Origin of the sequence: Candidatus Planktophila vernalis, from assembly GCF_002288185.1 — a bacterium.
GTDB lineage: Bacteria > Actinomycetota > Actinomycetes > Nanopelagicales > Nanopelagicaceae > Planktophila > Planktophila vernalis.
The window spans coordinates 859,972-915,492 of the sequence record NZ_CP016776.1; the positions used below are offsets into that span (position 1 = coordinate 859,972).

Below are 55,521 nucleotides of genomic sequence, written 5' to 3' on the forward strand. Positions count from 1 at the left end.
ACAAGTGCTACTACAACAAGGATTGGGAGCTCCCGAAGGAGGGAACCCTTACGACGCATGGAGCTGATTATTCGGCTTTAGGAGTTTCTTCAACAACTTCTTCAGCAACTGGAGCTTCAACAACCGCTTCAACTACTGGAGCCTCTACAACTTCTTCAACAACAGGTGCCACTGCTACTTGCGCTTCAACAACTTCCTCAACAACAGCAGCTGCTGGAACTACCGCTGCGATTGGTTCTGGTGTTGAAAGAATTCCATCACCGTAACCTTCAACGCCATCGCGCTTTTCGCGAATCTTTGCAGCCTTACCGCGTAGATCGCGTAGGTAGTAAAGCTTGGCGCGACGTACTTCGCCCTTCTTTACTAATTCAATCTTTTCAATAACTGGAGTGTGAACTGGGAATGTGCGCTCTACGCCAACACCGTAAGAAACTTTACGGATTGTGAAAGTCTCGCGAACTCCATCACCTTGGCGACGGATAACGATTCCCTGGAAAACCTGAAGACGGCTCTTGCTACCTTCGATAACACGGACGTGAATCTTGAGCTCATCACCAGCACGAAACTGTGGGATGTCTTTGCGCAGCGATGCTGCATCTACGGCGTCAAGAATGTTCATGGAATTCGTCCTTTTTTATCTTCATCTCTTAAGCACCGGCTTTGGCAGGTGCAGACTGCGTATCTTGCCACAGAAGGGGCCTTGAGCCTAAATCGGGTACATCTAGGCGGGAATCTCCCGCATGAGCCCAGCATGCAGGTGGGCACCGCCAGCCACCGTTAACTCCATCCCCCGCCATGAATGCGTGGTGACAACTGCCCCAGCCTCAGTGGCAATCAGAGCTCCAGCCGCTAAATCCCACTCCTTTAATCCAGTTTCGATATAGCCATCCACCATTCCCGTTGCCACACAACACAGATCAGTTGCAGCAGCTCCCATTCGGCGAATATCTCTAATCTTTGGAACTAATTGATTGACTAAATCTAATTGGTTAATTCGATCTTTGAGTTCATATGCAAAACCAGTTGCAATTAAAGCTCGGTTTAATTCAATGGGTTCATTGCAGGAAATCGGTAGGTTATTGAGGAAAGCACCGCCACCACGGGTTGCATGCCATGTGGCATCAATCGTGGGTGCGTGCACCACACCTGCCACTGTTCCTTCAGAATCTTTAACGGCAATACTGATGTTCCAACCAGGTAGGCCATAGAAATAGTTAACAGTTCCATCTACTGGATCTATCACCCAGGTGTAACCGGATGTACTCACCCTATCTGCGCCTTCTTCACCAATGATCCCATCATCTGGGCGGGCGGCAAGAATGGCGTTAACAATGAGTTTTTCACTTGCAATATCCATCTGTGTTGCAATATCTATCGCAGTTGATTTAGAAGTTAACTCCCAAGAGGCTGGTCTATCAACAAGTAATCGGCCAGCTTGCTTGGCAATATCCAAAGCCAGCGCTAAGAGTTCATCATTAATACTCACGAGCACATCCTAACCCTGCAATAGGATGTCTCACATGTTCTCGGCATATACAACCCTGTTTCGCACTCCGGGAGCGATGAAGTTTTCTATTTCAGGCCTCATCGGCCGAATGCCGATTTCTATGGATTCATTAGCCCTAATTTTTATTGTTGTGGCAGTCAGTGATTCCTATGCATTAGCTGGGGCGCTAAGCGCAGTTGCCTCCATTGTTATCTCTATTGCAAACCCATTTTGGTCAAGGCTTGCAGATCGCATTGGGCAACGAAAGATGTTAATGAGAGTCGTGCCAATGAAAATCATTGGTCTTTCACTCTTTATCGCACTCGTGATGAATGGAGCACCGGTCTGGACTTGGTTTGTATCAATCATTTTGGCTGAGCTTGCTGCAATCAACACTGGCGGCTTAGTACGCCGCCGTTGGCTTCATGTCTTAAGTCCTGATAAATCAACAACGGCTGAAGATGAAACAGATAAGCATGTGGTGAATACCGCTTACTCCTATGAAGCTTTAATGGATGAAGTTGTATTTATCGTTGGTCCAATTACTGCCACCGCATGTGCAACATCGATTGCACCAGCTGCAGGTCTAATCGCTGGAATGATTTTGATGTCTATCGGTCTGCCACTCTTTGCAATGCAACGGGCAACTGAGCCGCCACCATCACCGGTGCGCGTTAAGGATCCTCATCCCCCAGTTATTGGAATACCAATCGTTCAGGCCATTGCACTTGCCACCACTTTCACTGGCGGCTTCTTTGGAGCTATCTCAATTACGGTTGTTGGATTTGCCGAAAGCCAAGGAGCCAAGTCTTATTCTGGTTTGCTCCTAGGCATTTGGGCATCTGGCAGCGCAGTCATGGCCATCATTAATGGACTGATTAAATGGAAAACTCCATACGTTGGCCGTTTTCTAATCTTCTTAACTGCGCTGACTACATTATCGATTCCATTTATATTTGTGGATTCAATATTCTGGCTAGCCATAGCCCTGTTCTTTAATGGCTTTGCTATCGCGCCATTGATTGTTAATGCCTATGGTGTTGTGCAAGAGGTAGTGCCCAGTGAACAGATCACTGAATCATTTACTTGGGTCGTTGCCGGTATGCCGTTAGGTGGTGCAATCTCTAGCGCACTCGGCGGATGGATCATCGATACCTACGGGGCGCAAACGGCTTTCTGGGTGCCCCTGGGATTTATGTGTGCAGCTTTATTAGCCACACTGCCCTACTTTCGCGTTTATAAGGGGCTCATCCATTACTCTCTGAACCGTGACTGAGCTTCGATTAAACGGCAAGAATGAGGACGGTACTCACTTGTCCCTGCACGACAATGATGGCAATGAGTTCACTGTTCGCATTAGCGACACATTGCGTGCCACAGTTAATCAACCTCGTCTTTCTGCAGTTCCAGAACAAGAAGCCGACACAATTTCTATCAAAGAGATTCAACGTCGCTTGCGTGCTGGTGAGTTAGCTGAAGAGTTAGCACGCGAAAATAATATTCCGATTGAAAAAATCGAACGCTTCTCCGGTCCAATCTTGCAAGAGCGCATCTACATCATTGATCAAGCCCAACAAGTCTCTGTTCGCAAAGAAGGAAGCCGCGATCCAGTTAACTTGTTGGGCGTAGTTGTTTCTCGTCTTGCCCCGCGCAATATCGATCTTTCAGATCTTTCCTGGAACACATGGCGCCATGAAGATTCAACTTGGACAGTTGAACTGCATTACCCAAACACCAGTGGTGTGGGAATTGCGCAATGGAACTTTGACACAACTCGTCGTGTGCTCACATCTATGGATGAGAATGCGCGTTGGATGATGGGCGATGAGCCACCAGCACGTCAGATGAGCGCACCGGGTCTTGTCTATTCAGATGCAAATCACCCTTCTTTGCGTGAAGACATCACCCCTATGCCAGAAGTTCCACGCTTGGCAGTTATTCGTGAACTCCCAGATGATGAGGCTGCGCGCGATGGTGTTGTTGCACGAGCAAAGGTTCCTAGCTGGGATGAAATTATGTTCGGCATCAAACCTACTGAAGATCAGTAATCAACTTAACGTTGTAGTTAATAACCCAACTTCAGACTCCATCTGACTATCTCCGCCGTGGTGTCCCACCATCGCACCTTCCTTATCAGCGCGCTCTGGATCAAGTAAAACAACTGCGCTTTGAGCAATAGCTATCACTTCACCCATGCGATCTAATGCATCAGCACTCACATCACTTCCAAATAGCTCTAAAGTGATTGCACTTTCGCGAGTAAGAACTGTTGCTCTTTCGCCCAAATACTCCTGCCACCTGCTGGCTAATTCACTTCGTGCACTCACGCTGTCGTTATCTGGTGAGAGATAGAGATGTCTTGCTCTTGGTTCTCCCCCAATGACTGCCACACCCTCTAACAATGGATTGTCTTGTCCAATAATTATCTTCTCACTTGCATTGACCATTCCATGATCTGAAGTGAGCCAAATGCGGGTGCCATGTGGCATCTCTTTCATGAGGTTTGAAAACATTTGATCAATCATTCCAAGTGCTGCTAACCACTTCTCACTTCCAACGCCATCACTATGTCCTGCTACATCTAAATCATTGACATAGAGATAGACAAAAGAAGGTGTCTTTTGTAGTGCTGCTTTAGTCTCTGCAATTAAATCTGTTGAAACATTTGCACCCTTGTAGTTGGCTCCGCGAAAGACTGCTCGTGTGAAGCCAGAGTTCTCATAGCGTTTGGCTGCAACATGTGTGACGTTGATGTTTTCGGCAACTGCGCGCTCAAACAAAGTGGGAACTGGCTGCCAGTTGATGGGATCAACGCGCTCATCCCATTTAAGAGCGTTAAGGATTCGACCGCCACTGCGTGGAACTTGCACGGTGTATCCGAGCATTCCGTGCACGCCAGGCAAAGTTCCAGTCATGAGCGTTGCTAATGAGGTGGCAGTAGTTGATGGAAAAGAAGTTTGAATAGTTGAAAACTTTGTGAGCCGGGCGATAGTTGGCATGACATCTGCGTATTTTTCAATAACATCTGCGCCAAAGCCATCGATAAGAAATAGAAGTTCACGCCCGCTGGGTGAAGGCCCAATCGCTAAAAGGTCTTCAGAAGTCGATAGCCCCAAGGATGTAAAGATCGATGGAGTTATCTGGGATAAATGCACGTTCATATCTTCTCATTACATCGGCTAAGGTTGTCCCATGAAGAGTGCAATTAAGTATTCAACGCAGGTTTCTGCTGCAATTGCAGCCGGAACACCCATCGTTGCACTCGAATCTACGATTATTAGCCATGGTTTGCCACGCCCATCCAATCTTTTAGTTGCCCAAGAGTGCGAAAGCATTATTCGAGCACGCGGAGCCGTCCCGGCCACAATCGCACTCCTTGATGGCGTTGTTCATATCGGTCTTGAAGCAAGTGAGCTTGATGCCATTGCTAATCGTGATGATATTTCTAAAGCTTCCAGTCGTGATTTAGCCATCATCATTGCTCAAGGCAAGAGCGCGGCAACAACAGTTGCTGCCACAGCTCACATTGCAGCAATTGCTGGAATCAAAGTATTTGCAACCGGTGGTCTTGGCGGTGTTCACAGAGGTGCCAATGAATCATTTGATGAATCTGCAGATTTAACTGCGCTCTCACAGTTAGATATGACCGTTGTCTGTGCCGGAGTGAAATCAATTCTTGATGTTCATGCCACGCTAGAGCGCCTTGAAACCTTAGCTATTGGCATCGTTGGTTATAAAACCAACCGCTTCCCTGGTTTCTACTTAACTGATTCAGGCTTTGAAATCGAACACCGCGTTGATTCAGCCGAAGAAATCGCCGCAATCGTTAATGCTAGAAGCCAAGTTGCAACTTCTAACCACGCATTGATTGTTACTAACCCAGTTGAGAAGCAGATGGATAAAGCGCGCCATGATGAAATCTTGGCAACTGGTATGGCAAATGCTGCCCGCGATGGAATTGATGGAAAGTATGTAACACCATACTTACTTGAGCATTTTCACACCGCGAGCAAAGGTGAATCACTTGCCATTAATACTGAAATCATTAAATCTAACTGCGCATTAGCTGCAGATATTGCGATGGCGCTTAAATGAAAAAGATTTTGTGTATTGGCGATCTAGCCCTAGATGTTATTTCCCAGCTCAAAGAGCCAATCAACTACGGCAATGACACTGCCAGCAGAATTTCTAGCCACCCAGGCGGACAAGCTGCAAATGTTTCAACGTGGATTACTCGCACACACTCCAAAGCTCAGTTAGTTGCCCGTGTTGGCAATGATCCTGTTGGTTTTGCCCTTATCTCTGATTTAGATAAATACGGCGTGGAGCACATGAATTTGATGCACTCAGGCCGCCCAACCGGTGTTGTAGTTATTTTGGTCGATGCCAATGGTGAGCGCACAATGTTTCCAGACAACGGTGCTAACGCCGACCTTGAAGTAAGTGACTTGCCTCCGCTAGATGATGTCGATGGCGTGTATTTGAGTGGTTATGCACTTCTAGATTTTCGCAGTCGTGACGCCGTTCTTTCTATGATTGCAAAGATCAAGGCAGCTGGAAAGCCAATTTATTTTGATCCAACTACAACTGGAGCGATGAAGATTGTTTCCCGTGATGAAGTTTTATCCTGGGTCAAACTCATGGATGGAATTCTTCTTAACTCTGAAGAAGCTCTCTATCTAGGTGATGCTAAAGATGTTGAAACGGCAGAAAAGAATCTAACTGCTTACACACCACTTGTTGTCATCAAATTAGGTTCTCGTGGCGCTATGGCTGTTCATGGCGACATCGTTGCAAAGGTGTCTGCCGTCACTACCAATGTGGTCGACACAACAGGTGCTGGAGATTCATTTGCTGCTGGATTTATTCCAAAGTGGCTAGAAACAAATGATTTACAGGCATCCCTTTCAGCCGGAACTGCATTGGCGGCAAAGTGTGTAGCAACTGTTGGGGCGCGCCCTCCCCTAGATTAAGCAACTCTCTTGGCACAATGCTCCAATGGCAACTGCGAAGACTCCCGCGAAAACTGCGGCAAAGGGGAAAAAACCCGTCGGTCCAAAACCTGGTGAATACCCAGGCAAGATCGTTGATATCGATGTTTCAAAGGAAGTTTCAGAATCTTTTCTTGAGTATGCATACTCAGTAATTTATTCACGCGCACTTCCTGATGCACGTGATGGTTTAAAGCCAGTTCACCGTCGCATCTTGCATCAGATGGCAGATATGGGACTTCGCCCAGAGCGCGGACATGTTAAGAGTGCACGTGTTGTTGGTGAAGTAATGGGTAAGTTGCACCCTCACGGAGATGGCGCAATTTATGACGCACTTGTTCGTATGGCGCAATCTTTCTCAATGCGCCTTCCACTCATTGATGGTCACGGAAACTTTGGATCACTTGATGCCGGTCCTGCAGCAATGCGCTATACCGAAGCCCGCCTTGCATCTGCTGCAATGGCAATGGTTGCAGAAGCTGATGAGAACACCGTTGACTTTGGTCCAAACTATGACGGTCAGTTAGCTGAACCTCTTGTTCTTCCTGCTGCTTATCCCAACCTGCTTGTTAACGGCGGTTCTGGAATTGCTGTGGGAATGGCAACCAACATGGCTCCACATAATCTGGGTGAAGTCATCGCTGCAACTAAGTTCTTAATTGAAAACCCATCTGCCACAGTCAAGCAGTTAATGAAATTCGTTCCTGGTCCAGATTTTCCAACGGGCGGAGAACTTGTTGGCCTTGATGGCGTGCGCGAAGCGTATGCAACAGGTAAGGGCTCCTTTAAAGTCCGTGCAAGTGTTGAGATCGAAAAGGTCTCCACACGCAAAATGGGAATTGTTATTAAAGAACTTCCCTTCACAATCGGACCTGAAAAAGTCGTTGAGCGCATTGCAGCCCTTGTTAAAGCTAAGAAGATCCAGGGAATTAGCGACATCATCGATCTAACTGATGGCCAGACTGGCACCAACGTAGTTATTGAGATTAAGAACGGCTTTGAGCCAGAAGCCGTCCTAGAACAGCTCTATGCCTTAACTCCAATGGAAGATGCCTTCTCCATCAATGCTGTGGCATTGGTGAAAGGAAAGCCTCAGACTCTTGGATTAAAAGAGCTGCTTAAAGTCTTCATTGAACACCGCATTGAAGTTGTGCGTCGTCGCTCTGAGTTCCGCAAAGCAAAGGCTGAAGGGCGCTTAACTCTTGTTGATGGACTCTTAAAGGCGATTATCGATATCGATAAGGTCATCAAGATTATCCGTGGCAGCGATGATGCAGCAGCTGCTAAAGAGAAGTTAATGAAGGACTTTAAGTTAAATGATGAACAAACTACCTATATCTTGGATATGCCACTTCGTCGTTTAACAAAGATGAGCAAGCTAGAACTTGAAACAGAGCAAAAAGAGTTAAAAGCAACGATTGCAGAACTGGCTAAACTGCTAAAAAGTGAAGATGCGATCAAAGCACAGGTTTCAGATGAATTAACCGCAGTTGGTAAGTCATTTGCGACCGCCAGAAAAACTCGAATTGGCGCTGCCTAAGCCCTAAGCGTTAAACTACGGCGTGATTTCAACCCAAGCGCTAGAACTTCGAGCAGGTGCTCGCCTGCTGGTTAAAGGCGTAACTGTGCGTATCAATAGCGGTGACCGCATTGGTTTTGTGGGTAGAAACGGTGCAGGTAAATCCACTCTTGCAAAAGTATTAGCAGGTGAAACTATGCCTGCAGGTGGTGCGGTAAATCGCACAGGAAAAATCGGTTACCTGCCACAAGATCCACGCACTGGCGATGAACCTGGCACAGTAATCGAGCGCATTCTCTCTGCCCGTGATTTAGATCAGATTTCACATCGCATGCGCGCTGTGGAAGAAGAGATGGCAACTGCCCAAGGTGAAGCCCTTGAAAAAGCAATGGATCGCTACACCCGCGTTGAACATGAGTTCAGCGCTGCCGGTGGTTATGCAGCAACTGCTGAAGCAGAAGCGATTGCAACATCTTTAGGTGTTACAGAGGCAGTCTTTGCGCACGAGCTCTCCACACTCTCAGGTGGTCAACGCCGCCGTATTGAATTAGCACGCATTCTCTTTAGTGGCGCTGAGACTTTGCTTCTTGATGAGCCAACTAACCACTTAGATGCTGACTCCATTATGTGGCTGCGCGAGTTTTTAGCTAAATACTCCGGCGGCCTTGTCATCATCTCCCACGATGTGAACTTGATTGAAACCGTTGTTAATAAAGTTTTCTATCTCGATGCCAACCGCAACGTGATCGATGTCTATAACTTGGGTTGGAAGGCATACCTTCTCCAGCGCGAGCAAGATGAGCACCGTCGTAAGAAGGAGCGCGCTAACGCTGAAAAGCGTGCAGAGATTTTGCAGAAGCAGGGCGAGAAGATGCGTGCAAAGGCATCGAAGGCAACTGCTGCCCAAGGCATGTTACGTAGAGCTGAAAAACTTCGCAGCGGTCTAGAAGATGTGCGCGTCAATGACAAAGTTGCACGTCTACGCTTCCCAACTCCTGCCCCATGTGGCAAGACTCCCCTTTCTGGTGAAGAGCTTTCAAAGTCTTATGGCTCACTTGAAATCTTTACCGATGTTTCCTGTGTGATTGATAAAGGCTCTCGTGTTGTAATCCTTGGACTTAACGGTGCTGGAAAGACAACACTTCTTAGAATTCTGGCCGGCGAACTTGAATCTGATACCGGAAAAGTTGAACAAGGCCACGGTCTAAAGATTGGTTACTACGCCCAGGAACATGAATCCCTGGACTTTGAGCGCACAGTTCTAGAAAACATGATGTCTGCAACGCCAGATCTGCGTGAACCAGAAGCCCGTAACACTTTAGGTTCATTCCTTTTCATCGGCGATGATGTTCACAAGCCCGTCAAGGTTCTCTCCGGTGGTGAGCGAACACGCCTTGCTCTAGCTGTTCTCGTTGTCTCTGCAGCAAATGTATTGCTCCTTGATGAGCCAACAAATAACTTAGATCCAGCATCTCGCGCTGAAATCCTTGGAGCACTTGCTGAGTATCAAGGCTCAGTCATCATGGTTTCTCACGATGAGGGCGCTGTGCAATCACTAAAGCCTGAGCGCGTTATCTTGTTGCCAGATGGCGATGAGGATCTATGGAAAGAAGAGTACTTCGACTTAGTTTCTATCGACTAAGCGTCGATATGTTCGCGATCAATCTCAGCATTGGCAATGAATTCCTTACGTGGGGCAACATCACTGCCCATCAATAGTTCAAACATCGCCTCGGCTGCTGTGGCATCTGAGACTGTGATGCGACGAAGTGTGCGGGCATCTGGATCCATGGTTGTTTCGCGCAGCTGATCTGCATCCATTTCGCCCAGACCTTTATAGCGCTGAATAGGCTCTTTCCAACGCTTTCCGCTCTTCTTTAAATCTGCAGTAATTTTCTTCATCTCATCATCGCTATAGGTGTAGATGTATTCACCCTTCTTTCCTCCCCCGCCCATTACTTCAATGCGGTGCAGAGGTGGAATAGCTGCAAATACACGGCCAGAATCAATCAGAGGTCGCATGTATCGATACATCAGCGTTAATAGCAAGCAACGAATGTGTGCACCATCAACGTCAGCATCTGACATCAAGATAACGCGGCCATAGCGGGCTTCATCTAGTTCAAATGACTTTCCAGAGCCTGCGCCAATTACCTGAATAATTGATCCGCACTCTTTATCTTCTAGCATCTGTGAAAGTGATGCTTTCTGAACGTTAAGAATCTTTCCACGAATTGGCAAAATCGCTTGGAACTCAGAGTTACGTGCTGCCTTGGTTGTGCCAAGGGCTGAGTCACCTTCCACAATAAATAGCTCTGTTCGTGTTACATCCTCAGAGCGACAATCTGAAAGCTTGGTTGGAAGAGATGATGATTCCAAAGCGTTCTTGCGGCGCTGCAAATCTTTATGAGCACGAGCACTAATACGTGTGCGAGAAGCTGCTGCAATCTTTTCAAGTACTAAGCGCCCATTAGCTTTATCAATGCGCTTTGACGTATTGAAATACTCTTTCATCTTATCTGCCACAACCGCTGAAACGATTCGTGTGGCAGCAGCCGTTCCTAGAACTTCCTTCGTCTGACCTTCAAACTGTGGCTCAGACATACGAACTGTGACAACAGCAGTCAAACCCTCAATGACGTCATCTTTAATAACATCAATTTCTTTGTTGGCAAGAGTTTTAGTCGAGCGAAGCGCCTCATTAACTACCTTGACCAGAGCGCGCTCAAAGCCCAGCACGTGAGTTCCACCCTTAGGCGTTGCAATGATGTTTACGAATGAGCGCTGTGTGGTCTCAAAACCATTACCCCACTTCATGGCGATATCAACTTCCATATCGCGCTCAACTTCAGTTGAAACCATGTGGCCTTTATCATCTAGAACAGGGACAGTCTCTTGGTAATGACCTGTGCCATAGATACGGATGACATCACCCACGGCTTCATCGGGTTGCAAGAAATTACAGTATTCAGTAATTCCACTCTTATGGAAGAAAACCTCTGTTGTCTTGGTCTTTGTGCGATTGTCATTAACAATCAGCGTTAATCCTGGGACCAAGTAAGAAGTCTGGCGAGCACGTGCATAGATATCTTCTAGATCAAGCTCTGCCTCTTTAAGGAAAATCTGGCGATCACTCCACCACTTAATACGTGTGCCAGTAACTTTGCTAGAGATTTTGCCAATAACGCGCAATCCTGATTTTGGTTCAAATGGTGCTTTTGGTCCATCGCCATCAAAAATTCCTGCAACACCGCGTTGGAATGACATCCAGTAAATCTTGCCATCACGATCAACTTCAGCATCAAGGCGAGATGCAAGTGCGTTCACAACGGATGCACCAACACCGTGCAGACCACCGGATGCAGCATATGAACCGCCACCGAACTTTCCGCCTGCGTGCAATTTAGTGAGAACAACTTCAACACCAGTTAAACCAGTCTTAGGTTCTTTATCAACTGGAATTCCGCGACCATCATCATGGACTTCAACAGAACCATCTGATTCAAGATTAATTTCAATTTTCTTACAATGTCCAGCCAGTGACTCATCTACTGAGTTATCAATGATTTCCCACAAACAGTGCATGAGTCCACGTGAGTCTGTGGAGCCGATATACATACCTGGGCGCTTGCGAACGGCATCGAGGCCCTCTAAAACCGCTAGATCTTTTGCGGTATAGCTATCCTGCACATTTGTCGCAATATCTTTTTCGGCCACGGGGCGAAAGGTTATCGTCCGTAGGCGCAAATGACTTGCAAGCGCGCCGAATACGTCTCAGATGCTGGAAATATCGATATTTCCACAGCAAATTAACAGTAATTTAACGAAAATAATTTAATTATAACGAGCGGGGAATATCCAGACATGGTTTGATGTTCCATAGGAAGTAAGACACAACGCACGAACGGAGAGAGATATGTCAGAACAATTGATGCTTCAATCAGTACCTCTTAACGCCCTTGACCGTTGCGACCGCTGCGGAGCCCAGGCCTATGTTCGCGCCGTGCTTCTCAACGGTGGAGAACTCATGTTCTGTGCCCACCATGGCAAGGAATATGCCGAAAAGCTAAAGACAGTTGCTGCAAAGATTGTCGATGAGAGTCAAAAGCTCGTCGAGACTCCAGCTAACTAGCTTTTATCTCCACGTTTCCTAATCCTTTAATCTCAACACGATAGCTGTTGCCTGCAAGCATAGGAACTCCTGTTGTTGCAGATCCACTAAAGATAATTGATCCAGCAGCCAACTTCACACCCGTTGCCGCTAATACTTTAGAAAGTTCAACTACTGCCATCCAGGGGTTGCCTTGAATTGCAGTTAACGGTGCTGATTGAGTCAACGCTCCATTAACAAATACTTCGGCCATTAACGCATCTAAATTCTCTTGATGCGCAGGCACCCACGCGCCATATGCAAAAGCTGCAGCACCAGCGTTATCTGCAATGCAATCCTCTGCATATGCCTCAACTTCACCAAAGCGATAATCAAGGATTTCCATGCCTGCGGCAATATGGCTCACGTAATCTAGAACTTCTGATGGATGAATCTCACCATTTATCTCTTTGCTTAGCTTAAAGACAACTTCAGCTTCTGCACGTGGATAAATCAAAGATGCAGTGTGTAAAGAATCAATGCACTGCATTGCATCGGTTAAATACCCAAATATGTTGATGTATGTCGGATCATCTTTCTTTGTTGAATCCAGCGCTCCCCCGAGCTTGACACCCACAAGTACTTCTTCATGCTCAAGTCGGTACTTAAGTTCATTCTCGCGAATCTCTCGTGCACGAACAGGTGTGGCACCAAAAAGATTAGAAGGCTTTACTAATTCGCGGGCATTTCGAAGTTGCTGGGCAACGATTTTCACATACTCCCCATGCGATGAATCACACCACGGCTTATCTTTAGAGAGCCCACAACCACAGAGCTTGGGATTAGTAAGGCTTTCGATGACCTTGCCATCGACATCAACTACATCAACTTCACCGCTGATCTTGATAGATCCGCTTTTGGGATTAACAAAAATCGATGGTTTGTCCATGATTTAGTCGAGGTAGTCCCGCAAAACCTGGCTGCGTGAAGGGTGACGAAGCTTGGACATTGTCTTGGATTCAATCTGGCGAATACGCTCACGTGTAACGCCATAGACCTTTCCAATTTCATCCAACGTCTTTGGTTGACCATCAGTTAAACCAAAGCGCATCGCAACCACACCAGCTTCACGCTCTGAGAGCGTATCTAGAACTGAGTGCAACTGCTCTTGCAGCAATGTGAATGACACCGCATCAGCTGGAACAACAGCTTCAGAGTCTTCAATCAAATCACCGAACTCGCTATCGCCTTCTTCACCTAGTGGTGTGTGAAGTGAAATTGGTTCACGGCCATACTTTTGAACTTCGACAACCTTTTCAGGTGTCATATCAAGCTCTTTAGCTAACTCTTCTGGGGTCGGTTCGCGACCAAGATCTTGAAGCATCTGGCGCTGAACACGTGCCAACTTGTTAATAACTTCAACCATGTGAACAGGAATACGGATTGTGCGGGCCTGATCAGCCATCGCACGTGTAATAGCCTGGCGAATCCACCATGTGGCATATGTTGAGAACTTATAACCCTTTGTGTAGTCGAACTTCTCAACGGCTCGAATCAAACCTAAGTTACCTTCTTGAATAAGGTCAAGGAAAAGCATTCCGCGGCCGGTGTAGCGCTTAGCAAGAGAGACAACGAGGCGAAGGTTTGCCTCTAATAAGTGATTCTTTGCGCGCTTTCCATCTTCAACAAGCCATTCAAGTTCGCGCTTTAGCTTCTTTTCAAGCTTCTTCTCATCTTTAAGCTTTGCCTCGGCAAAAAGCCCTGCTTCAACGCGTGTAGCTAGCTCTACTTCAAGCTCTGCGTTTAGCAGTGCAACGCGGCCAATCTGCTTCAGGTAATCCTTTACTGGATCTGCTGTAGCACCAGCGGTCATAACTGTCTGGGCAGGGGCGTCATCTTCTTCAGAGGCCTTTAATGTAAAGGCATTTTCTTCATTTCCAGAAGTATCTTCAGCTAAGTTAACAACGCGTGGTTGGTTGCTCTTATCTTCTTCTTCACCATCGATAATTTCGACAGCTTCCTTAATCAAAGTCTCAACATCTTCAAGCTCTACTTCTTCAAGCTCTACTTCTTCCCCATCGATTTTTACAACTGCAGCTTTGCCAGTCTTAGCATCAATCTTTGGCGCAGCAACTGGTGCCACCTTTGGCTCGATAAGTGCGTAGTCGCTCTTTTTCAAAATACGAGATGGTGAACCAAGGCCAGCCTTGCGTAGTTTTTCAACGATTACTGGAACATCAGTTGCAAGGGCGCGGGCTTCATCCACTAAATCTTTATCGGTCTTTTTAGGAATGCGGTTAATCGATGTAACACCACGCTTTTCTAGCTCTGCTAGAACTTCATGCTGGCGCAATACTGCATTTTTGGCATCAACAATTGCTTGAACATCTTTTGCCGTTAAATCTTTCTTTAATGCAATCTTTACAGGTGCAACCTTTTTTGCAGGGGCTGCCTTTTTAACTGGCGTCGCCTTTTTGGCCGCTACTTTCTTTGCAGGTGCACTCTTTTTTGCAGCAGCTTTCTTTACTGGCGCGCTCTTTTTGGCAGGTGCTCCCTTTTTAGCAGCGGTTTTCTTCACAGGTGCAGCTTTTTTCCTAACAGCTTTCTTTAACACCTTGTTTTTGAGCGCACTAAATACAGCCACAATTATCCTTTGGTTTTTATCAGCGAGCGCGCTGATGCGATGGCTATATTATAATTTGTCCACAGGGGTAAATGCACATCCAAAAGCGATAATTCGACCCTTATTTAGCTAAATCCAGGGCCTGCCTAATCACATTTCCCACAGATTCAACCTCCACCAGGAAGCCATCGTGACCAAATGGCGATGAAATCGTCACCAGAGGCGCTGCATGAGGTGCAAAGTCGGCGATCTCAGCCTGTAGCCGCATAGGAAAGAGGCGATCGGTATCAATAGAGACGGCCACGACTGGAATAGTGATCGATTCCAGGGCAGCAACTACTCCGCCCCTATCTCGTCCTATGTCATGGCTATTCATGGCCTCAGTCAGGCAGATGTAGGTATTGGCATCAAAGCGCTGGGCCAACTTATTGGCCTGATGATCTAAATATGACTCCACGGCATAGCGGCCAGTGTCATCTCCTTGGAGTTCTCGTCCAAAGCGCACATCCATCTCTGCCTCTGTGCGATAAGTCAGGTGAGCAATACGACGAGCAATACCCATTCCATCAATAGGACCACGCTCTTGCTCGTAGTAGTCACCGCTATTGAAATAAGGATCATTCTTTATAGCTCTTATTTGAATGGAGGCTGTGCCAATTTGATCTCCGGTAGCAACAGCAGATGAACCAATAGTGCAGATAGCACCAACTCGATCTGGATGTTGCACGGCCCATTCCAAAGAGCGCATTCCGCCAATGGATGGCCCCACAGCTAGTTGGTATTTCTTAATCCCTAGAAGATCTGTGAAAGCAATTTCTGCTGCAACCATGTCACGGATTGTCAGTGACGGAAAGCGCGACCCATATCTCTTGCCATCAGGTGCAATAGATGATGGTCCAGTTGATCCTTGGCAGCCACCAATAACATTAGGACAGACAACAAAATACTTATCTGTATCAAAAGGCAATCCCGGCCCCACCATAGAAGGCCACCAACCAGTCACATCTGACCAACCAGTGAGGGCATGGTTGACTAATATCGCATTATCTTTTTTCTCGTTTAACTCACCCCAGCTTTGAAAAGCAATAGTGACATCTTCCAAAGTTTCTCCGCTTTCAAGGCCAACGTCGCCAATTTTTAGAAAGCGCCGATCACCGGGTGCATGGTGTTCAAGCCACGCCCCGGTAACCGGTGCCTCTTTGTGTGACATTTACTTAGCGGCAGCAAAACCATCTGCAAGATCAGCCTTGATATCTTCAATATCTTCAAGACCAACAGATAAACGGATTAAGCCAGGATTTACTCCGGCGTTAATGAGTTCTTCTGGCGAAAGTTGTGAATGCGTAGTTGAAGCGGGGTGGATGACTAGAGATCTCACATCGCCGATATTTGCAACGTGTGAGTGCAAGCTGAGCCCTTCCACAAACTTCTTTCCAGCCTCTATCCCACCCTTGATTTCAAAGGAGAGCACTGAACCTGAGCCCTTGGGAGCATATTTCGTAGCTAATTTGTTGTATGAATTGCTCGGTAGGGATGAGTAGTTAACCTTCTCAACCTGCGGATGCTTCTCAAGCCAAGATGCAACAGCTTTAGCGTTTTCTAAATGTTGCTTCATGCGAAGTGTCAGAGTCTCAAGGCCCTGAGCCAACAACCATGCGTTAAATGGGCTTACCGCTGCCCCAATATCGCGCAGCAATGTCAAGCGAATCTTGAAGATATAGGAAAGGTTTGCACCAAATGCACTACCAACTCCTAAAGCTTGGGCATAGACCAGGCCGTGATAGGAAGGATCTGGAGTATTAAAGCTTTTAAACTTTTCAGGATAGCGCGCATAATCAAAGTTACCTGAATCAACAATTGCACCCACTACTGCATTTCCATGACCAGCAAGAAACTTTGTTGCTGAGTGAACAACTACATCTGCCCCAAAATCGATAGGTTTAATCACATATGGAGTTGCCACAGTGTTATCAACAATCAACGGCACATGATTTTCATGGGCAACCTTTGCAACAGCCTCAATATCCAAAATATCATTATTAGGATTTGAAATAGTCTCACCAAAGAAAGCTTTGGTATTTGGACGAACTGCTTTTTGCCATTCAGCAGGATCATTCGGATTATCAACAAAAGTTACTTCCACACCAAATGTTGGCAAGGTGTAGTGGAACAGGTTATATGTTCCTCCATAGAGATACTTTGATGAAACGATGTGATCTCCTGCAGTTGCAACAGCTAAGACTGCAAAAGTTGTAGCAGCAGAACCTGAAGCAAGAAGAAGAGCAGCAACGCCACCTTCTAATGAGGCGATCCGCTTTTCAACGACATCTTGAGTCGGGTTCATGATGCGGGTATAGATATTGCCTAACTCTGCCAAACCAAAAAGATCTGCTGCATGTTTTGTATCACGGAATTGATATGCAGTGGTTTGATACAGAGGAAGTGCACGTGCTCCTGTAGTTGGATCTGCAACTTGTCCGGCGTGAATTTGACGGGTTTCAAAAGCTGCTTCTTCAAGTGAAAAGGTTGACATGTATGTAATTCCTCCCAGTTATGGGAACACCTAAAAATAGATATGCCAACAAGGGCCATAACTAGTGGAATTAGGTGTTCCACGCTTATCGACTGCGTTGTGCTAGTCGATCTGGTCTTCACCCGGAGCACCCCACCGTGGTGGAGGGTTGCCGTCTAGTAAGCCGGGGCTATGCACTAGAACTCATGACCTGGGCGAAATATAGCAGAGCCCCCTGCTACTCGAAAATCCCCGCAGTGACCTTGGGATGGAGCTCAATGCGCATGGCAGCAAAAGCATTAGCGGGCCAGCCTGAGCCAAAGACTCTGCGCAGCAAAATCGTTAAGGAATAGCCAGGTGCATCAGCGCTAGCGCGATCAAGGGATCTATAAGCAAGTGGAGTATCAGAGCGCTCATAGGCAAGGGTTGCAAACAATGTAGCAACGGGTGCAACAAAGCCTTTGGGAGCAATCTGTAATAAGTAATGCCACATCAACCAATAGGTTTCAAAGCTCTCAGAGTTATGGGTGCCCAGCGCAAAATCTCGCACTTGAATATCACTTAAGCGCCCAATAACCCGTGCAATCAAATCAGGATTACTGGCCACGCCATATTTTTCAAACTCGGTTGCTAAATCAATAACTGCCGTTGCACCATCACGTTGCATGAAGGATAGATCTGGGCTATCTGGATCAACGCTAAAGCTTGTAACGAGTGCAACAAAGTCTTTATCACTTGCAAGTGGCAGGGATGCTATTTCTAGCTCTTCATAATCAGTTGTCATTAGCTGCTCATTTCGTAAAAGTTGAGTTAGCAGATACCACGGTGATAACTGCAAAAGATGGGATTTTGATAGTTCCTGTGATGACACGCGTAGCACCGTTGTGTTTGAAATTGCCATTCCATGTGGCAATCAAGCTCACGTAGTAAGTACCAGGGCGCTTATAGGTATGTGTAACTTTTTGATTGGGATAGGGAGCACCTGGTTCATTGGTTTGAAAGATTTCCCCATCGCCCCACTGCCAGGCAAAGCCCGGGCGCAGGGCAACATCAATTACTTCACCGATGATGTCGACTCGAGATTGAAAGAGAGTCGGCAGATCACACCAGAAAATAACTGGCACATGCACCAGCGGTTCAAACTCTGGTTGATAGGCAATCGTGGCCGTTGGAACCATTTTGATTAAGCGATCACTTAAATTCACGCTGGCAGTTACAACTTTCTTCACACGCACCCGTGGCTTATAGGTGCGCTTAATGGCAGGGACAGCTTTAGGTTTAGGCGGAAACCACAGCGTTGGCTTAGGAGTTGGCACAACCACTGTGCGCTTTTTAACTACTGCCCCGCCATCTCCCTTTTTAGCCGTAATGATGATCTGGTTATCTTGCGTGAAAACATCAACGCAGGCGTTGGTTGTGCAGTCAGCTACTGCGCTAGCGGGGGTGAATAAAGTGATGAAAAGGATGAGAATTAATAAGCGCTTCATGTGCAGGCACGATAAATGGGGCAAAGGACTAATCCCGATGCTCACTGCGCTAACTGTGGATAGTTGTGACACTCTTAGTTCATGAGCGCACGCGATGGTGATGGTTGGATCCAATGCGCCTGCGGCAATAAGCACTGGGGCCTCAATGGCGCTGCTGGAATCCTTTTAGTTCGTGGCACACAAATCCTGCTGCAACATCGCGCCCCGTGGGTTCACAACGGTGATACCTGGGGAATCCCAGGTGGTGCCCGCGATAGTCATGAATCTGTATTAGAAGCTGCAATTCGGGAGGCAAAAGAGGAAACAGGAATTGATCCTGTGCACCTGACTCCTATTCAAACTTTTAGCGATGATCACGGCAGCTGGTGCTATGACACTGTCATTGCGCATGCCAGCGATGATTTAGTAGCACACGAGCTCAATGATGAATCCCATGAAGTGCGCTGGGTGGAGATAGAAAAGGTAGAAGAGCTAACACTTCACCCTAGTTTTGAAAAGTCCTGGCCAACCCTAAAGGGACTCGTTCAGGCGCTTTAGGGAATCCTGCACCACGGCCTTATCTGATGTGCGCCAAAGCGGTGGCATTGAGTTAAGTAGGACACTTCCATATCGCTTAGTAACAATACGTGAATCTAAAATTGCAACTACTCCCCGATCATCAACAGATCGAATCAAACGCCCGGTGCCTTGAGCAAGTAGCAGCGCAGCACGTGGCAGTGAAACCTGCATAAAGCCACTTCCGCCAGCGGCATCTGCTTGGGATGCACGTGCTGACATCACCGGCTCATCTGGTCTAGGAAAAGGAATGCGATCGATGGCAACAAGGATGCAACTATTTCCTGGCACATCAACGCCTTGCCAGAGCGACATAGTGCCAAGTAATACTGAAGTTTCATCTTTAGCAAAGCGGGCAACAAGTGGACCAACTGCATCTCCGCGCTTTTGCGTGATGATCTTGATAGGAAGTTCAGCTAATACTTTGCGCAAATGCGCATCTGCTGCCTCCACACCGCGCCATGAAGAAAACAGGGCCAACGTGCGCCCACCGGCAGCATCAATGAGCTCACCTAACTCTGTGAGTACTTCAATGCTGGGGCCATCTCGCCCAGGTTCTGGCAAGTGCTTTGGCATATAGAGAACGCCTTGATTAGCAAAATCAAAAGGAGATCCCACATCTAGCATCTGCACATTGCCTGGATCTAATTCACCTTCAGAGAGTTCGGCATTTAAATCCTCTCCCACAATAAAACCAATGCTTTTAGCTAATGAGTTAAAAGAGTTGCCAACGGTTAATGTGGCAGAGGTGGCAATAACGGGAGTTTGTTTAAGCATGTTCTCGCGCAAAACATCTGAGACAGAAAGCGGTGCTAAGTGCAAGGTAGAAAAGGTTGGTTCATACCAAAGCACTAAACCATCACCAAGTTTTAATAGCGTGGCAGCAGTTGTTGACACTTCATTGACCGCACCTTTAACACGTGCCCGCTCAGCCATGGCATCAGTATCGATAATCTCATCATCGGCAGTAAGTGATTGCACGATTGCTTGCGCAGCCTCCCTCACCTTTCGAATAGGAGATTCCAAAGATTGCGGGATCTCCTCTAGGCGACCCTGTGAACCCAGTTCACTGCGCACAGATTCCCCGTAATCAACCATGGACTCATGAAAATCATTGGCAGCTTTATGAAAAGCATCTGCCAGCTTGCCCGGCATGAACTTGCGGGCCATTGCTGCAGCGCGAAGTACACGACCTGAAGTGAGTTCATCTGTAACAGCCTGTGTTGCTCTATCCATAAACTCATGGGCTTCATCCAAAATGATGCAATCTCGCTCAGGCAAAATAGGATGCAGATCCATAATCTCAATTGCAAGAAGGGTGTGGTTTGTAACAACTACATCTGCAGTTTGTGCTTTGCCTTTTGCATTTGCCGCAAAGCACTGTGAACCAAAAGCACAGACATCTGCTCCTACGCACTCTCGCCCTGAAACACTATTGGCTGCCCACACTCGCCTATCCACCTCAGGTGCATCATCTCTATCCCCTGATACCCCTGGCGTCTTGGCCCAAGCAATTAAACGCTTTGCATCCTTTTCAAGGGATGAAACATCCATGACCAATTCACCATCAGGATCAACATCCTCACTATTCATCTTTTGCAAACAGACATAGTTACCGACGCCCTTATAGATGGCATAGCTAACTTCACGTCCGAGCAGTTTTTCTAGAGCTGGAACAACTGCCGGTAGATCTCTATCTACTAACTGGCGCTGCAGCGCCAAGGTGGCAGTTGCTACTAATACTTTTCGCCCGTGCACAATTCCAGGAATCAAATAAGCAAGTGATTTTCCTGTGCCTGTTCCAGCTTGAACCATTAAGTGATGACGATCAGTTAAGGCGTTAGCAACAGCTTCAGCCATTTCAATCTGGCCTTCACGTGCTGATCCACCAATTGCATCAACGGCGACATCGAGTGCTTCACGCACTTTCTTGGACATATCGCTCATGTGCCAACCTTAGTGGCTCGGATATATAGCCTTTTTAATGAGGTGAACGAAACGCCTAACGCTTCTTTTGCAGATGCAAAAGCTCTAACGCAGCAACTGCGCTGTCATAGCCTTTATCTTCTTTACTTGTGGCACGACCACATCTATCAATAGCTTGATCCAGATCATTACACATCAAAACACCATAACCAATGGGCTTTGAGTGTTTGAGTGAAACATCGATAACACCTTGTGTGACACCTTGGCAGACGTACTCAAAATGCGGTGTTTCACCCTTTAAAACAAGGCCCAACGCCACAACAGCATCAAAGCCAGCTTCAAATGCATATTGGGCAGCAAGTGGAATCTCAAAAGAACCAGGAACGAACTGGACTTCCACAGTGCCAACCTGGGCCTGCGTTAATGCGCGCTTGGCACCTGCAATTAAGTCATTACAAATATCTAGATGCCATGAAGAAGAGATGATTGCGACCTTGGCCCCTGGAAGTGGCTTAATACCGATAGTTGGTGCATGTCCTGCCATTTATTTGCCTCCTCGAGTGTGGCCGAGCTTTTCTTGCTTTGTTGCTAAGTACTTCTCATTAAATTCATTGCTAGCAATCACTAAAGGATTTTGAATCACTGCAATCCCAGCCTCTTTTAGAGCATCAACCTTTTTAGGGTTGTTAGTGAGTAGTTGCAGATGTGAAAGTCCAAGGGATTCAATGATTGCAATTGCATCAGACCAATCACGGGCATCGATTTCATGTCCTAATTGCAGGTTGGCCTCAATGGTGTCCATGCCTTTATCTTGTAGTTGATAGGCCATGATCTTTTCAGTAAGTCCAATTCCACGGCCCTCATGATCTCGCAGATAAACAATGAAGCCATAGCCATGTTGTTGAATCAATGAGATTGATTGCTCTAGCTGTTCACCGCAATCACAGCGCTGGGAATGAACAACATCTCCGGTGAAGCACTCAGAGTGAATACGAACTAAAGGTGTGGTGGTGGCTGTGCCAAAGGAGAGCACAGCGTGTTCTCTTTGTCGCAAGCCCGGATAGGTTGCAATCTTCCACATTCCACCGCGCAGCGGCAGATCTGCCCATAAGAACTCAAACTCAGATTTCACTTCACTCACAACGGGTGCAATAGCAACCAGCTCTTCAATAGAGACCATCGGAATTGAATGCTTAGCTGCAAATTCCACTAAGGATTGCCCACGTGCCATGGAGCCATCTTCATTCACTATTTCAGAAAGAAGTGCCACCGGTTGTGCTCCAACTAATTGCGCAAGCGCCACTCCTGCCTCTGTGTGGCCACCGCGCGCAGCTAGGCCGCCCTTATCGGCAATGAGTGGGAAAACATGTCCTGGACGGATGAAATCTGAGTACTGGACGCTGTTATCAGCCAATGCACGGGCAGTGTTTGCTCGCTCTGTGGCACTGACGCCAGTAGTGAGTCCCACTTTGTAATCAACAGAAACAGTGAAGGCAGTCTTTTTTGAATCTTGGTTTTCTTCAACCATCAGTGGCAGACGCAGTTTGCGCGCACGCTCTTGTGTGAGTGCAACACATAAAATTCCAGTTGTGTGGCGCACCATAAAGGCCACCTTTTCAGCTGTTGCTTTCTCAGCCAATATCATCAAATCGCCTTCATTTTCACGATCTGCATGATCTGTGACAATAATCAGGTCGCCTCTTTTAAAAGCATCAAGAGCGCTTTGCAAATTACTCATCACTTATCCCCCTTAGCCAATAATCGCTCCACATATTTGGCAAGAACATCAACTTCCACATTCACTAAATCTCCAGCTTTTTTCCCTGAAAGATTGGTGGCAGCTAATGTCTCTGGAATTAACCACACTGTGACAACATTGTTTGAATCATCAATGCCACCCACGGTCAGTGAAACTCCATCTAGGCAGATAGAGCCCTGGTTAACAATGTATTTGGCAAGATGCGCCGGCACAGTAATATCAAACTGCGCCCATTTATCTCCAGGTGTTAACCCAACCACCTTTGCCACACCATCCACATGTCCCTGCACCATATGCCCACCCATGCGCGCGTTTAACAGCGCAGCTAATTCAAGGTTGACCGGGCTTGCAACGTTAAGTTGTGAGAGTGATGTGAGAGAAAGAGTTTGAATCATGACATCTGCGCTAAAAATGTTGCCAGAGATGGCTGTGGCCGTTAAGCACACGCCATTGACTGCAACAGAATCCCCCACCGAAATCTGACCAATTAACTTGGGTGCGCTAATGGTGAAAACAGCAGAGCTCTCGCTCTTTTCAATTGCAGTAATTGAACCTAGTTCGCCAATGAGTCCTGTAAACATCACTCACCATTCCTAATGCGATAGATGGATTTAACATCGCCATCTAGAACCTGAGTACTGATGTGGTCCATCCGCATTTGATCAGTAATCGTGGTTGGGTAATCAAAGGCAAAGTAGTGCTTGCCTGTGCCTAAAAACGTTGGGGCCTGATAGATCACAAGCTCATCCATCAAGCAGTGATCCACCATGGCAGATGCCAGGGTTGGCCCAGCTTCAACAAAGACGTGATTAACGCCTAATTCATTCAGTTTTTCCACCAAGACATCTAAATCCTTTGACTTCACAACAACGGTCTGGGCAGCAGAATCAAAAACAGCAGCGTCTTTTGGAAGCTCTTGCTCCCCGCAAACAACGCGAATGGGATTGCCTGCATATCCTGCAAACTCTCCCCGTGGGATTAAGTGTGGGTTATCGACAATAACAGTATTGGTGCCCACAAGGATTGCATCTGCTTGGCGACGCAGCACCTGCACATCAGCCCTAGAGACTTCATTAGTGATCCACTTGGACGTTCCATCGGCAGCTGCGACTTTGCCATCGAGAGTTGCGGCAACTTTCCATGTGAAAAACGGGCGGTTCTTCTTAATCTTCATCAGCCAAGCACGGTTAGAAAATGCAGCTTCGGCTTCAAGTACTCCACTAATAACATTTATTCCAGCAGCCTTTAACGCTCGTGCCCCACCTGCAGCAACTGGATTGGGGTCTGCAACTGCAAAGACAACAGTTGTAATACCTGCATCAATGATGGCCTGAACACAGGCTCCTGTGTTGCCCGTGTGATTACAAGGCTCTAGTGAAACAACAATCGTTGCACCTTTTGCTTTATCTCCTGCTGCTTGAATAGCAACAACTTCAGCATGATCTGGGGAGTTCACGCGATCATGAAAACCTTCGCCCACAACCTTTCCTGCAGCACCAATAATTACTGCGCCAACTATTGGATTCGGTGCGGTTTTACCCAAGCCCTTTTCGGCAAGGGCAATGGCACGTTGCATTGCAACTGTGTGCTCCATAAAAAAACCCCCGACTCAAGAAACGAGTAACCGGGGTGGGTGCAAAAAAGAAATGCACAAAGAAGGCAGGCACAAACCTACCCTTTGTTGGTTTCCTCTCATCCGGACTTTAACCGTCGGTCCCAGAATTTCACTGAGTCAACCGATACCTGGCTGGCATCGGGTCGCGGACTATAACCGCCGGTTCGAAATTACATCGACCCCGGAAACAACGTGCTTATTCTAGCCCTTAATCAGCTCCTGGCATACACGTAAAAAACCCCGCCAATCGCAGTGATTGACGGGGTTTTTAACGGGGTTGGTTAAAACTTATTAGCTACTGCTTATGAGCAACCAGATGTGTTTCCACAACCTTCGCATACAAAGCAAGCACCTGACATACGCATCTTCACGCCACATGTCATACATAGTGGTGCATCAGATTTGATTCCCATTGATTCAAGCAAATCAGATGAAGATCCGATTGTTGCTGCAAGGGGCGCAGCTTCAATCTTTACAACAACTGGCTTACTTGCAACCGCAGGAGCCGCCACAGCCGCAACTACTTTTGGGGTATCGGTTTCCTTTGCAATCTCTGCGTACTCGCCGCCGTTATCTAACGCTGCTGCACGCTCTGCTGCAGTGTAGAGACCCATGGATGAACGTTGTTCAAATGGTAGGTAGTCAAGTGCTAAGCGACGGAAGATGTAATCCATCATGGACTGTGCCATGCGAATATCAGCATCATCTGTCATACCTGCTGGCTCAAAGCGCAAGTTCGTAAACTTCTCTACGAAAGTCTCTAGAGGCACTCCGTATTGCAGACCAATTGATACTGCAATTGAGAACGCGTCCATCACACCAGCAAGTGTTGACCCCTGCTTACCTAGCTTTAAGAAGACCTCACCAAGTGCGCCATCGGCATATGCACCAGCGGTCATGTAACCCTCGGCGCCGCCAACAGCAAATGATGTTGTTGTTGCAGGACGTGCCTTTGGAAGACGCTTTCGAACTGGAGCGGCTGCTTCCTCAACAACTGCTTCCTTCTTCTTTGCCTTGCCATCAGAGAGAGGCTGGCCAACTTTGCAGTTATCGCGATAAACCGCGAGCGCCTTAATGCCCATTCTCCATGCTTCGATGTGAACTTCTTCAACCTCTTCAACAGTTGCATCTTCAGGCAGGTTCACTGTCTTTGAGATAGCACCTGAGAGGAATGGCTGGCATGCAGCCATCATGCGAACGTGGCCCATTGGAGCAATTGATCGCTGACCTAGTGCGCAATCAAATACTTCATAGTGCTCAAGCTTGAGTCCTGGAGCATCGATAACGTGACCGTTAGCTGCGATGAACTCAACGATTGCCTCTACTGTCTCTTGGGCATATCCCAGCTTTTCAAGTGCAAGTGGCACTGTCTGGTTAACGATCTGCATTGAACCGCCACCGACAAGCTTCTTGAACTTAACGAGTGAGAAGTCAGGCTCAATACCTGTTGTGTCGCAATCCATCATCAGACCGATTGTTCCTGTTGGAGCTAGAACTGAGATCTGCGCGTTGCGCCATCCATTCTTATCTCCAGTTGAAAGACATGCATCCCAGGCCTTATTAGCCTCAGTCCACACATCGCGATCAAGAGTTGTCTCTGACTTTGCAGCAGATGATGCTGATGCATGCTTGCGCATAACGCGAGCGTGTGGCTGAGCGTTTTGTGCAAAGCCTGCATAAGGTCCAACAATTCCAGCAAGTTCTGCTGAGCGCTTGTATGTAATACCTGACATCAATGATGTGATGGCACCAGCTAGTGCGCGACCACCCTCTGAGTCATAGGCAAGACCTGAAGCCATTAGAAGTGCGCCAAGGTTTGCATAACCAATACCTAGTTGGCGATATGCCTTCGTTGTGTCACCGATTGCCTCAGTTGGAAAATCTGCGAAACAGATTGAGATATCCATCGCTGTGATGATCAGCTCTGCAGCCTTACCAAATGACTTTGCATCAAATGATCCATCGGACTTGAGGAACTTCATCAAGTTAAGGGAAGCCAAGTTACAAGAAGAGTTATCGAGTGACATGTATTCAGAGCAAGGATTTGATGCGTTGATGCGACCTGTCTCAGGAGTGGTGTGCCAATCATTGATGGTGTCATCAAATTGAACACCAGGATCAGCACATGCCCATGCAGCTTGTGCAATCTTTGTGAAGAGCTCGCGTGCATCAACTGTGTCAATTACTTCACCAGTTGAACGAGCAGTCAAACCAAATGACTCTCCCTTTTCAACAGCTTGCATGAACTTGTCCGATAGACGAACAGAGTTATTTGCATTCTGGTACTGAACAGAGATGATGTCTTTTCCACCTAGGTCCATGTCAAAGCCAGCATCGCGTAGTGCGCGAATCTTGTCTTCTTCATTGACCTTAGTCTCAATAAACTCTTCGATATCTGGGTGATCCACATCTAAAACAACCATCTTTGCTGCACGGCGTGTAGCACCGCCAGATTTGATTGTTCCTGCTGAGGCATCTGCGCCGCGCATAAATGAGACTGGACCAGAGGCTGTTCCGCCGGACTTTAGAAGCTCCTTGGATGAGCGAATACGGGAGAGGTTAAGACCTGCTCCAGAGCCGCCCTTGAAAATCATTCCTTCTTCGCGATACCAGTTAAGGATGCTGTCCATAGTGTCATCAACAGAGAGGATGAAGCATGCACTTACCTGCTGTGGTTGGTTAGTTCCAACGTTGAACCACACTGGTGAGTTGAAAGAGAAGATCTGGTGCATCAGCATGTATGTAAGTTCGTGTTCAAAAACAAGTGCATCGTTATCAGTTGCAAAGTAACCGTGCTCTTTACCGGCCTTTGTGTATGTCAACACAACGCGGTCGATAACTTGCTTCAAAGACCATTCGCGATTTTCAGCACCAAGTGCGCCGCGGAAGTACTTTGTTGTAACGATCGTTGATGCATTTACTGACCAGGTGTCTGGATACTCAACACCGCGTTGTTCAAAAACAGTCTCACCGGTTTTCCAGTTCTGCTGTACTACATCACGACGTTCCCATTTAACTTCATCGTATGGGTGTACGCCTTCGTTGGTGTAGATACGTTCGATCGTCAGACCCTTACCTTTTACGGTGTTGTGGGCCTTGATTTTCGCTGGTCGGTTGATGACCGTCTCTGACATGTGTGGTTCCCCGTATTCTTTTAGTTGTTCTGATTCATTAATGTTTTATTACTTTGTGTCGCTGTTGTAGTGCTATTTTTCTCAGTAATTGGGGAATTACTTTTATTCGATTGCGCCGGAGAATGGCTTGAAGGTATAGCTCGCAGCAGTGCGATCTCGCCTTCGAAATCTTCAAGGGAGGCAAAGTTACGGTACACAGAGGCATAACGTAAGTAAGCGACCTCATCGAGTTCTCGGAGTGGCGCAAGGATGGCCATTCCAACTTCTTGAGCTTCAATCTCTGCTTGACCAGTAGAACGTAGTGTTTCCTCCACGCGCTGAGCAAGCAAAACTAGATCATCTTCATTTACTGGACGCCCCTGGCAGGCCTTGCGAACGCCCACAAGGACCTTCTCACGGCTAAATGGCTCAGTGGCACCGCTTCGCTTGATGATGTTGAGCAAAGCGACTTCTTGAGTGGAAAATCTCTGGCTGCACTGTGGGCACTCACGACGACGACGGATCTGTGTGCCATCTTCAATCGGACGAGAGTCAACAACACGAGAATCTTCGTATCGGCAGAACGGGCAAATCATCTCGGCGTGTCTCCTTTCGAAATCCTAGAAATTCCAACTTTTAGCTGTATTGGGCGGAGGAGGAAAACTACCCTAAAAACACTACTTATGGAAGTTTTACTGCCTTCGACCCCTACATATAGTGGGAACTATAAAGCATTTCTCGAGGGTTTGCCTGTTGAGTAGGCAAAAGGGATTGCTAGGGCGTGTCGGGGCTAGCCCTCAGATGGAATACGCAGCTTTTGCCCTGCTTGAACGTCATAGCCGCGCAAGTTATTAGCCTCACGGATCGCCTCAACCATCGCCTGCACATCCCCGCGCGAGTATGCAGAGGCGACAGACCAGAGGGTCTCTCCCCCTGGCACCACAACGGTGACATAGGAGGTTGGGGCTGCTACTTGATCACCGGCACCTGATTGGGCAGCAAAACCTGCCACCAGGACCACGGTCAAGGAAGCTACGAACAAAGTGCGAGCTAGTCGACCACGACGAGTGAGTGATGCGCCGGACGGATTGATCGATTGTGTGAAAGGGCTAGAAAAGCCTTGTAAAACACTGGTATTGCTAGCTAGTGACACTGTGCTCATAGTTTTCTCTCCTGCGAACTACCTTGGGGAAGGTATTCGAACAACTGTTCGAATAAGACAATTAAACACCCCACCACTGACAAATAGCAAGTTAAATTCGAACATATGTTTGAATTTTTCGTAAATCTATGTCACCCTGTATCCATGAGCACACAAACCCCCCAGGGCCTGACCACCCGCCAGGCTGAAATCCTCAATGTCATCGAAACGGCCATGGCCGAGCATGGCTATGCCCCCACCATGCGAGAAATCGGGGCGGCCGTTGGCCTGACCTCAACGGCATCAGTTAAGTATCAGCTGGAGATCTTGGAACAAAAGGGCTTTATCCGCCGCGATGAGAGCAAGGGCCGCGCATTAGAGCTAACCCCTGAGGTAAACGGGGCACCTGTCGATAAGACAAGGATGATTCCTTTGGTTGGTCGCATTGCAGCAGGTGGACCAATAACTGCTGAGCAAGAAGTAGAAGAAGTATTTCCTTTGCCTGAATCCTTTGTTGGAAAAGGTGAGTTATTTATGCTCAAAGTAGTGGGCGAATCAATGATTGATGCAGCCATCTGTGATGGTGACTATGTAGTAATCCGTTCACAAAAAGATTGCAACAAAGGTGAAATCGTTGCAGCGATGATTGATGGCGAAGCCACAGTAAAGACTTTTTCAAAAAAAGATGGTCACATCTGGTTACTGCCAGCAAATGATGCATTTGAGCCTATAAATGGCGATAACTGCGAAATCCTGGGAGTTGTAACCGCGGTCCTTCGCTCTATTGCCTAACTTATTGCGCGAGTAACAATGACTCTGGCTTGATCCCCGTAGTGCACACTGCCCGGCTCATACACATCAATTCGCAGTATCTCAGGCGCCTTTATTGCACCCAGTGCAACAAGTGCATCTAACTCACCAGCAAAACCTTTGCTCTCAAAGTGTTCATTATTTACTCCCACAACCAACCAGCCGTTATTTGCTAGCAACGGCAATAAGTTGCGCAAGCACTCTGGCCCTAAGTGACCATGGGTAAATGTTCCTGAACTAATGAGCGCCTCATAAGGTGCATTCTCATTTGGCACAGCCCGAGTTAAATCCCTCTCATACAATTTCCTATACACAGCACTGTTATCAGTGCGCGTCTTTAGCTTTGCCTGTCCCAACATCTCAGGTGAGATATCCATGCCATCTAAAACAACATCCGGGCGAAGCCGTGATAAATACATGCCGGTCAAGCCCGTGCCCGTGCCAATATCTAAAACCCGAGAAAGAGAATCTGTTACTACTTGATCAAATACTTCACTAATAGCTTTTGGGTAGCGATACTGCTTGGCATCTACAAAAGATGAGTCATAGGTAGCGGCCCACTTTGCATATAAGCGCTTGTTATCTTCAGGCGTCTTTACTGAATATGCCTCATCTAGGCCAAGGGCGTCATCGTTCATAGTGCAAGGCTATGCAGATTCTGCAGCCGCGACAATGCCCTAGCCCTTAACCAATCCTTTTAATCATCGCTGCCATCGCCTTATTTTGCGCACTCTGTGAGGCAACAATGCCTTCACCAAAGCTTTTGATTTCAGCGCTCTTGGCATTTTCAATCATGGCTGTCATATCAGTGGCGCCAGTGTGGTGGCCAGTCATGGCCTTTAACCACAAGACATCAAAGCTCTTTCCGCTTGCCTTATCTAGTGCTGCAAGTTCTGTATCGCTGAGCATTCCATCCATGGAGTGTGAGGCGCCGTGATCCATCTCTAGATCAGCCCCAGCTGCATCTAGCCAGGCTTTCATCTTTACAATCTCAGCGGCCTGCTCATCACGGATGTTTTTAGCAAGTGCTAGAAGTTCTGAATCAGCACTCTTTGTTAGTGCCAGATCTGAGATATCAATAGCTTGTTGGTGATGAGGAATCATCATCTGCAAAAACATAACGTCATCACTACTTAAATCACCTGAGGCCTGAGCTGTATGCCCCTCATGATCCATCCCCTTATTGCTGGCGCTAGCACAGCCAGAGAGAGACAAAGCCAAGATGGCTACAAATATGGTTGTAATTGCTCTATTGATTGGCATTACCAAGGCACCACTTTCATCTCTTCCCACAGCACGCCCGTCACCTTTTCTTCATCACTCACACCGTTAACATCAAAGGCTCTTGTTGCTAGCCAGATTGCAGTGAGAGCACCTTCTGCAGCAGAGAGCGGTGCATCTGGGCCACCCATATCTGTGCGGGAATGATTCGGACACACTGCATCTACTAAAAACCCACGTGCACCAAGACCAGTCTCATGTGCCAAGTTTCTAACCAAAGCATTCACTCCAGCTTTGCTCACACGATAGGGAGCTAATCCCCCAGCATTTCCAGGCCCTGACATACGACCTAAACATGCAGAGAAGATAACGACTCGACCTGCGCGTGCCTCTGCCATTGGCGCTGCCAAAATATTAAGTGCGCTAAAAACAGAGTCTAAATTAATCGCCATTACACGTCGCCACTCAGTGTTATCAGTCTTTAGCGTCTTAGACATCTTTGCACTCATCACACCATGGGCTAGAATCACAATCTCTGGTGTGCCAAAGGATTCTAGAATCTCTTCAAAAGCCGTCTTTGATGCATCTAGATCTTCTAAATCAACAGCACGATAGGCAGCACCTAAGTGTTTGGCTGATTCTTCTAAGCGCGCTTTATCTTTTGCAACTAAAACAATCTGATGTCCAATGGCTGCAAGCTCTTTTGCACATTCAAAGCCAAGGCCCCGTGATCCCCCAGTAACAATTACTAGGCCCATTTATTTGCGCTTTAACTCGCGAAGAGATGCTTTGAGCGCTTTGCGCTCAGCTTTTGCCACAGGATCTTTCTTAGTTGGAAAGACCCACTTTAAAATCAGAGCAAAGATGGCCATGACAAAAAAGCCACTTAAGGCCTGTATATAAAGGCCGTTGTTGATTCCACCGAGCATGGACAAAATCTAATCTAGGGGCGATGGTTTTTCTCGCTGAAATCAAGGTGCAGCTCTGGACGAGAATCGAACTCGCACCTAGCGGTTGGTAAAACCTCTTGCGCTGCCATTACGCCACCAGAGCTGCATTGGAATAATGCGTGTTTGCCCTGACGGAGTTTGAAATTAAAGAAAAGACTGTGGATAAGAAAGAAGACCCCGGTGAAGGGGTCTTCTTTGTCCAGAGCTCCAAGATTTTGCAATTTCAAATCAAGAGTTACCAACTCCATTACAAAATCTGATCAAATTAAAGCAGATAACTCGGTTACTCAGAGTGGTTCTGCCACACCCACAACTCTTCACCCAACTCTCACTTGCAATTAACCTGCATCATCCAACCCAGTCACCTTCATAGCCCACTATCCATCCATGGATCTGTCACATTCATTGTTTCTGCTCAACGCCAGCTTTGATCGCCATCTCAACAATGACCACTATGGTCAACTAGAGTTAGAGGAACGTGCGAACTTCTCTCGCTCTCGCCGCTCTATAGAGCGCTTTGATGAACAACTCCAACGCGAGAGCGTTAAAGAGCAAGAAGCCAAATCAGCTTAAGACCCCCTAATGCTCGTATAAGCCCTCTAGGTAACTAGGGGGCTTTTACGTGTTCTTACAGAGTTCACCTGGGGTTCAACTTCATAACCCTTTCCCATAACCAGAATCCTTGACGATATAGCTACTTCCCCACACCAATGCCTATCGATAGAAGGGAAGTTGCACATGTCTGAATTACTAGATTTTCCAACTTGTTACGTCTGTCGTTCCGTCGAGTTGGAAATTGTTATCAATGAAGATTTTGGTCCCATGACTACCTGCGGCGAGTGCGGCTATTCATGGATCTCTAAGTATGAAGAGCTAGAAACACCACTACTGATTAATAAAGCATCATGAGAGAAAAACTCAAATCTTCGGCAGTCTTTATCATCACCATCATTATCTTCTTAATCTTTGTGGCCTTAGCCCCACGCTAATTGAGGATGCGCTGTTGGAGCAATTAAATTGACTCCAACAACGCTTCATCCCTCGAATGAAACACCCATGAAGAAGATGCAAGAGAAAGATTTATCTATAAAGGTTACGGGCAGTAATTCTTAAGGCAAATAAGAGTAGAAATTGAGATGAACTCCTCTACCCAATGAAAAAAGCCCCGCTGACGAGGCGGGGATACCTGCGTGCTACTCTTTCATCACGTCGTATTGGCGCACCAAAGAGTTACAGTTGAGAAAGACCTGCAGGTAACTGCGGGTCTTTTTCTTTGCCTAGTTTTGACCCGGAAGTTTGTATCTGCCCATACGATTAATCCATGAAAAACCTGTTAGCCGTAATCGGTATCGCCATTGTCTTTACCTATGTCATTGGCTCTGGTCTCTGGGTAAACACAGGAGATAACTGGTATCGAACATTAAATGCACCATCCTGGCAACCACCACCTGCCATCTTTGGCATTATCTGGCCCTATAACTTCATAGTCCTTGGTGTTGCCGCCGTAACTATTGCCCAGCGCGCTGCAACTACAACAACGCTGATCTACTTAACTTTCTTCGCACTATCTGTTGCTTGTGCTCTCACATGGGCATTTCAGTTCTATCGCCCTCACAACTTAAGCTTTGCAGCCCTTGCACTTGTGGGAACAGTGTTATTGACGATTCCTATGACAGTGATTGCCTTTAGGACATCTATCGGTTTAGGAGTTGCACTGCTTCCCTACCAAATCTGGGTAGCGATAGCGGCAAATCTGAGTTACACCTACAGCCGTCTGAACTAACTCTTTAGGACTCGAAGTCCCCACCACGTCCGGTCATCTTCTTTTTTGCCTTGCTTGGCTTTTCATAGGCAACCAAGAAGATAGCCACTGCAACAGCAAATAAACCAACAATGACTATCTTCTCCATGGCTTTATCCTAGAACAGCCCACACAACAAGTGAGAACACTGCAATACCAAGACCAACGATTGCAATGGCAGATAGTGAGAGCAGACCACGTGATCCGCCAACCTTCTTAGCTAGCTCTGATGATTTTTCTAATCTATTAAGGTCGACCATCAAGGCTTCAGCTTCACGAATCGTTGCGTATTGGGTAATCATCGACAAGATTCCAGTTGTTGCTGCCACACCAATTGTTAAGTACTTAGCACCATCTGATGCTCCATCAAATTTGCCAAAGGCTGCCAAAACAAAGATGCCAATGAGCATCAAGTTAGGCGCCATTTGAGCTCTAATAATCTGTGAGCGCTTGGTATTCCATAAATCTAATAAGTTCTTCTCATCCATCTGGTTCTCTCCCTCACCTAGGCTGCTGCGCAGAGCAACGAGTAAAGCCTAAGGCCAGATTATGAACTTCGCATGGCCAATCAAAAAACACTCACCTACGATTAACCCCATGGGGCGCATAGCAAAGGTTAAAAATGGCTTTGAGCCAAAAACCTGCCTGCGCTGTCACCTACCCTTTGAATGGCGCAAGAAGTGGGCTAAGAACTGGGATGAGGTTAAGTACTGCAGTGATCGTTGCAGGAACAACAAATGAAGCGCATCCTCTATATCCCCTTTGATCACCTGCACCGCAATTACGGCGCACTCAAAGATGCCGACCCCAAAGAGGATGTCATCGCCTTAGTTGAAAGCGAACGCATGAGCACAGGGCGCTCTTGGCACAAGGAGCGCCTGTTCTTTCTTATCTCCTCCGCCCGCCACTTTGCCAAATCCCTTGAAGATGAAGGCTTCAGCGTTGAATACACCAAAGCCCCAACAACTATTGATGGGTTGGATGAGATAAATAAGAAGTATAAAAAGCTACCTATCACCTGCGCAGAACCTTCCTCTTTTAGAGCATTTAATGATCTAAAAACACACGGTGTCACATTTATTGATAATGACTTCTTTTTAACCCCACGTCCCCTGTTTAACCAATGGGCATCAGAACAAAAGAGCTATCTGATGGAGAACTTCTATAGAAAGCAGCGCACGCGCCTCAACATCTTGATGGAGGGCAAAGATCCTGTAGGTGGGGCGTGGAATTTTGATAAAGAAAATAGATTGCCACCACCTAAAAAATATGAAGGTCCCAAATACTTAGAACACAAGAGGGATGAGATAGATAAGCAAGTAGCCAAAGAGCTTGAGCACACCCCCACAACCGCCTGGGCCACCACCCGCAAAGGTGCATTGGCGCAGTTAAAAAACTTTATTGATAACCACTTTGCCGACTTTGGCCCGCTAGAAGATGCCATGACAGTTGATAACTGGGCACTCCACCACTCATTACTCTCTCCGTATTTAAACAATGGACTACTTCACCCAACAGAGGTCATCCACGCCGCCATGAAGGCCTTTAAAACAGGATCTGTTCCTATTGAATCTGCAGAAGGCTTTATCAGACAAGTTATTGGTTGGCGTGAATACGTCAACGGTATGTATTGGTTCCTAGGCCCTGACTATAGAAACAATAATCAACTAGCTGCCACAAGGCCCCTCTTGCCTCTCTTTAGTGATCCCAGCAAAACTCAAATGAACTGTATGAAACAAACTGTTACTGACATTAACGATCGCGCCTGGGTCCACCACATCCCGCGCCTCATGTTGCTCTCTAACTTAGCTCTCATTACTGGCACGAATCCGCAAGCCTTTCTTGATTGGATGCGCGAAGTATTTATAGATGCATCTGAATGGGTCATGGTTCCAAACGTTATCGGTATGGGTGTTCACGCAGATGGCGGTCAGATGATGACTAAGCCATATGCCGCAGGTGGTGCCTACATCTCACGCATGTCTAACTACTGCAAAGGATGTTCATACAACCCCAAGCTGCGCGTTGGTGATGATGCTTGCCCTTTTACAACCCTCTATTGGGATTTTCTTGATCGCCACAAAGAGGCCTTTGCTAAAAACCACCGCATGAGTCAACAAGTCTTTGGTTTAAATCGCCTGAGTGATCTTCCTGAGTTAAAGGAGAGAGCACAAGAAGTCTTAGAAGGTTTGCAAAAAGGAACGATCTAATTACTTCTTCAGAGGGCCTAGCTTATAAGAATCTAATCTCACTGCAGGCTTAGCTTGATTTTGATGCTGTGATTTAAAGGAAGCGGTTGCATCTGTGCCACACAAAGAAACAATGGCACCAGGTCCGCCAGGGTGAGAGTTAATCCACTTAGTTAAGTCATAGACATAATCATCAACAACAGCCCAGCAGCTCTTTGCGCTGTTGTTAGCTTTAACTTGAGCCATGGTGTAACCGGCAATTGTTGGTGTGGGGGTAGGAGTAGGAGTTGGTTTTGGTGTGGGCGTTGGCGTAGGAGTTGGCGTAGGTGTTGGAGTTTGGGTTTGAGTTTGAGTAGGAGTTGGTGCAGGACCGCGTAGTACTTCACCAGGAATCTCTTTATCTCCCACACCTAAAGTAATACTTGCTTTACCACGCGAAGTAAGAAGAAAACTATAAACACCACTCTTAGCAACTGAGCTATGGCGACCTAAATACAAATACATTGTTTGTGAGTACGTCTCTAAAAACTTTGTGCGCTCATTGAGCTTCATTGTTGTTTTAAAGCCACCAGGACCTGTAACAACAAGCGTAGGAAGCTGTGTCATCTTAAGAGCGCTCTCTGGCTTTTTATCCATGATCAAGTATTGAAAATTAAGTGCATCGCCCTCTTGTAGTTGGGCGCGAAATCCCTTTTTCTCTCCCGCTTTAGTAAAAGATGCTCTGATAGCAAAAGAGATGGTGCCATCAACTAGAAGAGGTCCCTTGGCAGCAGTTGTATCGCTCTTTAAAAGATCAACGGGTTGATGTGCTGGGGCAGAGCTTGTGCCAAGAAAGGTCAGCGCAATAACTAGGGCCAGCAGCTTCTTCATGGCAAAACCGTACAGGCGCACTTCCCACTTCGCACTTTTACTTTCGGTGAATTCTCTGTTAATTGCCAGAACTATCCGTAAATAGTGTCCTCTTCTAGATCTTCACCCTTAGCAACAACTCTGCTGGCCTTTCGCGCTCTCCACGCCCCCGTTGCCCATAACGCCCAGATAACAAGAAGTGGTTGAAAGAACAATCTAATGAAGCGTGCTCTATCGCTATCTAAACCAAAGGCATCAACCTGGTTAACATACTGCGAGATATTGCCGGGAAAGATTGCCACAAAGAAAGCTGCAACTACCCAACCCACAGCAACCCTGTATCGCCACAAAAAGATGAGAGAGAGCCCTAAAACAATCTCAACAACGCCTGAGGCAAGAACAACAAAGTCTGCCCATGATTTCAAGATCGTTGGCACCTGTGCCTGAAACTCTGTGCGATTTGTTGTTAAGTGCCCGATGCCTGCATAGGCAAGGGCAATGCCAAGAATGATTTGTGGGATGCGCTGTGCAATCTTCATGTGGCTAGTAAACACCACCATGAAGAAATACCTTAGTTTTTTAGTAGACGCGAGAGCAGCTTCACGGGCGCAGAGTTTCTATTACCCGCCACCCACCTATATCCACTGCGCCCAATAGGTCCTGAAAGAGTAATAAGAGTAGAGAGAACTCTGTTGCCTCTGAGCTTTAGCAAATATGCCACTGCCCCAGCACCACTTAACGTTTTATCACCTGATGCAACAAAAACCTCACGGGAGCACTGTTCTATGCTCAACCCAAACTGTGAAAGATCTGCGCTGTGAAAATCCAGCGCTGTGATTTCAATCTTCTTTTGTAGCCAGTTAATAGAGTTATTGCATAGTTCACATTTACCATCATAAATAACGCTTATCTCACTCATTGGCGGCCACCTTCACGGTTTAACTCTAACTCACCTAGACAGCCTGAAAGAGTGATAGTTAAACTCAAGGCATGAGACGGATAGTTGCAATCTGTGCGATGGTTTTATTACTGAGTAGCTGTTCACAAAAGCCAGCTTTTGAAGAGTTAGCCGATGGCGGGTGCAGCAGTGAGCAAGCTAAGTTAGTACAAGCTCATATCTCTTCTCAGATAGATGCACTTGCTAAGAAAGATTGGAAGTTGGCCTACTCCTATGCCTCACCTGGCTTTAGATCTGGTGTGGGAATTGATCAGTTTACTTTCATCATTGGCACGCAGTACGCAATGCTCGTTGAAAATGAAGGCTATGAGTTCGGTACCTGCACTATTGCTAGTGAGAAGTTGGTTCAAGAAATAGCAGTTACCAGCAACGCTGAGATAACTAACCTCACCTACATCCTCTCCGTTGAGAAGCAAGTTCTAGGCGCTGACTCTGCAACTGCCTCTCAGCCAAAGCTTGAGGCTTAAAAAGAACTAGTTAGTTGTTCTTCACATACTCAGCTGCATGAGGAAAACCATTTTCTTCAAGCTTTTTTGCTAGATCAGCCTTCACAGCTGCAACTACTTTATGTGTTCCATTGCAGTTCTTCTCAGGATCTGTTGTATATCCGCATGCACAAGCGCCCATGGCATAACTCTTTTCTTTAATAAGGAGAGCTAAATACTAGAGGGCCAAGGAGATTGTGGCGCTTTGAACCAAGTGCGGGGCCACAGGTGCACAAAAACCTTAAGCTTCTTGCGCAAGCATCTGGCGGTGTAGTGAGCCCACGGTCTACATTTGCACATGTGACTACCTATGCCAACCGTGCATTTGATACACCCCGTCCTGCGGAGTATCCAGGCATTCCAGCGCCTATCTTTCGTCGCAACTGGCGCACACAACCCGAACTACCAGGACCCAATCCACTCTTATCGGATTGGTTGACTCTTACCTTTATTAGAAACACCCCACAATTTCTCTCTAAAATGCAAAAGCGCTATGGAAACACCTGTGCCTTTTACTTATCTCGCAGATTATTCATAGGAGTCTTTTCAGCAGAAGCAGTCCATCAGGTAACCGTTGCCCAGCAGCACAACTTTGTTAAAGGCGTTGGCTTTGCGCGCATGCGCAAAGTATTAGGTGAAGGCTTACTCACTAATGAAGAGCCAATCCACTTAAATCACCGCCGCTTGATGCAGCCGCCCTTTCACCATGGAAACCTAGATTCCTACGTCGCCATCATGCACAAACTAGTCAATGAACACATCAACAAATGGGATGGCAAAAGCTCAGTCAACTTAGCTCCCGAGATGATGACAATCACTCTAGAGATAGTCAGCCAATGTTTATTTGGCCTTGAATCATCCAAATACACAGCACAGATCGCCCACTCCATGGAGATCGCAATCGATCGAATTGAGCGCACGATGCTGCCAGGCTTAGAGCGCTTTGATAAATCAGCTCTGTCCTACTTTGTTGCCTTTGAAGAAGCTGCCAATCAACTAGCAGATATTGCAGAAGAAATCATTCAAACCCGCATCGCTAGCAACACTACTCACAGTGATGATCTACTCGGCATTTTGCTACAAATGCGCGATCACATCTCTATGGAACACATCCGTGACGAAGTTCTAACGCTCATCCTGAGTGGACATGAAACCACTGCAAATGTTTTAACCTGGGCATTTTCCTATATGAGCAACAACCCACAGGCAGCTGCAGATCTTGCACAAGAAGCAGATCAAGCGCAGTGGATTAAAGAGAAGAGAGTTCCAACATTTGCAGAGCTTGAAGCATCATCGACCTTTGCTACGGCAGTTCTCAATGAAACTCTGCGACTTGCCCCCCCTGTTTGGGTCTCCCCTCGTATTGCATTAAAGGATTGTGTTATCGATGGAACACAGGTTCCAGCAGGTGCCCATGTGTTAATTAGTCAGTTTGTAACACAGCGCCTAGACACATACTTCACACAACCCAACACCTGGAACCCTTATCGCTGGATGGATCCACACTTTGAAAGCTCACTTCCCCGCGGTGCTTACTTCCCATTCCTAGCAGGCAGCCGCAAATGCCTAGGAGAATCCTTTGCACTTGCTGAATCACGTCTTATTTTGTTATTAGTTGCCCATAAGTTCCACACCTCAAACACAATGCCAAAAGCACAACCCCGCACCACCTATAGGGCAAAGGGTGTTGTTCCAACGGCGATAAAAGCTAGAAGCAAAGCGTATGAGTGAGCAGATAGATCAGTTCTTTGCCCCTGATGGCACGCTAATTAGCATTCCAGTAAAGCCTGCCAAGAAGATTGCAGTCCTTAAAGAGATTGCAAAGAAACTATCTCCTGATACTAAATACCCTGAAAAAGAGTTAAATGCACTAATAGCCACCTACCACCCAGATACCGCAGCCATTAGACGGTACATGATTGAGTACGGGATCTTGGAGAGGGATGGGGGAAGTGTTTATTGGGTAGCCAAGGGTCAGATTTCTTAGAAATCTACAAATCTCTCTGCCCTACCACCCAAAAATTAGTATTCCTTTGAAGGGCAGCTGTAGTCGGCCAGATGCAAAAATCGCATCCATCTGATCCAAAGCTTTTTGATAATCATTCTGATTCTTAACTGAAGCGTACGAATAAGACAAGCGAAGTCCAATAATCAAATACTCAGCATCTTGAACTAATGAAGTTCGCACCAAATCTCGGTAAAAAGCATTTCCTTGCCACCCGCGCCCAGATTCAATCTCTAAGACAGCCTTATGTGTCGGATGCCAGCCATCTATTTCATAATTCACTTTAGTTGCCCCACGGTCACCGTAAAGCACTGGCCTTGAAATTTTGTCTGCAGCTTTCTTTCCGGCTTCAATAAGCCATCCCTGATCAACTAGTGAATCCCTCAATACTTGCAGTACCTGGTCAGAATCAAAGCGCTCATGGAGACTTGACTCGATGAGCGACTGTGAACTCTTAACTGATTCATTGAATTGCGTAATCCAACGGGGAGGTGCCATATGCCTTGGAAAAAACGCCCAATCGGGATAAGCAGCCATTTCCACAGCTTAATTCACACGCTTCTGCATAGCTAGTGAAGTATTGGAATAAGGTCTAATAAAGCTTTTATGGGCTTAATTTGCGAGTCGATCCCACCTTTTGTCAGTGGGAGTTCCTATGCTTCTGGGCGGAGGTAACAAGTGGCTTATAAATCAGAAGGTTACAGAGAACCGGCTAAACCGGTTGGCAACGTTGCAGAATTGTTTGCAGGCGTTGGTGGCTTTCGGATTGGCCTAGCTCGTGCCGGATGGAAAACAGTTTTTTCAAATCAGTGGGAACCAGCCACAAAAGTTCAACATGCCTCTGATGTTTATGTAGCGCGCTTCGGTGAAGATGGACACAGCAACGAAGATATTGGAAGTGTAGATTCTCTCCCAAGAAATATTGACTTACTTGTTGGCGGATTTCCTTGCCAGGATTACTCAGTCGCAAAGACTCTCAATAGTTCTAAGGGACTCAAAGGTAAAAAGGGTGTCCTCTGGTGGGAAATTCTGCGCCTTGTTCAGGGACAAAAACCAAAATTCATTTTCTTAGAAAACGTAGATCGCCTGCTCAAATCACCTTCTAATCAACGTGGCCGTGATTTTGCAGTAATGCTTAAGACTCTTGGCGACGAGGGTTACACAATTGAATGGCGTGTTGTGAACGCCGCTGAGTATGGATTCCCTCAACGTCGTATCCGCGTATTCATTGTTGCAACCAAAAAGAAGCGAGGGGCTAAGAAGCAGACTCCCGAGAGCATCATCGGAAAGACAGGCATCCTGGCTCGTGCTCTTCCTATTGAAAAGTTAACTTCTGAACTTCAAGAGATTGACCTCGATGATGAGGCAGATCAGATTAGTACTCGCTTTAATAAGGGTGGTGGCAAGAGTTTGTTCATGAACTCTGGCTACTACGAAGATGGCGTTGCTTACACTGTGAAATCTGAAGCAAAGCTCTCAAAGACTGCAATGGTTTTGGGTGATGTTCTACAGCCAGATTCTCAAGTACCTGATGAGTATTGGGTGGAAGAAAAGCGCCTAAAGGAATGGAAATACCTAAAGGGCGCAAAAAGCATTGAACGAACCCATAAGGGTTCCGGTACTACTTATAACTACGCTGAAGGAAAGATGGCATTCCCAGACTTACTCACTAACCCAAGCCGCACCATTCTTACCGCAGAAGGCGGAAATACTCCTTCTCGCTTTAAGCACATTATTCAAACTAAGAATGGGTACCGTCGATTAACTCCTATTGAATTAGAGCGTTTAAATGGTTTTCCGGATAACTGGACGCAAAGAGATGATCAGGAAAAAGTCGTGGCTGACAGCAAGCGTGCCTTCTTTATGGGAAATGCCTTGGTAATTGGTTTAATTGAAAAAGTTGGTAGAGTCATTGCAGCCGAAATCGAAAAGCTAAATTAGATTTGAACTATTGATCCTTTATTTTTACCTGTAAGTGAATTCTTCTTCTTTTCCACACGAAATGTCTCAGGTGCTTCGAGTCCAACAATGACCATTGGGACAGTTAGCTTTCCGAAAAGTGGGCTTAAATATCTCAAAACTTTCTCATACTCACCAACAGCGCCATCAAATGCTCCAGCCTCTTTTAAGTTTTCAGTTGCGCAAATGTATACACCAACACCAACGCCGATATCTGTGGCAGTATCAATGTGATTTATCTCGGCAGCTAATACGGGCTTGAGTAAGTTCCACGCAATAGCTTCGCCATGATTAAAGGCCACTTCAATTGCGATTCCAGATTTGCCATCTTTTGATTTCTCTGCAGTTTTTGCGAAATCTAGTCGCCAAGATTTACCTTCATACTCACTGCCCTGAAAAATTGCACTTTGTGGAGTCCAGCCCAGTCTCTTTAAATCTGTGTCTATCAAGTTGTTTATTGCCGTACTGATGCTCATCGCATTCTCGGACAGCTTGTACTCTTCTATGATTCGTTCATCGGTCAATCCATTAAGTGTTGTTTCGATATCTTTCCAAAGCGTGGCAAGTCTTTCATCAGAGTGAATTATGTCGAGGCCAAATCGATGCTGATGAGTTATGAACTTCATTTGACCCTCAGATTCTTATCTAGATAAAACTAGAACTGTTTAAGCAAAGTGTATTGCGATTAACCCATTTTCCTGTATTTCTACTTAACAACCACCCTCACCACATCCCCCGCCGTTGCACTGGCCCCTAGCTCCACGTTCACATTCGTTGGTATGCCATTGATCTGGGCTGCGCAGAGAAGGGCTAGCTGTGCTGCGATATCACTCATCCAGTAGAAGGCAGCTGGGCCTGCTCTATCAATGATCTCTTGGGCTTTTGATAATTGAAGATCATTGAACTTTTCTTCATCATTGTTATTGCACTCAATGATCCATAGGAGATAGTTCTTTATATCAAGTGCTATGCCTTTGTTCTCTTGATCAGTTGCTATTAACTCTTTGAGTTCACTATCTAGCGAGCGCGGACGGCGCTTCTTCTTTGAGCGGTTAAGGAAGAGGAAGATCAGAGTGGCTATAAAGAGGGTCTCTAACATGGCTTCAAACTACTGTGGGTGACTGACAGATTAAAGGCTTCTCAACTTTGGGCAGCCCCCCATGGGCTTTAGCCGCCTATCCTCTTATTAATTAGCCCATCCAGTTTCCAAGAAATTGGCGGCAAGCCGACCTTAGTTCTAACCTGGTCAAACTTTTCATAGAAAACAGCCTTTGAAATCCCAGTCACAGATTCAAAGCTCTTCTCAAAGTTTTTGGTAGTTCCATAGTCGGTGAAGATATCCAGCAGTTTCTGGAAGCCGACAGAGGCAATGATGTATTCACTGGCCACTAGGCCAATGTTGTATGGGTATGTAGGGGTGTCATTTCCGCAACAGACACGGATTTCATAATCAGAAATTGAGTTCCTATTTGTTGAGGGACCAGGTGGTGAATAGGACAACATTGCAGCTCGTCCATTCCAATAACTGGCGTTCTGCGAGAGTACTCCAACTGAATAACCAACAAATTCAGCGGTGCCCTCAATAAACCAGACAGGAAATGCGCTTGTGCTACCTGCATCACCGCTTTTCATCTGCAAACGATTTGAGGATTTAGCTATATTTGTCTGTGCCAAGTGGAAATACTCGTGTGCTAGCAGTGCAGCGCCATCACTACCTGGTCTTGTTTCATCATATGAAGAGTCTCCAGTGATTACATACCCCTGCCGCATAACTCCATCTAGACATAGTGCAACACCTGGCATATACGGATTGTTACAATTTGGTGTATTCCATCCAGTCTTTGCGAGCTGCTCAACAGTCCAATTCTCTGTTGCACCAATGATTGTCTTAGAGCCCTGTGAGAAGTAGGAGCTAAAGAGCTGAGCACTTAAATCATCAGCTTTTTTTAGGATCGAGATCCGGCTTGAGTAGCGATTCTCTTGAATCAGCTGAGTGTGGTTTTTTGTTGCACCTGTCCTGGTTTGCACCCATGCTAAGAAGTTCTTTTGAGCTTCATCGCTGAGCATCTTGGAGTCAATGTTGGTGCTCCATGGTTCAAATCTTGTTGGGGTGGGTGTTGGTGAAGGGGTTGCTGATGCAGAAGGAGTTGGTGTGGGTGTTGCAGAAGGAGTTGGTGTCGCCACAGGCACAGGCTGTTTAACAGCAACGCCTTTGTTCCACACCAACTTCTTCCCAGATTTAATGCAGGTGTATTTGATTCCAGATGATGTACTTGTTTTGCCGAGTACTTTGCAAGCCGTACCGGGCTTAACAGCTGCGAGTGCTACCGGCTGAAGGAAGGCCAAGGTAAGAGCTGTAATCAATAAGGCAAGAAGCTTGTTGCGCACCTATCAATTATGAAGGGGAAGAGAGCAAAAAACTACCCTCTGATACTCAGTCAGTAGGTCACTTCTTAACCTTGAAGCCCGTAGGACACTTTGGCTTTACCGACGTCACCTTCTTGGTGAGTTTGCCTTTTACACAGGTGATGGTGGTTTTCTTTAAAGCAGCAGCTTTGGCATCTGCTTCTTGCTTAGCTTTGAGTTCCGCAGCAGCTTTTGCTTCGGCCTCTAATTTAGCCTTGAGCTCTGCCTCAACCCTTACTCTTTCATCAGCATCTTGCTTAGCCTTAAGCTCTGCAGCAACTCTCGCCGCCTCCTGTATTGCCTCTAACTTTTTCTCATTTGCAACAAAATCTTCAGCTTCTTTAATTAGAGCCAGGTGCTTATGAGCTGGATTAACTCCAGACATCCCACCATTTGGAGCGAAACTCCCTAACGGGGCGTTGCAATTTGTGATTCCCGCTTGTTGTCCGCCAACAGCTGCTAAGTAATATCGAACATTGCTTTTCTGAACAAAGAACCCGGCTCCAGAATCACCATCACAAACCGATCCATTCGTTGCATCATTCGGAATTCCGAAATCAAGCATTGTTTGATTTGGCTGGTGCCATAATGGGTAAGCAGCGTAGTACTTACGTAAGTCATCACCGCTAACGAGAACACTCGTCATCTTACGAGGGGCTCGGTCTCTCCACGCTTGTGTCTCGGATCGCTGAGCTACATTTTGAAAGCCATATCCCACCATTACAACAGGTGCTTTCTCTCGAATAAAAGATTCAATGTCAGCAGGTGAAGCTACTTCAACTTTATTTTGCATAGGGATACTCTCACGTAAAATTAAGATCCCAAAATCATCTATTCTTGTGTTATCTGAGCCTAAGCGAGCTCTATATGTTGGCGGTTTAAGAATTTTATAAATGCTGTATTTCTTCTGCTCTGATGTGCTGTTAACGCCAGGAGCATTTACAAATCCAAGGTTTGACCAGTTTTCAGATCCATCAAAGTTGTGAGCTGCGGTGAAGACAAGTCGATCTGAATAGAGGAAGCCAGAGGCACCTCCATTTATTCGTACCGTATTGGGATCACCCGTTGCATCCTGCCCGTATTCAACTCCCTCAGCGCTCACAGGGGTTAAAAGAGAGATTGCAAGGATAAGTACAAGAAGCTTCTTCACAGTTCAACTCTAAAACAATTAGTTGCTAAGGGCAATGGAAATAGTTTGATGAAGTTACTTCTGCTGGGCCACAATCGCATTCGCAATTATCTTCACACCATCTCGCCATGAGACGCCATAGATACTCTCAAAGGCTTGTGTGAAGCTCTTGCCACTACCTGTAACTTTGTAGAGATCCATGAATTTATCTGGTCCACCAATAGCAACCATGACCTCTGTAGCAAGAGAACCAACGTCATAGACAGCCCATCGGTCGTATTCATTACCGTTCCATTTATCCCAACCTGTGGTGTAGTCAGGGTCAAGGAATTTCTCAATCCAGGCAGCTGTAGGTTTACTTCTGGACAAAGTATCGCTGTTGTCTCTACTTCTCTCAATTACATACTTATCAAAATCAGTGTGATAAACCGTTGCACGTTGCACCCATGTGGCGCCACCTTCGATGAGCCATCTAGGCACCCGATCCCATCCGACGTTTGCTAATAAGACCGCTTGAACGGTGTGAAAGTACTCATGGGCCTCTAATGTGCCCGATGTATGTCCAGGGTCAGTTTTGCCCCACTCACTTGCAGTCATATAAATCATTGGAGTGTTTGTGGTTCGATTTCGCAAGGCTAAACCACCCCAGCATGGAGTAACTGGAATATTGCAAGCCTTTTTTGCTTCTCCAGCTACGTCATATCCACACACTCGTCCAGCACAGAACTCATCAATTTGTTTCTGACCCCACTCAATATCTTTCTCTCCTGCATAGATGATGACTACCTTTTTGGGCTCTTCATAATTTGCACTCAAACGTGAGACTAAATTAAGTGCCACAAGTGGATTCGGATTGTTAATAACCACATTGGGTCCATTTGTAATCTCCATTACGCCAAGCTTGGTCGAGGAAGATTCAACCTTCTGAGCAGCCTTTTTCCATGCCCAATAAGCAATTCCATCTGCTTGTGCAACTACATCACTAAAGCCTGTTGGCGCAGTTGGTGGTACCCATGGTTTAACAGTTGGCGTCGGAGTTGGGGTTGGAGTAGGAGTTGGCGTAGGTGTTGGTGTTGGAGAAGGAGTTGGCGTTCCACCAATCGCACCTTCAGGATCACCTATCGCCGTTGGAGTTGGTTGAGGAGTTGGTTTTTTTACGACCACGCCCTTGTCCCACACCAGCTTCTTTCCAGATTTAATGCAGGTGTAAGTTTTTTTCAGATACGTCGCTTTTTGGTTAACTGTCTTGCACGCACTACCCGGAGTAATCTTTTGGGCAGATACAGCTGTAACAGGAATCAGTGCAAGAGAAAGGGCAATGAGTAGCCCTTTAAAGAACGTGCCCTTAAATCCCACTATAAAAGAGTAACTGAGGCTGTCAACCTATCCGTTAATAGCCATCCACTGCGTGACAGCAGCAGCAATACAGATCACTAGGCAAAAGACTCTAAAGACTCCCCATGGAGTTTCTCTACCATTTTTAGCATAAGCAGAGTTCTCATCACCTGTGTCTTTGCTCAATGCTGCATAAATCTTAAGTTCTGCATCGAATGAGAGCACGCATGAGATATTCAGGATTACTACAGCAACTGATAGAGCCAGCTTTGATCCATCGCTTAAATCTGCCAATGCATCAATAGCAATTGCTCCAAGGTTTCCAAAGGTAAAGAGCATTCGAGTGGTGTTAAAGCCAAGTTCAACTACCTTCAGTCTTCCTATGCCTATGTTTTGATCCATTTTTCTAGCCTCTTTCGTTGAAGTAGTAAAGGATGTATTAGTTACATGGTCCTCCAAGGACACGGGCATATTTTGGTAACACGCCCAAAGGGCACTCCTACATTTCACTCAAGAAGTGTCTTGGACCCTGAAAGTAGAGAAAAATCAGGCGGGATGGAAACAGGCAAGGTGACCATTAATGCCGCCCATCGTGCACCGACTTCCATTGCATGTGTGCCATCAGTATGCCCGTGTGCATAAGCAGCTAGGTAACCCGCTAAAAATGAATCCCCTGCCCCAGTTGTGTCAATTGTTTCGGCGGGAAAAGCTGGTTGAAATTTAATCCCCTCTTGTGTTAATCGCCTAGCTCCGTTCTCACCATCAGTGACAATGATTGTTGGAAAACGATCAAGAAAAGGAACTAAGTCGTTATCGTTCTTAAATTCAGCACGTGAGCCAATCACAACATCTGCATGAGTAACCATAGGGTCATGTAAAGCTTCAACACCCAATATTGTTGTGCAACCTACTGCTTGAGCTTTCTTCAAACTTTCCAAGAAGTAGGGCCTCCACAGTACAAAGCAGACAATGTCTTCAGGCTGCAAAAGGACCTTATCTAGATTGACTTGGCTTAAATAACTCTCATTGAGTCCAAATATTGTCCGATCCCCGGATTGATCAATAGTTACCAATACATGCGATGAAGGTCCATCTACTCGCGTGATTTCTAGATTCTTGATTTTGCTGGAGTTCAGTAAATCTTCAAGTTTCTTACCAATTTCATCATTGCCGAGATAGCAGACAAATCCGGTTTCAACACCAGTAGTTGCTAGACCTAAAGCTACATTTCCAGCTGAACCACCAGGGCGTTCGATCTTCTTATATCCCTGGGCAAAACCTCCGGCGCTAGGGTATTCATGCAGATACAAAACGGTGTCCCATGCGATTGGTCCGATAATCCAAACCCTTTTACTCATGAATCTCCCGTGTTTTTATAATGAGTTCAATTGCTTGCTTTACATATGTGATTTCACTCCATGCAACTTGAGGTAGCCATTGGATAGAGAATAATCCATGATTTGTTGGGTTCCACGCGCAAAACAGCGAACCTGAAAGTGCAGCGACCGTATCGGTGTCTCCTCCTAAAGCACATGCCCTTGAAAAAGCATCTGCGCAATCTTTTGCTCCCAGCGTTGACCACAAAACGGCCAAAAGGGTTTCTAGAGGATCAAGTGATGTTCCTTCAGCAGGAGGCGTCCATTGATCACATCTCTTTATTGCTTGCACAATATTGAGTGGGATTGTGTTATTGGCACTTATCTCCTTATTCATGGCTTCAAGTATTCCTTCACTACTTAGCGAAGAAGACTCTGTTGCTTCACTAAAAGCTGCAGCCATTAAAACTGCACATGAAATGGCAGTGACATGGGAATGGGTAATGCGAGCTGATTCGGCAATCCATTGACGACGAAGCCTGGCCGATGATGGTGAAAATGCCAGTCCAGATAAAGCAGTGCGCATCATGGCTCCATTTGTATTGCCAATAGTTCCTCTCTCGTTTTCTTTCACAGCCATTCCCAAAGCTGTTCGCGTCGTGGGTCCTAACCCACGCAGTTTTGGAGCATCTCTGCGCAGACTTACAAGGAACCTCTCTGCAGCCTTGGTGGGATTTGTTTCATGTAAGGAATCAATTGTCAGAAGACTCAATAAGGTGTCATCACTCACCCCGCCTAGCGGCCAACCCTCTTTCTCTTCCAAAACATGAATGATCTGTTGACGACGAGGCGCAAACTCAAACTGGACTCCAAATGCATCCCCTGCTGCATATGCAAGCACCGCTGGAGTGATTATTTGTGAAAAGTGGGAAGTGTTATCTGTAAATGAGGGTGGCAGTAAGCCGGAGTGCCACTCACTTTGATATTTCATTGACACTCAATCAAAGAAGAAAACTGAGCTGGTGTCGAAATCGCCTCGTGCATGGGTTCAAACTAAGCGCTATCGCGAATGACTAATTTTGGTGTGACTTTCTTTGACTTAACCTTTTCGCCTTTCATCTTCGCAAGGAGCCCTGAAACGAGATACTCCCCAATTTTTTCATAATCTTGTCCGACTGTAGTTAAAAGTGGGTAGGTTTGAATTGCACGGTTTGTATTATCAAAACCGACAACCAGGACATCAGTTCCAACCCCAAAGTTTAACTCCTTCAGCGTTTGAACCACAGCAAATGCAATCTCATCATTAGCGGCAAATATTGCATCAACATCGTGGCGCTTGTGCATTAATCGTCGAGTCACATTTGTCGCACTCGAAAAAGTGTTGGAGGAATGCTCGACCAAACTCGGGTCATATTCAATCCCCGCCTTTGACAAACCCTTTTTGTATCCCTCAAAACGAGAAACGCTCCACGGTTCCTCTAATCCACCAGTGATAATGGCGATTTTCTTCTTTTTCTTACTTACCAAATAATCAACTGCCATGCGCCCGCCAATTAAGTTATTGGTATCCACCCAGCTCACTGCCTCGCTTGTGAATAAAGGTTCGCCAAAAGCAACCACTGGAGTCCTGATCTGATTAAATATCGATTCCAAATTCCGAGGAGTCTGACCCACAACGATGAAACCATCAACGTGATATTCAGATATTTTCTGACTAATACTGTTTGTGTAATCATCTGATTCAACGCTTGCATTCTCATCTAAATTAGAGTGCGCGATGATTTGCAGCTCATAGCCTTCGCTCATCAGCTTCTCATAAATTGGGTTGATAACGTGGCCCCAGAAAGAAGTGTAAAAAAGTGTTTTTATGTCATGGAAAAAGATCAACCCGATGGACTTTGAGCGCACTCCCGTAAGAGCTCTCGCATGGCGATTGGGGATGTAGCGCATTTCAGCGATGGCCTTATTGATTCGCTTAAGTGCATCCGGCGATACTGAATCTGGCTTATTCACAGCTCTGGAGACAGTTGCGCGTGAAACTTTAGCTCTTTTAGCTACATCCTCAAGAGTGACATTTTCGCGCATGGAGACAGAATAGCAAGCAAAAAGAGCAAAGAAGAGTCCGGGGGCTCTATTTCTTTGAAGCTCTGATCAGATCTCTATACGCCAAAGCGCTATTTTTAGGTGTTCTGCGCATGTTATTTTCATAATCCACATGGACAATGCCAAATCTCATTGCAAATCCCCATGCCCATTCAAAGTTGTCTAAGAGAGACCATAAGTAGTAACCATGCAAATTTGCGCCATCTTCATATGCTGAAATACAGGATTTAATATATTGCGTTAAATACTCTTCGCGTTTTGTGTCATGCACTTTGCCATCAGCACCTGGACCATCGCCGTAGCAGGTTCCATTTTCTGAAACAAAAATAGGAATATTTGGATACTGCTTGGTGACTCGTAGCAAGACTTCCTTGATGCCATCTGGCGTCCACGACCATCCCATGTCATTTCGCTCTGTACCAAAACCAGCACCAGATGTACTGGTTGTGCCAGGGAATAATCCAATTCCATTTCCACCGGCTTCAAAAATATCAGCGTTGTAGTAATTAACTCCGATCCAATCACGACCCTGAGAGACATCGCCAATCTCGCTTTGATCGCAGAAAACCCCAGTTTCTTTCTCGAAGAGTTCAACAAGATCTGCAGGGTATGTACCTTCATACATTCCCTGCATCCACCAGCGATTCTTATAGCCATCGACAATAACTAGGTCGGCTTGAGCTTCGGGTGTGGAAGGGCCAACTAACATAGGATTTGAAAGGTTATTAACTGCGCCCACTAAGACATGCGGTGAAATCGCTTTTATCGCCTGTGAACCGCGTGCATGTGCACGCACTAGTTGATGAGCAACTTTTACGGCCGTTGGAAAGTCACGAATTGCTGGTGCATGTTCGCCGGTCAGATTTCCCAGCCATGCAACGCACCATGCCTCATTAAAGGTGGCCCAATATTTGACTCTGTCACCGAATTGCCGAGACATTTCTCCTGCGTACTCAGCATAAAGATCAACAACTTGTGGGTTGGCCCATCCACCGATTTTTTGCAGTTCACTTGGAAGATCCCAGTGGTAGAGAGTTAAGTTAGGTTCAATATTTCTCTCTAGTAAGCCATCGATGAGTCGGTTATAGAAATCAATTCCTTTTTGGTTAAAAGCTCCAGATCCACCTGGTTGCACGCGCGGCCAGGCAATTGAGAATCGATAAGAATCTAGGCTCAAATCCTTCATAATATTTAAGTCTTCTTCAAGCATCTCAACGTGTTCAACTCCACGGTGATTTCGTCCAGTGCCATCTTTAATTGCGCCCGGGACATCACAGAGGTCATCCCAAATACATCGGCCTCTATTGCCAGATGCGTGACCTCCTTCAATCTGATGTGAGGAGGTGCCTGTTCCCCAAATAAATGATTGCGGAAGTGAGGATGTATCTACGTCTCTCAGGCTCATTCTTGTAATCCCTCTCCAGTTTTAAACGCTCTTATCCCCGCAACAGCTAATCTGTGATCGTCAGGTCCGGCTAATCCGCTCACGATTAAGGTTGCCGTCATACCTTGATTTTTTACATGCAGGGGCACTGCTCCGCCATTGGCGGCATAGGCATCTTCTGGGAGCTTGTTAGCTTCATACCAAGATAGTCCTAGCTCTTCGCACTTCACAAGTTCTAAGAGTGAAGAATTCTGTGAATGATTCACTACGGCCCACTTCCTGGAAATCCAGGAATCATGACCATCAGATGAGCCTTCCAAGCTGATGTGATAAACCGTCCACGAACCCAGCCGAACTTCGATTGATACAGGCAGCTTTTTATGGGCAGCTAAATCAGCTGTCGCCTCCCCGATGCGCACAGCATCGGTGAGGGAAAGGGAATCTAAAACCAGGCTCTGCGCCTCAGCAATGAGTTCGGCGCTGGAGTATCCGCCGGTTTCAACTAAATCCACCCTGAGAGGCTAGCATAGTATGAGAGCGCTCTCAATCATTTTAGGGATTACTCTTTTATTTGCCAAAGGGGGTACCGATGTCTCATAACACCAAGGTTGTCCTTAAATCTGGGTTAGAGATCCCACAACTAGCTATCGGGACCTCAGCATTTGGTGGCCTCTTCGCCGCAGTCAGTGATAGTGAAGTAGCGCAAGTTGTTGAGAGTTCTATTGAGCATGGAATTAATTTCTTCGACACCGCCCCGCATTATGGAAAAGGATCAGCTGAAAAGAGATTAGGAAAAGTAATTAAAGCTTATCCCCGAGAGAGCCTTGTGATTTCAAGCAAGGTGGGGCGCCTACTTGTTAAAAGCAACGGTGGCGATGATCCAGGGTGGGAAAACTCTGATCCACTAGTGGAGCGGACCTTTGATTACTCTGCCTATGGAATTGAGAAATCTTTAGAAGATAGCCTTAAGCGTTTAGAGCTTGAGCGCTTAGATATGGTCTTTATTCACGATCCAGATGATCATGCAGACCAGGCGATCACAGTTGCATATCCAGTTCTAGAAAAGATGCGCAATCAAGGATTAATCACTGCCATTGGTGTTGGTATTACTACAACAGCTATTCCAACACGTTTTGTGCATGAGACAGATATAGATGTGGTTTTAATGGCTCTTCGATACACCTTGCTCGATCAAAGCGCAGCTCTTGACCTACTTCCTGCAGCGCTAGAGAAAGGAGTTTCCGTAATAGCAGGTGGAGTCTTTAACTCAGGAATTCTTATAAACCCAGGCAAAGATTCAACTTTTAACTACATGCCAGCCTCACCTGAAATAGTTCATCGCGCTCAAGTAATTCAGAAATTTCTTTCTGAGCACAAAACCTCTCTTGCTCAAGTTGCCATGCAATTTCCACTGCGCCACCCAGCAATCTGCGCCGTTTTAGTCGGATGTCGAAGCAGGGATGAGGTATTACAGAACATCGCTGACTTCGACACAGTTATTGCCGAAGATATTTGGCTTGAGATTGAGGACTTCCTTTTTTCTTTGCCGAAAATTTAGAAATCTATCTCCTGGTTTCCATGCCAAAACTTTCCAGTCTCACTCCAGTCAAGTGAGCAGATTTCCCACATTCTTTCTCCGCCATCAGATGGCTCTCCTGGTGCACCAGGACCGCCCAAATCAGTCTTTAGCCAACCTGGGTCAAGTGCGTTCACAGCAACCTGTCCTTTGAGTAAGCCAGCCCACAGAATTGTCATGCCACCTAGTGCATATTTTGTAAGACGATAGGTGGGCATATCAGGTGACTCTTTGAGCGCTTGAAGACTTCCTGCACCTGAACTGACATTAACAATGCGTGGTTCACTGCCTGCTTTAAGAAGATCTTGGAGTCTAAAGATCAGCTCATGCTGTGCAAAGACATTGCAGCGCCACTGATCATTGAGTAGTTGCAATCCTTCTTCCATCCAATCTGACTTATATGTTTGAACGGCAGCGTTATTGAGCAACATATCAAGTGAATCCCACTGTGCTTTAACCGCTTGAGCAACTGCTGCCGGAGCTTGTGCATCATCAAAGTCAGCAAGCAATGGTGTGAAATCTCCTAGCTGCTGCAAAATTGTAGTCGTAGCCTTGAGCCGAGTTTCATCTCTGCCCGTACCAATCACATGAGCTCCAGCTTTCAAGAATAGCTTTGAGGCTTCAAAGCCAACGCCGCGGGATGCGCCTGTGATGAGAATTCGCTTGCCTTTAAAATTTGTCATTGGATTCTTTCATTTCTCGTTAGGCGCGTGGATTAGGACTTTGGTTTTTGCGTGGATCTGTTTCAGCATGCGGACTCAATATCTTATTAATCTGCTTGATAACTTCAGGAGTTAGCGAGATTCCTGAGCCCTTTGCATTCTCTTTTACTTGCGCAGGAGTTGTTGCACCCATAATTGCACTCGAGACATTTTCATTACTCAGAACCCATGCAAGGGCTAACTGAGCCATCGTGATATTGAGTTCTTTAGCAATGGGCTTAAGTTCATGGACTGCTGCGAGAACATCATCTCGAAGCCAACCCGAGATGAAGCCTGCTCCACCTACCAAGCTGTTCTTATCTGTAGCTCGCGAATTTGCTGGTGGCTTCTTGCCTGGCAGATACTTGCCTGTAAGCACTCCCTGACACAAAGGAGAGAAGACGATTTGCCCAATACCTTCCCGCATTGAAAGAGGTACTACTTCTTTTTCAATGACTCTATAAAGGGCTGAGTATTGCGCCTGATTTGTAATAAATCGGTTGTAGTTATTTTTATCCTGAATCGCAAGTCCTTTTCTGATCTCCTCTGCATTCCACTCAGAGACACCTACGTAATGAACTTTTCCTTGACGGACAAGATCATTAAGCGCACTGACAGTCTCTTCTAGGGGTGTCTCATGGTCATATCTGTGACAAATGAGAACATCAAGGTGATCAGTTTGAAGTCGCTTGAGTGAATCGTGGAAGGATTCAAAGATGTGTTTTCTTGAGAGCCCGCGGTCATTTTTGCCTTCACCGGTTGGCCAGTAGATCTTGGTAATAAGCTCATAGGATTCACGCTTTACTCCTTTGAGGGATTTACCCAAGACGGTTTCTGCACGGCCAAAGGCATAGCTATCTGCCGTATCAAAGGTTGTGATGCCTGAGTCAAGAGCAGCTTTCACGCACTTCTTTGCCGCATCAGAATCAACCTGTGAGCCATGGGTGATCCAGTTTCCGTAGGTAATTTCAGAGACATACATGCCCGTGCTGCCAAGTCTGCGGTATTGCATTCCTACTCCTTTATCGCGATATTTGAGAGCGCTCTCAGATTCGGGTGAGTCTATAGCCCATCGACCCCAGATTCAAGAATTTTCAAGTTAATCTATGACCATTGAATTTCGTAGTTAAGAAACTAGGTATCGCTCAGTGAAAAGAACCTTAATCGTTCGTGGGGGCCGACCCGCTCACCAGCCTGTCGAGACGACTGAGTATTTCCGCGATTTTCTTGAGTCTGCTGGATTCTCCATACAGGTTTCAGACTCCCCCACCATTTATTCAGATAAATCCGTCATGTCGAAAATTGATCTCATCATTCAATGTATTGAAAGTGATATCGATGAGCAATCAACCCAAGGCTTACTAAATGCCGTGGCTGATGGAACTGGGTTCGTAGGCTGGCATGGCGGAGTGCTTGTCGGCTTCCCTCGATCTGAGGCGTACTACCAAATGATTGGTGGCAAGTTTGTTGCCCATCCTGCTAAAGCGCCGGCCGAGCGCAGTGGAAATGAAGATGACTTTTTTATCC

63 protein-coding genes, 1 pseudogene and 2 riboswitches (2 of these 66 cut by a window edge) are annotated in these 55,521 nt (G+C 46.4%); of the genes and pseudogenes, 20 read left to right on the plus strand and 44 right to left on the minus strand.

Going from position 1 to position 55,521, the window contains the following annotated elements:
* The 3 genes from lepB to A7sIIA15_RS04510 all read right to left on the minus strand — a co-directional run.
* Window positions 1-59, minus strand: the 5' end (the start) of a protein-coding gene (gene lepB, locus A7sIIA15_RS04500) for a signal peptidase I (RefSeq protein WP_095685981.1). It extends 595 nt beyond the left edge of the window; only the first 59 of its 654 coding nucleotides appear in the window; it begins with the start codon at window positions 57-59; its stop codon lies beyond the left edge, outside the window.
* 8 nt (window positions 60-67) lie between these two features.
* Complete coding sequence (rplS, locus tag A7sIIA15_RS07200; RefSeq protein WP_095685982.1) at window positions 68-619, minus strand: 50S ribosomal protein L19; 552 nt, start codon at window positions 617-619, stop codon at window positions 68-70.
* Between the two features lie 102 nt (window positions 620-721).
* Entirely contained in the window at window positions 722-1,486 is a 765-nt protein-coding gene (locus tag A7sIIA15_RS04510) for an inositol monophosphatase family protein (RefSeq protein ID WP_095686451.1), read from the minus strand.
* Window positions 1,487-1,520: 34 nt separating this feature from the next.
* Between A7sIIA15_RS04510 and A7sIIA15_RS04515 the strand changes: the two genes are divergently transcribed.
* Complete coding sequence (locus A7sIIA15_RS04515) at window positions 1,521-2,762, plus strand: MFS transporter (RefSeq protein WP_190279111.1); 1,242 nt, start codon at window positions 1,521-1,523, stop codon at window positions 2,760-2,762.
* A complete protein-coding gene (sepH, locus tag A7sIIA15_RS04520) occupies window positions 2,755-3,534 on the plus strand; it encodes a septation protein SepH (RefSeq protein WP_095685984.1) in 780 nt (259 codons plus the stop codon). Before A7sIIA15_RS04515 ends, sepH begins: the two co-directional genes overlap by 8 nt.
* Here the strand turns inward: sepH and A7sIIA15_RS04525 are convergent, their stop codons facing one another.
* Window positions 3,535-4,647 (minus strand): alkaline phosphatase family protein, encoded by a 1,113-nt coding sequence (locus A7sIIA15_RS04525; protein WP_095685985.1) that lies wholly within the window; start codon window positions 4,645-4,647, stop codon window positions 3,535-3,537. It lies immediately after the preceding gene.
* 31 nt (window positions 4,648-4,678) lie between these two features.
* On the opposite strand from A7sIIA15_RS04525, the gene A7sIIA15_RS04530 reads away from it, so the two are divergent.
* The 4 genes and pseudogenes from A7sIIA15_RS04530 to abc-f all read left to right on the plus strand — a co-directional run bounded on the left by A7sIIA15_RS04530 (window position 4,679) and on the right by abc-f (window position 9,638).
* Window positions 4,679-5,581, plus strand: coding sequence for a pseudouridine-5'-phosphate glycosidase (locus A7sIIA15_RS04530; protein ID WP_095685986.1), 903 nt, complete (start codon window positions 4,679-4,681; stop codon window positions 5,579-5,581).
* Window positions 5,578-6,459, plus strand: coding sequence for a carbohydrate kinase family protein (locus tag A7sIIA15_RS04535; protein WP_018226046.1), 882 nt, complete (start codon window positions 5,578-5,580; stop codon window positions 6,457-6,459). Before A7sIIA15_RS04530 ends, A7sIIA15_RS04535 begins: the two co-directional genes overlap by 4 nt.
* 25 nt (window positions 6,460-6,484) lie before the next feature.
* Window positions 6,485-7,999 (plus strand): annotated as a pseudogene (locus tag A7sIIA15_RS04540) (DNA gyrase/topoisomerase IV subunit A); the annotation flags it as partial.
* A 40-nt stretch (window positions 8,000-8,039) separates the two neighbouring features.
* Window positions 8,040-9,638: a ribosomal protection-like ABC-F family protein gene (gene abc-f, locus A7sIIA15_RS04545; protein ID WP_095685988.1), complete on the plus strand. Its 1,599-nt coding sequence runs from the start codon at window positions 8,040-8,042 to the stop codon at window positions 9,636-9,638.
* On the opposite strand, the gene A7sIIA15_RS04550 is transcribed toward abc-f, so the two are convergent.
* A complete protein-coding gene (locus A7sIIA15_RS04550) occupies window positions 9,635-11,713 on the minus strand; it encodes a DNA gyrase/topoisomerase IV subunit B (protein ID WP_095685989.1) in 2,079 nt (692 codons plus the stop codon). The two genes, abc-f and A7sIIA15_RS04550, sit on opposite strands and share 4 nt — an antisense overlap.
* Window positions 11,714-11,912: 199 nt before the next feature.
* On the opposite strand from A7sIIA15_RS04550, the gene A7sIIA15_RS04555 reads away from it, so the two are divergent.
* Complete coding sequence (locus A7sIIA15_RS04555; protein WP_095685990.1) at window positions 11,913-12,128, plus strand: DUF7455 domain-containing protein; 216 nt, start codon at window positions 11,913-11,915, stop codon at window positions 12,126-12,128.
* Here the strand turns inward: A7sIIA15_RS04555 and A7sIIA15_RS04560 are convergent.
* The 6 genes from A7sIIA15_RS04560 to A7sIIA15_RS04585 form a co-directional block, all read right to left on the minus strand.
* The gene (locus A7sIIA15_RS04560) at window positions 12,121-13,035 is read right to left on the minus strand and encodes a fumarylacetoacetate hydrolase family protein (RefSeq protein ID WP_095685991.1); all 915 of its coding nucleotides are present in this window, start codon (window positions 13,033-13,035) and stop codon (window positions 12,121-12,123) included. The two genes, A7sIIA15_RS04555 and A7sIIA15_RS04560, sit on opposite strands and share 8 nt — an antisense overlap.
* A 3-nt stretch (window positions 13,036-13,038) precedes the next feature.
* On the minus strand, window positions 13,039-14,730 hold the full coding sequence (locus tag A7sIIA15_RS04565) for an RNA polymerase sigma factor (RefSeq protein WP_095685992.1): 1,692 nt from the start codon (window positions 14,728-14,730) through the stop codon (window positions 13,039-13,041).
* Window positions 14,731-14,830: 100 nt separating this feature from the next.
* Complete coding sequence (gene metX, locus A7sIIA15_RS04570) at window positions 14,831-15,919, minus strand: homoserine O-acetyltransferase MetX (protein WP_095685993.1); 1,089 nt, start codon at window positions 15,917-15,919, stop codon at window positions 14,831-14,833.
* Window positions 15,920-17,242: a bifunctional o-acetylhomoserine/o-acetylserine sulfhydrylase gene (locus tag A7sIIA15_RS04575; protein ID WP_095685994.1), complete on the minus strand. Its 1,323-nt coding sequence runs from the start codon at window positions 17,240-17,242 to the stop codon at window positions 15,920-15,922. It abuts the gene before it with no gap.
* Between the two features lie 76 nt (window positions 17,243-17,318).
* A riboswitch (SAM riboswitch) is annotated at window positions 17,319-17,433 on the minus strand.
* Between the two features lie 26 nt (window positions 17,434-17,459).
* Entirely contained in the window at window positions 17,460-18,005 is a 546-nt protein-coding gene (locus A7sIIA15_RS04580; protein WP_190279112.1) for a DUF4192 family protein, read from the minus strand.
* A gap of 7 nt (window positions 18,006-18,012) precedes the next feature.
* Window positions 18,013-18,708 (minus strand): PKD domain-containing protein, encoded by a 696-nt coding sequence (locus A7sIIA15_RS04585; protein ID WP_095685996.1) that lies wholly within the window; start codon window positions 18,706-18,708, stop codon window positions 18,013-18,015.
* An 81-nt stretch (window positions 18,709-18,789) separates the two neighbouring features.
* On the opposite strand from A7sIIA15_RS04585, the gene A7sIIA15_RS04590 reads away from it, so the two are divergent.
* Window positions 18,790-19,245 carry an NUDIX hydrolase gene (locus tag A7sIIA15_RS04590; protein ID WP_095685997.1) on the plus strand — a complete coding sequence of 152 codons (456 nt, stop codon included), beginning with the start codon at window positions 18,790-18,792 and terminating at the stop codon, window positions 19,243-19,245.
* On the opposite strand, the gene A7sIIA15_RS04595 is transcribed toward A7sIIA15_RS04590, so the two are convergent.
* The 8 genes from A7sIIA15_RS04595 to A7sIIA15_RS04630 all read right to left on the minus strand — a co-directional run bounded on the left by A7sIIA15_RS04595 (window position 19,219) and on the right by A7sIIA15_RS04630 (window position 28,838).
* Window positions 19,219-21,210 carry an ATP-dependent DNA helicase gene (locus tag A7sIIA15_RS04595; RefSeq protein WP_095685998.1) on the minus strand — a complete coding sequence of 664 codons (1,992 nt, stop codon included), beginning with the start codon at window positions 21,208-21,210 and terminating at the stop codon, window positions 19,219-19,221. The two genes, A7sIIA15_RS04590 and A7sIIA15_RS04595, sit on opposite strands and share 27 nt — an antisense overlap.
* A gap of 55 nt (window positions 21,211-21,265) precedes the next feature.
* Entirely contained in the window at window positions 21,266-21,733 is a 468-nt protein-coding gene (ribH, locus tag A7sIIA15_RS04600; RefSeq protein ID WP_095685999.1) for a 6,7-dimethyl-8-ribityllumazine synthase, read from the minus strand.
* Window positions 21,734-22,927: a 3,4-dihydroxy-2-butanone-4-phosphate synthase gene (gene ribB / locus A7sIIA15_RS04605; protein ID WP_095686000.1), complete on the minus strand. Its 1,194-nt coding sequence runs from the start codon at window positions 22,925-22,927 to the stop codon at window positions 21,734-21,736.
* On the minus strand, window positions 22,927-23,529 hold the full coding sequence (locus A7sIIA15_RS04610; RefSeq protein WP_095686001.1) for a riboflavin synthase: 603 nt from the start codon (window positions 23,527-23,529) through the stop codon (window positions 22,927-22,929). The genes ribB and A7sIIA15_RS04610 overlap by 1 nt, the downstream gene beginning before the upstream one ends.
* Complete coding sequence (ribD, locus tag A7sIIA15_RS04615; RefSeq protein WP_095686002.1) at window positions 23,529-24,542, minus strand: bifunctional diaminohydroxyphosphoribosylaminopyrimidine deaminase/5-amino-6-(5-phosphoribosylamino)uracil reductase RibD; 1,014 nt, start codon at window positions 24,540-24,542, stop codon at window positions 23,529-23,531. Before ribD ends, A7sIIA15_RS04610 begins: the two co-directional genes overlap by 1 nt.
* Before the next feature lie 86 nt (window positions 24,543-24,628).
* A riboswitch (FMN riboswitch) is annotated at window positions 24,629-24,756 on the minus strand.
* A gap of 109 nt (window positions 24,757-24,865) precedes the next feature.
* Window positions 24,866-27,697, minus strand: coding sequence for a vitamin B12-dependent ribonucleotide reductase (locus A7sIIA15_RS04620; protein ID WP_095686003.1), 2,832 nt, complete (start codon window positions 27,695-27,697; stop codon window positions 24,866-24,868).
* A gap of 20 nt (window positions 27,698-27,717) precedes the next feature.
* Window positions 27,718-28,272: a transcriptional regulator NrdR gene (nrdR, locus tag A7sIIA15_RS04625; RefSeq protein ID WP_095686004.1), complete on the minus strand. Its 555-nt coding sequence runs from the start codon at window positions 28,270-28,272 to the stop codon at window positions 27,718-27,720.
* A gap of 194 nt (window positions 28,273-28,466) precedes the next feature.
* Window positions 28,467-28,838: a LysM peptidoglycan-binding domain-containing protein gene (locus A7sIIA15_RS04630; RefSeq protein ID WP_095686005.1), complete on the minus strand. Its 372-nt coding sequence runs from the start codon at window positions 28,836-28,838 to the stop codon at window positions 28,467-28,469.
* 144 nt (window positions 28,839-28,982) lie between these two features.
* Between A7sIIA15_RS04630 and lexA the strand changes: the two genes are divergently transcribed.
* Window positions 28,983-29,609, plus strand: a complete 627-nt coding sequence (gene lexA / locus A7sIIA15_RS04635; protein ID WP_095686006.1) for a transcriptional repressor LexA — start codon at window positions 28,983-28,985, stop codon at window positions 29,607-29,609.
* Here lexA and A7sIIA15_RS04640 read toward each other — a convergent pair.
* From A7sIIA15_RS04640 to A7sIIA15_RS07040, 5 genes are read right to left on the minus strand one after another with little or no spacing between them, the layout of a single operon-like run.
* Entirely contained in the window at window positions 29,606-30,265 is a 660-nt protein-coding gene (locus A7sIIA15_RS04640; RefSeq protein WP_095686007.1) for a class I SAM-dependent DNA methyltransferase, read from the minus strand. The two genes, lexA and A7sIIA15_RS04640, sit on opposite strands and share 4 nt — an antisense overlap.
* Before the next feature lie 46 nt (window positions 30,266-30,311).
* Complete coding sequence (locus tag A7sIIA15_RS04645; RefSeq protein WP_095686008.1) at window positions 30,312-30,890, minus strand: DUF305 domain-containing protein; 579 nt, start codon at window positions 30,888-30,890, stop codon at window positions 30,312-30,314.
* A complete protein-coding gene (locus A7sIIA15_RS04650) occupies window positions 30,890-31,606 on the minus strand; it encodes an SDR family NAD(P)-dependent oxidoreductase (protein WP_095686009.1) in 717 nt (238 codons plus the stop codon). The genes A7sIIA15_RS04645 and A7sIIA15_RS04650 overlap by 1 nt, the downstream gene beginning before the upstream one ends.
* Window positions 31,607-31,777, minus strand: a complete 171-nt coding sequence (locus A7sIIA15_RS07085; protein ID WP_190279113.1) for a hypothetical protein — start codon at window positions 31,775-31,777, stop codon at window positions 31,607-31,609.
* 14 nt (window positions 31,778-31,791) lie between these two features.
* A complete protein-coding gene (locus A7sIIA15_RS07040) occupies window positions 31,792-32,046 on the minus strand; it encodes a hypothetical protein (protein WP_150123721.1) in 255 nt (84 codons plus the stop codon).
* 139 nt (window positions 32,047-32,185) lie between these two features.
* Here A7sIIA15_RS07040 and A7sIIA15_RS04660 point away from each other — a divergent pair, with 139 nt between their 5' ends.
* From A7sIIA15_RS04660 to A7sIIA15_RS04665, 3 genes are all read left to right on the plus strand, one after another.
* Entirely contained in the window at window positions 32,186-32,371 is a 186-nt protein-coding gene (locus tag A7sIIA15_RS04660; RefSeq protein ID WP_095686010.1) for a hypothetical protein, read from the plus strand.
* Between the two features lie 165 nt (window positions 32,372-32,536).
* Complete coding sequence (locus A7sIIA15_RS07090; protein WP_158520896.1) at window positions 32,537-32,707, plus strand: hypothetical protein; 171 nt, start codon at window positions 32,537-32,539, stop codon at window positions 32,705-32,707.
* Window positions 32,708-33,119: 412 nt separating this feature from the next.
* Window positions 33,120-33,581 carry a TspO/MBR family protein gene (locus A7sIIA15_RS04665; RefSeq protein WP_095686011.1) on the plus strand — a complete coding sequence of 154 codons (462 nt, stop codon included), beginning with the start codon at window positions 33,120-33,122 and terminating at the stop codon, window positions 33,579-33,581.
* 4 nt (window positions 33,582-33,585) lie between these two features.
* On the opposite strand, the gene A7sIIA15_RS07165 is transcribed toward A7sIIA15_RS04665, so the two are convergent.
* A complete protein-coding gene (locus A7sIIA15_RS07165) occupies window positions 33,586-33,708 on the minus strand; it encodes a hypothetical protein (protein WP_257789703.1) in 123 nt (40 codons plus the stop codon).
* A 4-nt stretch (window positions 33,709-33,712) separates the two neighbouring features.
* Window positions 33,713-34,087: a hypothetical protein gene (locus A7sIIA15_RS04670; RefSeq protein ID WP_095686012.1), complete on the minus strand. Its 375-nt coding sequence runs from the start codon at window positions 34,085-34,087 to the stop codon at window positions 33,713-33,715.
* A gap of 109 nt (window positions 34,088-34,196) precedes the next feature.
* On the opposite strand from A7sIIA15_RS04670, the gene A7sIIA15_RS07205 reads away from it, so the two are divergent.
* On the plus strand, window positions 34,197-34,340 hold the full coding sequence (locus tag A7sIIA15_RS07205) for a DUF2256 domain-containing protein (protein WP_095686452.1): 144 nt from the start codon (window positions 34,197-34,199) through the stop codon (window positions 34,338-34,340).
* Complete coding sequence (locus A7sIIA15_RS04680) at window positions 34,337-35,809, plus strand: cryptochrome/photolyase family protein (RefSeq protein ID WP_095686013.1); 1,473 nt, start codon at window positions 34,337-34,339, stop codon at window positions 35,807-35,809. Before A7sIIA15_RS07205 ends, A7sIIA15_RS04680 begins: the two co-directional genes overlap by 4 nt.
* Here A7sIIA15_RS04680 and A7sIIA15_RS07095 read toward each other — a convergent pair whose 3' ends face one another.
* The 3 genes from A7sIIA15_RS07095 to A7sIIA15_RS04695 form a co-directional block, all read right to left on the minus strand.
* Window positions 35,810-36,658: a cytochrome b5 domain-containing protein gene (locus A7sIIA15_RS07095; protein WP_095686014.1), complete on the minus strand. Its 849-nt coding sequence runs from the start codon at window positions 36,656-36,658 to the stop codon at window positions 35,810-35,812.
* Between the two features lie 71 nt (window positions 36,659-36,729).
* Window positions 36,730-37,197, minus strand: a complete 468-nt coding sequence (locus A7sIIA15_RS04690; RefSeq protein ID WP_223298233.1) for a DoxX family protein — start codon at window positions 37,195-37,197, stop codon at window positions 36,730-36,732.
* 11 nt (window positions 37,198-37,208) lie between these two features.
* Window positions 37,209-37,556, minus strand: a complete 348-nt coding sequence (locus tag A7sIIA15_RS04695; protein ID WP_095686016.1) for a thiol-disulfide oxidoreductase DCC family protein — start codon at window positions 37,554-37,556, stop codon at window positions 37,209-37,211.
* Between the two features lie 71 nt (window positions 37,557-37,627).
* On the opposite strand from A7sIIA15_RS04695, the gene A7sIIA15_RS04700 reads away from it, so the two are divergent.
* Entirely contained in the window at window positions 37,628-38,062 is a 435-nt protein-coding gene (locus A7sIIA15_RS04700; protein WP_095686017.1) for a DUF4864 domain-containing protein, read from the plus strand.
* A gap of 10 nt (window positions 38,063-38,072) precedes the next feature.
* Here A7sIIA15_RS04700 and A7sIIA15_RS07100 read toward each other — a convergent pair whose 3' ends face one another.
* Window positions 38,073-38,222, minus strand: a complete 150-nt coding sequence (locus A7sIIA15_RS07100; protein WP_190279114.1) for a hypothetical protein — start codon at window positions 38,220-38,222, stop codon at window positions 38,073-38,075.
* A gap of 131 nt (window positions 38,223-38,353) precedes the next feature.
* Between A7sIIA15_RS07100 and A7sIIA15_RS04705 the strand changes: the two genes are divergently transcribed.
* Both A7sIIA15_RS04705 and A7sIIA15_RS04710 read left to right on the plus strand, forming a co-directional pair.
* Window positions 38,354-39,811: a cytochrome P450 gene (locus A7sIIA15_RS04705; protein WP_223298234.1), complete on the plus strand. Its 1,458-nt coding sequence runs from the start codon at window positions 38,354-38,356 to the stop codon at window positions 39,809-39,811.
* Window positions 39,804-40,067, plus strand: a complete 264-nt coding sequence (locus A7sIIA15_RS04710; RefSeq protein ID WP_095686018.1) for a DUF2087 domain-containing protein — start codon at window positions 39,804-39,806, stop codon at window positions 40,065-40,067. The genes A7sIIA15_RS04705 and A7sIIA15_RS04710 overlap by 8 nt, the downstream gene beginning before the upstream one ends.
* Before the next feature lie 21 nt (window positions 40,068-40,088).
* On the opposite strand, the gene A7sIIA15_RS04715 is transcribed toward A7sIIA15_RS04710, so the two are convergent.
* Window positions 40,089-40,622 (minus strand): hypothetical protein, encoded by a 534-nt coding sequence (locus tag A7sIIA15_RS04715; RefSeq protein ID WP_150123723.1) that lies wholly within the window; start codon window positions 40,620-40,622, stop codon window positions 40,089-40,091.
* Between the two features lie 141 nt (window positions 40,623-40,763).
* Between A7sIIA15_RS04715 and dcm the strand changes: the two genes are divergently transcribed.
* Window positions 40,764-42,026 (plus strand): DNA (cytosine-5-)-methyltransferase, encoded by a 1,263-nt coding sequence (gene dcm / locus A7sIIA15_RS04720; RefSeq protein WP_095686020.1) that lies wholly within the window; start codon window positions 40,764-40,766, stop codon window positions 42,024-42,026.
* Here the strand turns inward: dcm and A7sIIA15_RS04725 are convergent.
* The 11 genes from A7sIIA15_RS04725 to A7sIIA15_RS04775 all read right to left on the minus strand — a co-directional run bounded on the left by A7sIIA15_RS04725 (window position 42,023) and on the right by A7sIIA15_RS04775 (window position 52,229).
* Complete coding sequence (locus A7sIIA15_RS04725; RefSeq protein WP_095686021.1) at window positions 42,023-42,670, minus strand: BglII/BstYI family type II restriction endonuclease; 648 nt, start codon at window positions 42,668-42,670, stop codon at window positions 42,023-42,025. The genes dcm and A7sIIA15_RS04725 overlap by 4 nt on opposite strands.
* Before the next feature lie 80 nt (window positions 42,671-42,750).
* Window positions 42,751-43,143, minus strand: a complete 393-nt coding sequence (locus A7sIIA15_RS04730) for a hypothetical protein (RefSeq protein ID WP_095686022.1) — start codon at window positions 43,141-43,143, stop codon at window positions 42,751-42,753.
* Window positions 43,144-43,211: 68 nt separating this feature from the next.
* Window positions 43,212-44,432, minus strand: a complete 1,221-nt coding sequence (locus A7sIIA15_RS04735) for a hypothetical protein (RefSeq protein ID WP_095686023.1) — start codon at window positions 44,430-44,432, stop codon at window positions 43,212-43,214.
* A 58-nt stretch (window positions 44,433-44,490) separates the two neighbouring features.
* The gene (locus tag A7sIIA15_RS04740) at window positions 44,491-45,600 is read right to left on the minus strand and encodes a trypsin-like serine protease (RefSeq protein WP_095686024.1); all 1,110 of its coding nucleotides are present in this window, start codon (window positions 45,598-45,600) and stop codon (window positions 44,491-44,493) included.
* Window positions 45,601-45,654: 54 nt separating this feature from the next.
* The gene (locus tag A7sIIA15_RS07050; RefSeq protein ID WP_150123724.1) at window positions 45,655-46,935 is read right to left on the minus strand and encodes a hypothetical protein; all 1,281 of its coding nucleotides are present in this window, start codon (window positions 46,933-46,935) and stop codon (window positions 45,655-45,657) included.
* Between the two features lie 27 nt (window positions 46,936-46,962).
* Window positions 46,963-47,316 carry a hypothetical protein gene (locus tag A7sIIA15_RS04750; RefSeq protein ID WP_095686025.1) on the minus strand — a complete coding sequence of 118 codons (354 nt, stop codon included), beginning with the start codon at window positions 47,314-47,316 and terminating at the stop codon, window positions 46,963-46,965.
* Between the two features lie 104 nt (window positions 47,317-47,420).
* Window positions 47,421-48,272: a carbohydrate kinase family protein gene (locus A7sIIA15_RS04755; protein ID WP_095686026.1), complete on the minus strand. Its 852-nt coding sequence runs from the start codon at window positions 48,270-48,272 to the stop codon at window positions 47,421-47,423.
* Window positions 48,265-49,221, minus strand: a complete 957-nt coding sequence (locus A7sIIA15_RS04760; RefSeq protein WP_150123725.1) for an ADP-ribosylglycohydrolase family protein — start codon at window positions 49,219-49,221, stop codon at window positions 48,265-48,267. Before A7sIIA15_RS04760 ends, A7sIIA15_RS04755 begins: the two co-directional genes overlap by 8 nt.
* Before the next feature lie 62 nt (window positions 49,222-49,283).
* A complete protein-coding gene (locus A7sIIA15_RS04765; RefSeq protein ID WP_095686028.1) occupies window positions 49,284-50,315 on the minus strand; it encodes a LacI family DNA-binding transcriptional regulator in 1,032 nt (343 codons plus the stop codon).
* A gap of 46 nt (window positions 50,316-50,361) precedes the next feature.
* Window positions 50,362-51,738: a glycoside hydrolase family 1 protein gene (locus A7sIIA15_RS04770; RefSeq protein ID WP_095686029.1), complete on the minus strand. Its 1,377-nt coding sequence runs from the start codon at window positions 51,736-51,738 to the stop codon at window positions 50,362-50,364.
* The gene (locus A7sIIA15_RS04775; protein ID WP_095686030.1) at window positions 51,735-52,229 is read right to left on the minus strand and encodes a heme-binding protein; all 495 of its coding nucleotides are present in this window, start codon (window positions 52,227-52,229) and stop codon (window positions 51,735-51,737) included. The genes A7sIIA15_RS04770 and A7sIIA15_RS04775 overlap by 4 nt, the downstream gene beginning before the upstream one ends.
* 77 nt (window positions 52,230-52,306) lie before the next feature.
* On the opposite strand from A7sIIA15_RS04775, the gene A7sIIA15_RS04780 reads away from it, so the two are divergent.
* Complete coding sequence (locus A7sIIA15_RS04780; RefSeq protein WP_095686031.1) at window positions 52,307-53,275, plus strand: aldo/keto reductase; 969 nt, start codon at window positions 52,307-52,309, stop codon at window positions 53,273-53,275.
* Here A7sIIA15_RS04780 and A7sIIA15_RS04785 read toward each other — a convergent pair.
* Window positions 53,272-53,976, minus strand: coding sequence for an SDR family NAD(P)-dependent oxidoreductase (locus A7sIIA15_RS04785; protein WP_095686032.1), 705 nt, complete (start codon window positions 53,974-53,976; stop codon window positions 53,272-53,274). The genes A7sIIA15_RS04780 and A7sIIA15_RS04785 overlap by 4 nt on opposite strands.
* Before the next feature lie 19 nt (window positions 53,977-53,995).
* Complete coding sequence (locus tag A7sIIA15_RS04790) at window positions 53,996-55,006, minus strand: aldo/keto reductase family protein (RefSeq protein WP_095686033.1); 1,011 nt, start codon at window positions 55,004-55,006, stop codon at window positions 53,996-53,998.
* A 136-nt stretch (window positions 55,007-55,142) separates the two neighbouring features.
* On the opposite strand from A7sIIA15_RS04790, the gene A7sIIA15_RS04795 reads away from it, so the two are divergent.
* On the plus strand, window positions 55,143-55,521 hold the 5' portion of the coding sequence (locus A7sIIA15_RS04795; RefSeq protein ID WP_223298235.1) for a ThuA domain-containing protein. It continues 308 nt past the right edge of the window; only the first 379 of its 687 coding nucleotides appear in the window; it begins with the start codon at window positions 55,143-55,145; its stop codon lies beyond the right edge, outside the window.

Bases quoted from the DNA above. Each gene is read 5' to 3' on its own strand.
- rplS (WP_095685982.1), bottom strand. From the start codon at position 619: ATGAACATTCTTGACGCCGTAGATGCAGCATCGCTGCGCAAAGACATC.
- A7sIIA15_RS04515 (WP_190279111.1), top strand. From the start codon at position 1,521: ATGTTCTCGGCATATACAACCCTGTTTCGCACTCCGGGAGCGATGAAG.
- A7sIIA15_RS04525 (WP_095685985.1), bottom strand. From the start codon at position 4,647: ATGAACGTGCATTTATCCCAGATAACTCCATCGATCTTTACATCCTTG.
- A7sIIA15_RS04530 (WP_095685986.1), top strand. From the start codon at position 4,679: ATGAAGAGTGCAATTAAGTATTCAACGCAGGTTTCTGCTGCAATTGCA.
- A7sIIA15_RS04535 (WP_018226046.1), top strand. From the start codon at position 5,578: ATGAAAAAGATTTTGTGTATTGGCGATCTAGCCCTAGATGTTATTTCC.
- A7sIIA15_RS04555 (WP_095685990.1), top strand. From the start codon at position 11,913: ATGTCAGAACAATTGATGCTTCAATCAGTACCTCTTAACGCCCTTGAC.
- A7sIIA15_RS04560 (WP_095685991.1), bottom strand. From the start codon at position 13,035: ATGGACAAACCATCGATTTTTGTTAATCCCAAAAGCGGATCTATCAAG.
- metX (WP_095685993.1), bottom strand. From the start codon at position 15,919: ATGTCACACAAAGAGGCACCGGTTACCGGGGCGTGGCTTGAACACCAT.
- A7sIIA15_RS04575 (WP_095685994.1), bottom strand. From the start codon at position 17,242: ATGTCAACCTTTTCACTTGAAGAAGCAGCTTTTGAAACCCGTCAAATT.
- A7sIIA15_RS04580 (WP_190279112.1), bottom strand. From the start codon at position 18,005: ATGACAACTGATTATGAAGAGCTAGAAATAGCATCCCTGCCACTTGCA.
- A7sIIA15_RS04585 (WP_095685996.1), bottom strand. From the start codon at position 18,708: ATGAAGCGCTTATTAATTCTCATCCTTTTCATCACTTTATTCACCCCC.
- A7sIIA15_RS04590 (WP_095685997.1), top strand. From the start codon at position 18,790: ATGAGCGCACGCGATGGTGATGGTTGGATCCAATGCGCCTGCGGCAAT.
- A7sIIA15_RS04595 (WP_095685998.1), bottom strand. From the start codon at position 21,210: ATGAGCGATATGTCCAAGAAAGTGCGTGAAGCACTCGATGTCGCCGTT.
- ribH (WP_095685999.1), bottom strand. From the start codon at position 21,733: ATGGCAGGACATGCACCAACTATCGGTATTAAGCCACTTCCAGGGGCC.
- ribB (WP_095686000.1), bottom strand. From the start codon at position 22,927: ATGAGTAATTTGCAAAGCGCTCTTGATGCTTTTAAAAGAGGCGACCTG.
- A7sIIA15_RS04610 (WP_095686001.1), bottom strand. From the start codon at position 23,529: ATGTTTACAGGACTCATTGGCGAACTAGGTTCAATTACTGCAATTGAA.
- ribD (WP_095686002.1), bottom strand. From the start codon at position 24,542: ATGGAGCACACAGTTGCAATGCAACGTGCCATTGCCCTTGCCGAAAAG.
- A7sIIA15_RS04620 (WP_095686003.1), bottom strand. From the start codon at position 27,697: ATGTCAGAGACGGTCATCAACCGACCAGCGAAAATCAAGGCCCACAAC.
- nrdR (WP_095686004.1), bottom strand. From the start codon at position 28,272: ATGATTTGCCCGTTCTGCCGATACGAAGATTCTCGTGTTGTTGACTCT.
- A7sIIA15_RS04630 (WP_095686005.1), bottom strand. From the start codon at position 28,838: ATGAGCACAGTGTCACTAGCTAGCAATACCAGTGTTTTACAAGGCTTT.
- lexA (WP_095686006.1), top strand. From the start codon at position 28,983: ATGAGCACACAAACCCCCCAGGGCCTGACCACCCGCCAGGCTGAAATC.
- A7sIIA15_RS04640 (WP_095686007.1), bottom strand. From the start codon at position 30,265: ATGAACGATGACGCCCTTGGCCTAGATGAGGCATATTCAGTAAAGACG.
- A7sIIA15_RS04645 (WP_095686008.1), bottom strand. From the start codon at position 30,890: ATGCCAATCAATAGAGCAATTACAACCATATTTGTAGCCATCTTGGCT.
- A7sIIA15_RS04650 (WP_095686009.1), bottom strand. From the start codon at position 31,606: ATGGGCCTAGTAATTGTTACTGGGGGATCACGGGGCCTTGGCTTTGAA.
- A7sIIA15_RS07085 (WP_190279113.1), bottom strand. From the start codon at position 31,777: ATGCTCGGTGGAATCAACAACGGCCTTTATATACAGGCCTTAAGTGGC.
- A7sIIA15_RS07040 (WP_150123721.1), bottom strand. From the start codon at position 32,046: ATGGAGTTGGTAACTCTTGATTTGAAATTGCAAAATCTTGGAGCTCTG.
- A7sIIA15_RS04660 (WP_095686010.1), top strand. From the start codon at position 32,186: ATGGATCTGTCACATTCATTGTTTCTGCTCAACGCCAGCTTTGATCGC.
- A7sIIA15_RS07090 (WP_158520896.1), top strand. From the start codon at position 32,537: ATGTCTGAATTACTAGATTTTCCAACTTGTTACGTCTGTCGTTCCGTC.
- A7sIIA15_RS04665 (WP_095686011.1), top strand. From the start codon at position 33,120: ATGAAAAACCTGTTAGCCGTAATCGGTATCGCCATTGTCTTTACCTAT.
- A7sIIA15_RS07165 (WP_257789703.1), bottom strand. From the start codon at position 33,708: ATGGAGAAGATAGTCATTGTTGGTTTATTTGCTGTTGCAGTGGCTATC.
- A7sIIA15_RS04670 (WP_095686012.1), bottom strand. From the start codon at position 34,087: ATGGATGAGAAGAACTTATTAGATTTATGGAATACCAAGCGCTCACAG.
- A7sIIA15_RS07205 (WP_095686452.1), top strand. From the start codon at position 34,197: ATGGGGCGCATAGCAAAGGTTAAAAATGGCTTTGAGCCAAAAACCTGC.
- A7sIIA15_RS04680 (WP_095686013.1), top strand. From the start codon at position 34,337: ATGAAGCGCATCCTCTATATCCCCTTTGATCACCTGCACCGCAATTAC.
- A7sIIA15_RS07095 (WP_095686014.1), bottom strand. From the start codon at position 36,658: ATGAAGAAGCTGCTGGCCCTAGTTATTGCGCTGACCTTTCTTGGCACA.
- A7sIIA15_RS04690 (WP_223298233.1), bottom strand. From the start codon at position 37,197: ATGGTGGTGTTTACTAGCCACATGAAGATTGCACAGCGCATCCCACAA.
- A7sIIA15_RS04695 (WP_095686016.1), bottom strand. From the start codon at position 37,556: ATGAGTGAGATAAGCGTTATTTATGATGGTAAATGTGAACTATGCAAT.
- A7sIIA15_RS04700 (WP_095686017.1), top strand. From the start codon at position 37,628: ATGAGACGGATAGTTGCAATCTGTGCGATGGTTTTATTACTGAGTAGC.
- A7sIIA15_RS07100 (WP_190279114.1), bottom strand. From the start codon at position 38,222: ATGGGCGCTTGTGCATGCGGATATACAACAGATCCTGAGAAGAACTGC.
- A7sIIA15_RS04710 (WP_095686018.1), top strand. From the start codon at position 39,804: ATGAGTGAGCAGATAGATCAGTTCTTTGCCCCTGATGGCACGCTAATT.
- A7sIIA15_RS04715 (WP_150123723.1), bottom strand. From the start codon at position 40,622: ATGGCTGCTTATCCCGATTGGGCGTTTTTTCCAAGGCATATGGCACCT.
- A7sIIA15_RS04725 (WP_095686021.1), bottom strand. From the start codon at position 42,670: ATGAAGTTCATAACTCATCAGCATCGATTTGGCCTCGACATAATTCAC.
- A7sIIA15_RS04730 (WP_095686022.1), bottom strand. From the start codon at position 43,143: ATGTTAGAGACCCTCTTTATAGCCACTCTGATCTTCCTCTTCCTTAAC.
- A7sIIA15_RS04750 (WP_095686025.1), bottom strand. From the start codon at position 47,316: ATGGATCAAAACATAGGCATAGGAAGACTGAAGGTAGTTGAACTTGGC.
- A7sIIA15_RS04755 (WP_095686026.1), bottom strand. From the start codon at position 48,272: ATGAGTAAAAGGGTTTGGATTATCGGACCAATCGCATGGGACACCGTT.
- A7sIIA15_RS04760 (WP_150123725.1), bottom strand. From the start codon at position 49,221: ATGAAATATCAAAGTGAGTGGCACTCCGGCTTACTGCCACCCTCATTT.
- A7sIIA15_RS04765 (WP_095686028.1), bottom strand. From the start codon at position 50,315: ATGCGCGAAAATGTCACTCTTGAGGATGTAGCTAAAAGAGCTAAAGTT.
- A7sIIA15_RS04770 (WP_095686029.1), bottom strand. From the start codon at position 51,738: ATGAGCCTGAGAGACGTAGATACATCCTCACTTCCGCAATCATTTATT.
- A7sIIA15_RS04780 (WP_095686031.1), top strand. From the start codon at position 52,307: ATGTCTCATAACACCAAGGTTGTCCTTAAATCTGGGTTAGAGATCCCA.
- A7sIIA15_RS04785 (WP_095686032.1), bottom strand. From the start codon at position 53,976: ATGACAAATTTTAAAGGCAAGCGAATTCTCATCACAGGCGCATCCCGC.
- A7sIIA15_RS04790 (WP_095686033.1), bottom strand. From the start codon at position 55,006: ATGCAATACCGCAGACTTGGCAGCACGGGCATGTATGTCTCTGAAATT.